The 52,464-nt window shown below is 63.9% G+C and carries 61 protein-coding genes and 1 tRNA gene; 20 read left to right on the top strand and 42 right to left on the bottom strand.

Going from position 1 to position 52,464, the window contains the following annotated elements:
* The 14 genes from B2V17_RS10430 to coxB all read right to left on the bottom strand — a co-directional run.
* Positions 1 to 437 (bottom strand): radical SAM protein (locus B2V17_RS10430; RefSeq protein WP_292997365.1); only part of this gene is annotated, 437 nt, incomplete at its 3' end.
* Positions 434 to 772: a Rossmann fold domain-containing protein gene (locus tag B2V17_RS10425; protein WP_292997363.1), complete on the bottom strand. Its 339-nt coding sequence runs from the start codon at positions 770 to 772 to the stop codon at positions 434 to 436. The genes B2V17_RS10430 and B2V17_RS10425, both read right to left, overlap by 4 nt.
* Positions 772 to 1,143 carry a dihydroneopterin aldolase gene (locus tag B2V17_RS10420; RefSeq protein ID WP_292997361.1) on the bottom strand — a complete coding sequence of 124 codons (372 nt, stop codon included), beginning with the start codon at positions 1,141 to 1,143 and terminating at the stop codon, positions 772 to 774. Before B2V17_RS10420 ends, B2V17_RS10425 begins: the two co-directional genes overlap by 1 nt.
* 2 nt (positions 1,144 to 1,145) lie before the next feature.
* Positions 1,146 to 2,036 carry a class I SAM-dependent methyltransferase gene (locus B2V17_RS10415; protein WP_292997359.1) on the bottom strand — a complete coding sequence of 297 codons (891 nt, stop codon included), beginning with the start codon at positions 2,034 to 2,036 and terminating at the stop codon, positions 1,146 to 1,148.
* Positions 2,029 to 3,429, bottom strand: coding sequence for a threonine synthase (thrC, locus tag B2V17_RS10410; protein ID WP_292997357.1), 1,401 nt, complete (start codon positions 3,427 to 3,429; stop codon positions 2,029 to 2,031). The genes B2V17_RS10415 and thrC overlap by 8 nt, the downstream gene beginning before the upstream one ends.
* Positions 3,430 to 3,499: 70 nt before the next feature.
* A complete protein-coding gene (locus B2V17_RS10405; RefSeq protein ID WP_292997355.1) occupies positions 3,500 to 4,105 on the bottom strand; it encodes an SURF1 family cytochrome oxidase biogenesis protein in 606 nt (201 codons plus the stop codon).
* Positions 4,105 to 4,500, bottom strand: a complete 396-nt coding sequence (locus tag B2V17_RS10400) for a DUF983 domain-containing protein (RefSeq protein ID WP_292997353.1) — start codon at positions 4,498 to 4,500, stop codon at positions 4,105 to 4,107. Before B2V17_RS10400 ends, B2V17_RS10405 begins: the two co-directional genes overlap by 1 nt.
* Positions 4,501 to 4,502: 2 nt before the next feature.
* Positions 4,503 to 5,333, bottom strand: a complete 831-nt coding sequence (locus B2V17_RS10395) for a cytochrome c oxidase subunit 3 (protein ID WP_292997351.1) — start codon at positions 5,331 to 5,333, stop codon at positions 4,503 to 4,505.
* 66 nt (positions 5,334 to 5,399) lie between these two features.
* The gene (locus B2V17_RS10390) at positions 5,400 to 6,008 is read right to left on the bottom strand and encodes a cytochrome c oxidase assembly protein (RefSeq protein ID WP_292997349.1); all 609 of its coding nucleotides are present in this window, start codon (positions 6,006 to 6,008) and stop codon (positions 5,400 to 5,402) included.
* A 3-nt stretch (positions 6,009 to 6,011) separates the two neighbouring features.
* Positions 6,012 to 6,143, bottom strand: a complete 132-nt coding sequence (locus B2V17_RS10385; protein WP_292997347.1) for a hypothetical protein — start codon at positions 6,141 to 6,143, stop codon at positions 6,012 to 6,014.
* 5 nt (positions 6,144 to 6,148) lie between these two features.
* Positions 6,149 to 7,060 carry a heme o synthase gene (locus B2V17_RS10380; RefSeq protein WP_292997345.1) on the bottom strand — a complete coding sequence of 304 codons (912 nt, stop codon included), beginning with the start codon at positions 7,058 to 7,060 and terminating at the stop codon, positions 6,149 to 6,151.
* A gap of 24 nt (positions 7,061 to 7,084) precedes the next feature.
* Positions 7,085 to 8,044, bottom strand: a complete 960-nt coding sequence (locus tag B2V17_RS10375) for an alpha/beta fold hydrolase (RefSeq protein ID WP_292997343.1) — start codon at positions 8,042 to 8,044, stop codon at positions 7,085 to 7,087.
* A 202-nt stretch (positions 8,045 to 8,246) separates the two neighbouring features.
* Positions 8,247 to 9,932 carry a cytochrome c oxidase subunit I gene (ctaD, locus tag B2V17_RS10370; protein ID WP_292997341.1) on the bottom strand — a complete coding sequence of 562 codons (1,686 nt, stop codon included), beginning with the start codon at positions 9,930 to 9,932 and terminating at the stop codon, positions 8,247 to 8,249.
* Between the two features lie 36 nt (positions 9,933 to 9,968).
* Entirely contained in the window at positions 9,969 to 11,036 is a 1,068-nt protein-coding gene (gene coxB, locus B2V17_RS10365; RefSeq protein WP_292997339.1) for a cytochrome c oxidase subunit II, read from the bottom strand.
* Between the two features lie 201 nt (positions 11,037 to 11,237).
* Here coxB and pyrE point away from each other — a divergent pair, with 201 nt between their 5' ends.
* Genes pyrE through ruvX form a run of 7 tightly spaced genes read left to right on the top strand, consistent with a single transcriptional unit; the run spans position 11,238 to position 16,607 of the window.
* The gene (gene pyrE, locus B2V17_RS10360) at positions 11,238 to 11,822 is read left to right on the top strand and encodes an orotate phosphoribosyltransferase (protein ID WP_292997337.1); all 585 of its coding nucleotides are present in this window, start codon (positions 11,238 to 11,240) and stop codon (positions 11,820 to 11,822) included.
* On the top strand, positions 11,819 to 12,580 hold the full coding sequence (locus tag B2V17_RS10355; RefSeq protein ID WP_292997335.1) for a pyridoxine 5'-phosphate synthase: 762 nt from the start codon (positions 11,819 to 11,821) through the stop codon (positions 12,578 to 12,580). Before pyrE ends, B2V17_RS10355 begins: the two co-directional genes overlap by 4 nt.
* A gap of 4 nt (positions 12,581 to 12,584) precedes the next feature.
* Positions 12,585 to 12,986, top strand: coding sequence for a holo-ACP synthase (gene acpS, locus B2V17_RS10350; protein ID WP_292997333.1), 402 nt, complete (start codon positions 12,585 to 12,587; stop codon positions 12,984 to 12,986).
* Entirely contained in the window at positions 12,983 to 13,921 is a 939-nt protein-coding gene (lepB, locus tag B2V17_RS10345) for a signal peptidase I (protein ID WP_414690795.1), read from the top strand. The genes acpS and lepB overlap by 4 nt, the downstream gene beginning before the upstream one ends.
* The gene (locus B2V17_RS10340; protein ID WP_292997331.1) at positions 13,921 to 15,018 is read left to right on the top strand and encodes an AI-2E family transporter; all 1,098 of its coding nucleotides are present in this window, start codon (positions 13,921 to 13,923) and stop codon (positions 15,016 to 15,018) included. Before lepB ends, B2V17_RS10340 begins: the two co-directional genes overlap by 1 nt.
* 3 nt (positions 15,019 to 15,021) lie before the next feature.
* Positions 15,022 to 16,140, top strand: a complete 1,119-nt coding sequence (locus B2V17_RS10335; protein WP_292997329.1) for a DUF3089 domain-containing protein — start codon at positions 15,022 to 15,024, stop codon at positions 16,138 to 16,140.
* Positions 16,122 to 16,607, top strand: coding sequence for a Holliday junction resolvase RuvX (gene ruvX, locus B2V17_RS10330; RefSeq protein WP_292997327.1), 486 nt, complete (start codon positions 16,122 to 16,124; stop codon positions 16,605 to 16,607). The genes B2V17_RS10335 and ruvX overlap by 19 nt, the downstream gene beginning before the upstream one ends.
* A 6-nt stretch (positions 16,608 to 16,613) precedes the next feature.
* Here the strand turns inward: ruvX and B2V17_RS10325 are convergent, their stop codons facing one another.
* Entirely contained in the window at positions 16,614 to 17,177 is a 564-nt protein-coding gene (locus tag B2V17_RS10325) for a hypothetical protein (RefSeq protein ID WP_292997325.1), read from the bottom strand.
* On the opposite strand from B2V17_RS10325, the gene B2V17_RS10320 reads away from it, so the two are divergent.
* Entirely contained in the window at positions 17,169 to 17,477 is a 309-nt protein-coding gene (locus B2V17_RS10320; protein ID WP_292997323.1) for a hypothetical protein, read from the top strand. The genes B2V17_RS10325 and B2V17_RS10320 overlap by 9 nt on opposite strands.
* A 26-nt stretch (positions 17,478 to 17,503) precedes the next feature.
* Here the strand turns inward: B2V17_RS10320 and B2V17_RS10315 are convergent, their stop codons facing one another.
* Together B2V17_RS10315 and B2V17_RS10310 are read right to left on the bottom strand one after the other, a co-directional pair.
* Positions 17,504 to 18,481, bottom strand: a complete 978-nt coding sequence (locus B2V17_RS10315; protein WP_292997321.1) for a hypothetical protein — start codon at positions 18,479 to 18,481, stop codon at positions 17,504 to 17,506.
* 13 nt (positions 18,482 to 18,494) lie between these two features.
* The gene (locus B2V17_RS10310) at positions 18,495 to 18,644 is read right to left on the bottom strand and encodes a hypothetical protein (RefSeq protein WP_292997319.1); all 150 of its coding nucleotides are present in this window, start codon (positions 18,642 to 18,644) and stop codon (positions 18,495 to 18,497) included.
* Between the two features lie 122 nt (positions 18,645 to 18,766).
* On the opposite strand from B2V17_RS10310, the gene B2V17_RS10305 reads away from it, so the two are divergent.
* Positions 18,767 to 19,234 (top strand): PaaI family thioesterase, encoded by a 468-nt coding sequence (locus B2V17_RS10305; RefSeq protein ID WP_292997317.1) that lies wholly within the window; start codon positions 18,767 to 18,769, stop codon positions 19,232 to 19,234.
* Entirely contained in the window at positions 19,231 to 19,629 is a 399-nt protein-coding gene (locus B2V17_RS10300) for a PaaI family thioesterase (RefSeq protein WP_292997315.1), read from the top strand. Before B2V17_RS10305 ends, B2V17_RS10300 begins: the two co-directional genes overlap by 4 nt.
* On the opposite strand, the gene B2V17_RS10295 is transcribed toward B2V17_RS10300, so the two are convergent.
* The 4 genes from B2V17_RS10295 to argH all read right to left on the bottom strand — a co-directional run bounded on the left by B2V17_RS10295 (position 19,613) and on the right by argH (position 23,390).
* On the bottom strand, positions 19,613 to 20,374 hold the full coding sequence (locus B2V17_RS10295; RefSeq protein WP_292997313.1) for a precorrin-2 dehydrogenase/sirohydrochlorin ferrochelatase family protein: 762 nt from the start codon (positions 20,372 to 20,374) through the stop codon (positions 19,613 to 19,615). The genes B2V17_RS10300 and B2V17_RS10295 overlap by 17 nt on opposite strands.
* A gap of 123 nt (positions 20,375 to 20,497) precedes the next feature.
* Positions 20,498 to 21,760: a diaminopimelate decarboxylase gene (gene lysA, locus B2V17_RS10290; RefSeq protein WP_292997311.1), complete on the bottom strand. Its 1,263-nt coding sequence runs from the start codon at positions 21,758 to 21,760 to the stop codon at positions 20,498 to 20,500.
* 5 nt (positions 21,761 to 21,765) lie between these two features.
* Positions 21,766 to 22,011 (bottom strand): hypothetical protein, encoded by a 246-nt coding sequence (locus B2V17_RS10285; RefSeq protein ID WP_292997309.1) that lies wholly within the window; start codon positions 22,009 to 22,011, stop codon positions 21,766 to 21,768.
* A gap of 5 nt (positions 22,012 to 22,016) precedes the next feature.
* Positions 22,017 to 23,390 (bottom strand): argininosuccinate lyase, encoded by a 1,374-nt coding sequence (gene argH, locus B2V17_RS10280; RefSeq protein ID WP_292997369.1) that lies wholly within the window; start codon positions 23,388 to 23,390, stop codon positions 22,017 to 22,019.
* Positions 23,391 to 23,532: 142 nt separating this feature from the next.
* Between argH and B2V17_RS10275 the strand changes: the two genes are divergently transcribed.
* Positions 23,533 to 23,970: a TlpA family protein disulfide reductase gene (locus B2V17_RS10275; RefSeq protein WP_292997307.1), complete on the top strand. Its 438-nt coding sequence runs from the start codon at positions 23,533 to 23,535 to the stop codon at positions 23,968 to 23,970.
* 132 nt (positions 23,971 to 24,102) lie between these two features.
* On the opposite strand, the gene B2V17_RS10270 is transcribed toward B2V17_RS10275, so the two are convergent.
* Positions 24,103 to 24,178, bottom strand: a tRNA-Val gene (locus B2V17_RS10270).
* Positions 24,179 to 24,242: 64 nt separating this feature from the next.
* Positions 24,243 to 25,244 (bottom strand): winged helix DNA-binding protein, encoded by a 1,002-nt coding sequence (locus tag B2V17_RS10265; RefSeq protein WP_414690794.1) that lies wholly within the window; start codon positions 25,242 to 25,244, stop codon positions 24,243 to 24,245.
* A 327-nt stretch (positions 25,245 to 25,571) separates the two neighbouring features.
* Between B2V17_RS10265 and B2V17_RS10260 the strand changes: the two genes are divergently transcribed.
* Positions 25,572 to 26,129 carry a hypothetical protein gene (locus tag B2V17_RS10260; protein ID WP_292997305.1) on the top strand — a complete coding sequence of 186 codons (558 nt, stop codon included), beginning with the start codon at positions 25,572 to 25,574 and terminating at the stop codon, positions 26,127 to 26,129.
* Here B2V17_RS10260 and B2V17_RS10255 read toward each other — a convergent pair.
* Both B2V17_RS10255 and B2V17_RS10250 read right to left on the bottom strand, forming a co-directional pair.
* Complete coding sequence (locus tag B2V17_RS10255; RefSeq protein ID WP_292997303.1) at positions 26,119 to 26,628, bottom strand: L,D-transpeptidase family protein; 510 nt, start codon at positions 26,626 to 26,628, stop codon at positions 26,119 to 26,121. The genes B2V17_RS10260 and B2V17_RS10255 overlap by 11 nt on opposite strands.
* 4 nt (positions 26,629 to 26,632) lie before the next feature.
* On the bottom strand, positions 26,633 to 27,925 hold the full coding sequence (locus B2V17_RS10250; RefSeq protein WP_292997301.1) for an adenylosuccinate synthase: 1,293 nt from the start codon (positions 27,923 to 27,925) through the stop codon (positions 26,633 to 26,635).
* 219 nt (positions 27,926 to 28,144) lie between these two features.
* Here B2V17_RS10250 and B2V17_RS10245 point away from each other — a divergent pair, with 219 nt between their 5' ends.
* The gene (locus B2V17_RS10245; protein ID WP_292997299.1) at positions 28,145 to 29,068 is read left to right on the top strand and encodes an alpha/beta hydrolase; all 924 of its coding nucleotides are present in this window, start codon (positions 28,145 to 28,147) and stop codon (positions 29,066 to 29,068) included.
* On the opposite strand, the gene B2V17_RS10240 is transcribed toward B2V17_RS10245, so the two are convergent.
* The 3 genes from B2V17_RS10240 to B2V17_RS10230 all read right to left on the bottom strand — a co-directional run bounded on the left by B2V17_RS10240 (position 29,065) and on the right by B2V17_RS10230 (position 33,276).
* Positions 29,065 to 30,174: an ATP phosphoribosyltransferase regulatory subunit gene (locus B2V17_RS10240; protein ID WP_292997297.1), complete on the bottom strand. Its 1,110-nt coding sequence runs from the start codon at positions 30,172 to 30,174 to the stop codon at positions 29,065 to 29,067. The two genes, B2V17_RS10245 and B2V17_RS10240, sit on opposite strands and share 4 nt — an antisense overlap.
* Before the next feature lie 235 nt (positions 30,175 to 30,409).
* Positions 30,410 to 31,993, bottom strand: coding sequence for a phosphoglycerate dehydrogenase (gene serA / locus B2V17_RS10235; protein ID WP_292997295.1), 1,584 nt, complete (start codon positions 31,991 to 31,993; stop codon positions 30,410 to 30,412).
* Positions 31,994 to 32,118: 125 nt separating this feature from the next.
* A complete protein-coding gene (locus B2V17_RS10230) occupies positions 32,119 to 33,276 on the bottom strand; it encodes a phosphoserine transaminase (protein WP_292997293.1) in 1,158 nt (385 codons plus the stop codon).
* Between the two features lie 265 nt (positions 33,277 to 33,541).
* Between B2V17_RS10230 and B2V17_RS10225 the strand changes: the two genes are divergently transcribed.
* The gene (locus B2V17_RS10225; protein WP_349679976.1) at positions 33,542 to 34,117 is read left to right on the top strand and encodes an extensin family protein; all 576 of its coding nucleotides are present in this window, start codon (positions 33,542 to 33,544) and stop codon (positions 34,115 to 34,117) included.
* An 811-nt stretch (positions 34,118 to 34,928) separates the two neighbouring features.
* On the top strand, positions 34,929 to 35,168 hold the full coding sequence (locus B2V17_RS10220) for a hypothetical protein (RefSeq protein WP_292997289.1): 240 nt from the start codon (positions 34,929 to 34,931) through the stop codon (positions 35,166 to 35,168).
* Positions 35,169 to 35,209: 41 nt separating this feature from the next.
* Here the strand turns inward: B2V17_RS10220 and B2V17_RS10215 are convergent, their stop codons facing one another.
* From B2V17_RS10215 to B2V17_RS10170, 10 genes are all read right to left on the bottom strand, one after another.
* Entirely contained in the window at positions 35,210 to 35,953 is a 744-nt protein-coding gene (locus B2V17_RS10215) for a proteasome-type protease (protein ID WP_292997287.1), read from the bottom strand.
* Positions 35,954 to 35,979: 26 nt separating this feature from the next.
* Complete coding sequence (locus tag B2V17_RS10210; RefSeq protein WP_292997285.1) at positions 35,980 to 36,795, bottom strand: transglutaminase family protein; 816 nt, start codon at positions 36,793 to 36,795, stop codon at positions 35,980 to 35,982.
* Positions 36,792 to 37,739, bottom strand: a complete 948-nt coding sequence (locus tag B2V17_RS10205; RefSeq protein ID WP_292997283.1) for an alpha-E domain-containing protein — start codon at positions 37,737 to 37,739, stop codon at positions 36,792 to 36,794. Before B2V17_RS10205 ends, B2V17_RS10210 begins: the two co-directional genes overlap by 4 nt.
* A complete protein-coding gene (locus B2V17_RS10200) occupies positions 37,739 to 39,166 on the bottom strand; it encodes a circularly permuted type 2 ATP-grasp protein (RefSeq protein WP_292997281.1) in 1,428 nt (475 codons plus the stop codon). The genes B2V17_RS10205 and B2V17_RS10200 overlap by 1 nt, the downstream gene beginning before the upstream one ends.
* Positions 39,167 to 39,284: 118 nt before the next feature.
* Positions 39,285 to 39,539, bottom strand: coding sequence for a hypothetical protein (locus tag B2V17_RS10195; RefSeq protein WP_292997279.1), 255 nt, complete (start codon positions 39,537 to 39,539; stop codon positions 39,285 to 39,287).
* 15 nt (positions 39,540 to 39,554) lie between these two features.
* Positions 39,555 to 40,418, bottom strand: a complete 864-nt coding sequence (locus tag B2V17_RS10190) for a caspase family protein (RefSeq protein ID WP_292997277.1) — start codon at positions 40,416 to 40,418, stop codon at positions 39,555 to 39,557.
* A gap of 266 nt (positions 40,419 to 40,684) precedes the next feature.
* On the bottom strand, positions 40,685 to 41,656 hold the full coding sequence (locus B2V17_RS10185) for a hypothetical protein (protein WP_292997275.1): 972 nt from the start codon (positions 41,654 to 41,656) through the stop codon (positions 40,685 to 40,687).
* Positions 41,657 to 41,751: 95 nt separating this feature from the next.
* Positions 41,752 to 42,540: an arginine deiminase family protein gene (locus B2V17_RS10180; RefSeq protein WP_292997273.1), complete on the bottom strand. Its 789-nt coding sequence runs from the start codon at positions 42,538 to 42,540 to the stop codon at positions 41,752 to 41,754.
* Between the two features lie 83 nt (positions 42,541 to 42,623).
* Positions 42,624 to 42,875, bottom strand: coding sequence for a GlsB/YeaQ/YmgE family stress response membrane protein (locus tag B2V17_RS10175; RefSeq protein ID WP_292997271.1), 252 nt, complete (start codon positions 42,873 to 42,875; stop codon positions 42,624 to 42,626).
* Positions 42,876 to 42,968: 93 nt separating this feature from the next.
* Positions 42,969 to 43,511, bottom strand: a complete 543-nt coding sequence (locus B2V17_RS10170; RefSeq protein ID WP_292997269.1) for a DUF3617 domain-containing protein — start codon at positions 43,509 to 43,511, stop codon at positions 42,969 to 42,971.
* A gap of 243 nt (positions 43,512 to 43,754) precedes the next feature.
* Between B2V17_RS10170 and B2V17_RS10165 the strand changes: the two genes are divergently transcribed.
* Together B2V17_RS10165 and B2V17_RS10160 are read left to right on the top strand one after the other, a co-directional pair.
* Complete coding sequence (locus tag B2V17_RS10165; protein ID WP_292997267.1) at positions 43,755 to 44,948, top strand: acyl-CoA dehydrogenase family protein; 1,194 nt, start codon at positions 43,755 to 43,757, stop codon at positions 44,946 to 44,948.
* A 12-nt stretch (positions 44,949 to 44,960) separates the two neighbouring features.
* Positions 44,961 to 46,091, top strand: a complete 1,131-nt coding sequence (locus B2V17_RS10160; RefSeq protein ID WP_292997265.1) for an acyl-CoA dehydrogenase family protein — start codon at positions 44,961 to 44,963, stop codon at positions 46,089 to 46,091.
* 63 nt (positions 46,092 to 46,154) lie between these two features.
* Here the strand turns inward: B2V17_RS10160 and B2V17_RS10155 are convergent, their stop codons facing one another.
* A complete protein-coding gene (locus tag B2V17_RS10155; protein WP_292997263.1) occupies positions 46,155 to 46,928 on the bottom strand; it encodes an SDR family NAD(P)-dependent oxidoreductase in 774 nt (257 codons plus the stop codon).
* A gap of 63 nt (positions 46,929 to 46,991) precedes the next feature.
* Positions 46,992 to 49,142 carry a TonB-dependent receptor gene (locus B2V17_RS10150; protein ID WP_292997261.1) on the bottom strand — a complete coding sequence of 717 codons (2,151 nt, stop codon included), beginning with the start codon at positions 49,140 to 49,142 and terminating at the stop codon, positions 46,992 to 46,994.
* Between the two features lie 559 nt (positions 49,143 to 49,701).
* On the opposite strand from B2V17_RS10150, the gene B2V17_RS10145 reads away from it, so the two are divergent.
* Both B2V17_RS10145 and B2V17_RS10140 read left to right on the top strand, forming a co-directional pair.
* On the top strand, positions 49,702 to 50,004 hold the full coding sequence (locus tag B2V17_RS10145; RefSeq protein WP_292997259.1) for a DUF4258 domain-containing protein: 303 nt from the start codon (positions 49,702 to 49,704) through the stop codon (positions 50,002 to 50,004).
* 13 nt (positions 50,005 to 50,017) lie between these two features.
* Positions 50,018 to 50,455, top strand: coding sequence for a helix-turn-helix domain-containing protein (locus tag B2V17_RS10140; RefSeq protein ID WP_292997258.1), 438 nt, complete (start codon positions 50,018 to 50,020; stop codon positions 50,453 to 50,455).
* 45 nt (positions 50,456 to 50,500) lie between these two features.
* On the opposite strand, the gene B2V17_RS10135 is transcribed toward B2V17_RS10140, so the two are convergent.
* Both B2V17_RS10135 and B2V17_RS10130 read right to left on the bottom strand, forming a co-directional pair.
* On the bottom strand, positions 50,501 to 51,055 hold the full coding sequence (locus B2V17_RS10135; protein WP_292997257.1) for a hypothetical protein: 555 nt from the start codon (positions 51,053 to 51,055) through the stop codon (positions 50,501 to 50,503).
* Entirely contained in the window at positions 51,052 to 51,915 is an 864-nt protein-coding gene (locus B2V17_RS10130; protein WP_292997256.1) for a hypothetical protein, read from the bottom strand. Before B2V17_RS10130 ends, B2V17_RS10135 begins: the two co-directional genes overlap by 4 nt.
* 157 nt (positions 51,916 to 52,072) lie before the next feature.
* Here B2V17_RS10130 and B2V17_RS10125 point away from each other — a divergent pair.
* Positions 52,073 to 52,464, top strand: a 392-nt coding sequence (locus B2V17_RS10125) for a DEAD/DEAH box helicase family protein (RefSeq protein ID WP_292997255.1), incomplete at its 3' end; no start/stop codon positions are given.

The following is a 52,464-nucleotide window of genomic DNA, read 5'->3' as shown; positions in this document are numbered from 1 at the left end:
CCCTCCATCACCTGCGCGAGTTTGCCCCAGCGGGTGATGTCCTGAAACTTCTGCGGATCGAGCGTGTCGAGAGAGACATTGACCCGCCGGATACCGCAATCCGCCAGCTCCTTCGCGAACCGCTTGAGCTGCGAGCCATTGGTGGTCAGCGTCAGTTCCTTCAACGCGCCGCTGTCCAGATGCCGCGACATGGCGCGGAAGAAGGTCAGGATATCGCGGCGGACCAGCGGTTCGCCCCCGGTCAAGCGCAGCTTGGTCACCCCCCGGGAGATGAAGCCCAGCGCCAGCCGGTGCAGTTCCTCCAGGCTCAGCACATCCTTGCGCGGCAGGAACTGCTGTTGTTCGGGCATGCAATAGGCGCAGCGCAGATCGCAGCGGTCGGTCACCGACAGGCGCAGGTAGCTTATCCGCCGCTGGAACTGATCAACCAGGTTCATGCCGCAGAGCTTACCACAGCGCCGGCCCCCGCGCTATCGAGCGGAAGGTACTGACCGGTAATACCGCCCGCTGCGCCGAGATATTCGAGCGCCGCGGCAATTCCCGCTGGATCATCGGAGGCCACGGCATTGACCCGCCGGGGCGCATGCTCGCGCGCCAGCATCTGCACTGCGGCCAGCCGCCAACCGACGTGCGTGTGATCCGCGGGGCCGAAGACCAGCGTCAGATCGCCGCCATCCAGCGCCGCCTGCGCCCGGCCCAGCCAGTCGCCATGAAACGCCGCTGCCGCCGCGCTGGGCAGATCGGGCAGCCCGGTCACATCGATCCGCTGCATCAGCGCCGCTCGCGGGTGAGCGTGATGCCGATTTCCTCGCCGTTCTCGCTGATCGCCAGCTTGACGATCTTGACCGTCACCGCCAGCACGCGGTCATCCTGCACGAACAGCGTCTCGCAGACGTGATCGGCAACGGCTTCGATCAGCTTGAAATGGACGCCTTCGGGCAGCGCCTGCGAGGCGGCGAACTTCAGGTCCATGTAGTTCTTGCTGGTATCGAGCGGCGTATCGGGTGCGTAATGCGGCGCGGCCTTGAGCTGGACCGTTATTGTAAAGCGCAGCGGCTGCGGGCGGCCGGTCTCTTCCGAATAGATGCCGGTCAGGACATCGTGCTCGAAATTGGCGACTTCGAGGATCAGGCTGTCGGCCATGGCTATCCGTTGCTCCAGCGGGCGAAAATCGCGGTGGGAAGAAGGCGGCTATCGGCCCCGATCTCACGCACCGCAAGGTCGCCGTGTTCGATCCTGCCGGGCAGGTCCTGAAAAATCTCGTCCATCAGGCCGGCTAATGCCAGCGAGCTCATCCGTACGGCATAGACCGTGAGGAACAGGAACCGGCTTTCAGCGTCGAGCAGACGGCGGCAATCGGCGAGCAGGCCGGGCAGACCATCCTCGATCCGCCAGACCTCGCCCTCGGGTCCGCGCCCGAATTTGGGGGGATCGAGGATGATCCCGTCATAGCGTTTGCCGCGCCGCGCTTCGCGCGCGGCAAACTTGGCCGCATCGTCGACGATCCAGCGGATCGGGCGCTGCTCCATACCGGAAAGCGCAGCGTTCTCGCGGGCCTGCGCGACCGATTTCTTGCTGGCATCGACATGGGTGACCGGGCCGTAGTCCGACAGTGCGAGCGTGCCGACGCCGGTGTAGCCGAACAGGTTCATCGTCTGGGCATCGCTGCGGCCGGCCAGCCGTTCCCCCATCCAGTCCCACACCGGAGCCATGTCCGGGAAGAAGCCGAGATGGCGGAACGGGGTGCAGCTGGCGGTGAACTTCACATCGCCGCGGGCCAGGGTCCAGCCATCGCGCGGCACCGGCCGGGTGCCATAGGCCCAGCGCCCGCCGCCGTCTTCGTCCGATCCGGGAACGAATTCGCCATCGGCTTCCCAGCGTTCCAGCCGCGGAGTCCACATCGCCTGCGGCTCAGGGCGGATGAAGCTGTAGGGGCCATAGCTCTCATACTTGCGGCCATGCCCGCAATCGACCAGGCTGTAATCGGCCCAGCCGGTGCCGGTCATCACGACCGGCTGCTCGACCAGTTCAGCCACGCGCCACCGCGTGCGCCGCGACGTAATCGGCAATCGCCGCATAGTCGCCGGCCAGTTCGACCAGCCGCTCCTCGCGTTCGAACAGATCGCCGATCCGGGCCGGCAGGCTTGGCCGCTGGCCGGTTGCGCGTTCCACCGCGTCGCGGAACTTGGCCGGATGGGCGGTGGCCAGAGTCACCACCGGCACTTCGCGCGGCAGGCCCGCCGTCTGTGCGGCGTGGAGCCCGATCGCGGTATGCGGATCGAGCAGTTCGCCGCAATGCTCATGCGCCCAACGGATCGCCTGCGCCATATCGTTCGCATCGGCGCGGGCCGAGCTGAACAGCCGCGCTGCGCCTTCGCGCTGCTGGTTGGTCAGCTGCATCGCCTTGGTCGCCTCGAAGCCCGCCATCTGCGCCGCCAGCGCCGCGCCGTCGCGTCCGCCGAGATCGAACAGCAAGCGTTCGAAATTGGACGAGACCTGGATATCCATCGAGGGTGCCGCCGTCGGCGTGACGGTTCCGGCCGAATAGTCCCCGGTCGAGAGCGCGCGGTGCAGGATGTCGTTGACGTTGGTGGCGACGATCAGCTTGGCGACCGGCAGACCCATCTGCGCCGCGACATAGCCAGCAAAGACATCGCCGAAGTTGCCGGTCGGCACGGCAAAGGCCACTTCGCGCTCGGGAGCGCCAAGTTGCAGCGCGCTGGCGAAGTAATAGACCACCTGCGCCATCAGCCGCGCCCAGTTGATCGAGTTGACCGCGCCAATCGCGAAGCGGCTGGTCATCGCGGTGTCGTTGAACATCCGCTTCACCATCGCCTGGGCATCGTCGAAATTACCCTCGATCGCGATGTTGTGGACGTTGGGGGCCAGCACCGTGGTCATCTGGCGGCGCTGGACGTCGGATACGCGGCCCTTGGGGTGCAGCATGAAGATATCGACCCGCGCGCGGCCCGCCACGGCATCGATCGCCGCCGATCCGGTATCGCCCGAAGTGGCGCCGACGATGGTCAGCGGATCGCCGCCGCGTGAGAGGAACTCCTCGAACAGCAGACCCAGCAGTTGCAGCGCCACGTCCTTGAAGGCCAAGGTCGGGCCATGGAACAGTTCGAGCAGCCAGTGCTGTTCATCCAGCTGCTTGAGCGGCGTGACCGCCTGGTGCGCGAAGCGGCCATAGGCCTGGGCGGTCAGCTCGCGCAGCCGCTCGGGGCTGAGGCTGTCGCCAACGAAGGGCTGCATGATCCGCGCGGCCAGCTCGGCATAAGGCAGGCCGGCCATGGCCGCGATTTCCTCTTTCGAGAAGCCCGGCCATTCGCGCGGCACATAGAGCCCGCCGTCGCTGGCCAGCCCCGCCAGCGTCGCGCCTTCGAAATCGAGCGCCGGAGCGCTGCCACGGGTGCTGACATATTCCATTGGCCCGCGCGTTAGCGCCGCCGCGCGCAATTGGAAACCCCGAAGCCTCGCGCAGGCTTATCGAAAATTGCTATGCCGCGCTCCACCGCTTGCGCAACGCCAGGCCATAGATCACCAGCGCCACTCCGGCGAACAGGAACCACTGGATCGCGTAGGACCAGTGGTTGTTGGGGATTTCACTGGGGTCCGGCCGGGCATTGGGTTGAAGTCCGGCCAGCGGCGGATCGGCAAGAATATGCCATTGCTGCCGATCGGACATGCTCTCGGGAACGACAATTCCGGTGATCGCGCCACCAGACCATTGCACCGGTGCCGGTGCGCTGGACCATCCCCCGGTCACATCGACTTTCCCGCTCCGCCCCGAAGGCGCGCGGTAGCTGCATGAAAACACGTGGACCCAGCCCGAGGTACCATCGGCGTTGCGACCTGCCTTGGGTCGGTCGGCACCACCCGCGTAACAAACGACGCGCACCGGGGCATAGGCTTCGGGATAGTCGATCAGCTGGTCCCGGCTCATGTCAAACCCGGCGGGCGACTGAGCCAGGGCCGCCTCGAAGTTCGCCAGCATGGCATCCTTCTGATGCATCCGGTCGATCTGCCAGAACCCTAGTCGCACCATCACGAGGACTGCCGCGAGCACGACCAGCGTGGGCAACAGGGGCAAGCGCTTGCGCATCAATCCTTCCGAACGTCCCCGCCGCCGGCCTCGCTGGCGCGGCGCTGGTATTCGGCGGCGAGCAAGGCAGCCTTGCTGACCCTGAGGCCCCACAGCGTGGTCACTGCAACGAACGGGATCCACAGCACCGCGTGGAGCCACAGCGGCGGATGGAACGTCACTTCGACCCAGAAGGCCAGGCCGACCACCAGCGCGCCGATCACCATGGTCAGGAAGGCGGCCGGTCCATCGCCGACGTTGAAGCGGGTGTAATCGAGCCCGCAGGCTTTGCAGGCCGAGGCGAACTGTGCCGCGCCCACGAACAGGCCCTTCGCGCCGCACTGCGGGCAGAGACCGAAAAGGGCAGCCGCGGGGATCCCGGGCTGCCCTTTCGTTTCAGGCTTGTCGCCCGTCATGATCAGTGGACCGCGTGACCCCACCCGCCCCAGACATAGACCGCGACGAACAGGAACAGCCACACGACGTCGACGAAGTGCCAGTACCAAGCCGCCGCTTCGAAGCCGAAGTGCTGCTTGGGAGTGAAATCGCCGTTGTAGGCGCGCTTGAGGCAGACGATCAGGAAGATCGTGCCGACCAGCACGTGGAACCCGTGGAACCCGGTCGCCATGTAGAAGGCCGAGCTGTAGGTGTTGCCGCCAAAGGCGAACGGCGCATGGGCATATTCATAGGCCTGGATCGCGCTGAACAGCGTGCCGAGAATTATCGTCGCCCACAGGCCCTTCTTCAGCCCGTCACGGTCACCATGGATCAGGCTGTGGTGCGCCCAGGTGACCGTGGTGCCCGAGCACAGCAGGATCAGGGTATTGAGCAGCGGCAGATCGAACGGGTTCATCACCGCTTCGATCGCCTTCGACGGGAACACTCCGCCGGTCACTTCGGACAAGGCGTTGGGAAACAGCGAAAAGTCGAAGAAGGCCCAGAACCAGCCAACGAAGAACATCACTTCCGAAGCGATGAAGGTGATCATGCCATAGCGCAGGTGCAGCTGCACGACCGGGGTGTGGTGGCCCTGATGCGCTTCACGCACGACCTTCGTCCACCACATGAACATGGTGGCGATCACGCCGAAGAAGCCGAGCAGCAGCACGTACTTGCCGATGCCGCCAGCCCATTCCGGGTGCATCGCCATCACGCCGCCGCTGGTCATGGTGACCGCGGACATCGAGCCGATGAACGGCATATAGTCCGGATCGAGGATGTGGTATTGATGGTTGGTGCTACCGGCCATGGTGCTTGTCTTCCCTGTCAAACCTTTGCCGGGCGGCGCTTCCGCCCCCCTGAAATCTCACCGCCCTTATCGCGTGGCTCGCACCGGGTCCAGCCCATTTGCGGCCACTTTCCCCGCAGCGCTTTGATCGGCCGCGGGGTGGAAGGTGTAGCTGAGCGTGATCTGCTTGATCCGCGATGCTTCCGGGTCCTTCAGGATCGCCGGATCGACGTAATACTGCACCGGCATCTCAACCTTTTCACCGGGCTTCAGCGTCTGCTGGTTGAAGCAGAAGCAGTGAACCTTCTTGAAATAGAGCCCCGCCATATCGGGCGAAACGTTGAAGCTGGCCACCCCGGTGATCGGTTTGTCCGAAAGGTTTTCGGCGGTGTAGAATGCCATCTTGCGGCTGCCGATCGCCATTTCCTGGGTGACCTGCGCAGGTTCGAACTTCCACGGCAACGACGAATCAGTGTTCGCGTCGAACCGCACCGAGATTCGCGCCGCGCCCACGGCAACTGCCTCCGCTTCGGCCGCGCTCGCGCGCTGGGTTGTGCCGCCATAACCGGTCACCCGGCAAAACAGATCGTACAGCGGCACGGCGGCGAAACCGAGCCCGAGCATCGCCAAGGCGCCGAGCGAAGCGAAAAAGGCGGTGCGGCGCTTGCCGGATTCCAGAGCAGCGAGGCTGGCCATGGCTCAGCCCATCTTGGCGATGGTGATAAAGAAGAACAGCACCACCAGACCCAGCAGCACCAGCGCCAGCGCGCGGTTGCGCCCGGCGATGATGCGCTTGCGCTCGGCTTGCGGGTCTTGGTCTTGCAGGGCCATTTGGATCATCCAACCAGAAAACGGTCCGCCACCAGCATGGCGAACAGGGCAAAGAGATAGAGCACCGAAAAGCCGAACAGGCGCTTTTCGGGGCGCATGTCGCCATCCGCAGCGCCGCCACGGAACACCGCGACGCGCAGCGACAACAACAGGAATGCGGCCGATAGCAGCAGCGCGCTCAGCCCATAGAGCCAGCCCGCTACCCCCAGCCAGAACGGCGCCATGCTGATCGGCAGCATCAGCACCGAATAGACCAGGATCTGCCGGCGGGTGGACTGGTGTCCGGCCACAACCGGCATCATCGGGATCCCGGCCTTGGCATAGTCGGTCTCGACAAACAGGGCGAGTGCCCAAAAGTGCGGCGGGGTCCAGAAGAAGATGATCGCGAACAGCAGGACCGGCATCAGCGTGACTTCGCCGGTTGCCGCGATCCACCCGATCATCGGCGGAAAGGCCCCGGCCCCGCCACCGATCACGATGTTCTGCGGGGTGCGCGGCTTGAGCCAGATGGTGTAGATCACCGCATAGTAGAAGATCGAAAAGGCCAGGATCGCGGCGGCGAGCCAGCCGACCGCCAGGCCCATTACCAGCACCGAGCCGACCGACAGCGCCACGCCGAAATCGCGCGCCGAAGTGCGCTCCATCCGGCCAGCCGGGAGCGGCCGCGAAGCGGTACGCTTCATCAGCCCATCAAGATCGGCTTCCCACCACTGGTTAAGCGCGGCGCTGCCGCCCGCCCCCACCGCGATGCACAGGATCGCGACGAACCCGATCACCGGATTGACCGCGACCGGCGCCGCCAGCATTCCGCACAGCCCGGTGAAGATCACCAGGCTCATCACTCGCGGCTTGGTCAGCGACAGAAAATCGCGCCAGTCGGCGGGCAAGGGAATCGGTTGGGCGGGGGCGGTGCTCATGGCTGAGCGCGCTATAGGCGCAGGCTACAACCGCTTCAACCAATCGATGAGCAGCGTATTCACTTCTGCCGGCCGCTCCTGCTGGGTCCAGTGCCCGACGCCGTCGAGGACGTGGCCTTCGACCCTGGGCGCGAACATCCGCATCATCGCGACGGGATCTACCACTGCCCCGAACAGCGTGGTCGCCGGATCGCGGCTCCCGCCGATGAACAGGCAGGGCTGCTCAAGCTGCTTGCCTTGCCAGGGTTTGAGCCATTCATAGTCGCGCTCGTGATTGCGATAGCGGTTGAGCGGTCCGCGAAAGCCGGAGGCCTTGAATTCGCCCTCGTAATAATCGAGGTCGGCTTCGCTCAGCCAGGGGACCGGCTGCGGATCGGGCAGGCCCTGCAGGAAGGTCGCGCCGGCGGGCTTGCTCCAGTAATCGCCCGGAGCCACGTCGCCCGAGATCGAGTACATCATCCGCGCCACGAAATCGCGCGGGTCCCTCTCGGCCTCGGCCTCGGCCACCCCGGGCTCCTGGAAATACTCCTGGTAGAAGAACCGGCCTTGGCTGGTGAAATGCTCGCGGAATATCTCGGTAAAGGGCCGCAGCGGCGCGCCTGCAAACGGCACCGAGAGGCCGGCGACAGCGCGGATCCGCTGGGGATTGGTAAAGGCCGTGTTCCAGACGATCGGCGCGCCCCAATCATGCCCGATCAGCACAACCGGATCATCGGGCGAAAGCGCATCGGCCAGCCCGATCAGGTCACCGGCGATCGCCTGCAGGGTATAGGCCTCAACCGGGTGCGGCTTGTCCGACCCGCCATAGCCGCGCACGTCGATTGCGCAGGCGGTAAACCCCGCTGCAGCCACCGGGGCAAGCTGGTGCCGCCACGAATACCAGCTCTCCGGAAAGCCATGAACCATGATCGCGAGCGGACCGCTGCCCTCGATGGCGCAGCGCAGGGTAACATCGCCGGTATCGATCTGGCGGAATTCGGGCATCTGGATTCTCCCGCCGCGCAGCTGGCGGCCTTTGGCCCCCCCTCCCGCCTGCGGGAGGGGGCGTTGGGAGTCACGTGCCCCCCAACGCGGGAGGGTATGTTACCCACGTTCAAATGCAAAGGGGAGGGAACAAGCCCTCCCCCAGCCCCTCCCGCGAGCGGGAGGGGAGTTTGCTGAGTCCGCCCCTGCGGGCTGACAATTCTCAGTGATGATCCTTGTCGTCGATCACCGGCAGGGTTTCGAACTGGTGGAACGGCGGCGGGCTCGACAGGGTCCATTCGAGCGTGGTCGCGCCTTCGCCCCAGTAATTGCCTTCCGCCTTCTTGCCCATGGTGAAGGCATAGATGATGTTGAGGAAGAACAGCCCGACCGACACCAGCGTCACAGCGTAACCCCACGAAGACAGGGTGTTCCAGTACTCATAGGCCGGGGCATAGTCCGGATAGCGGCGCGGCATGCCCTGCATCCCCAGGAAGTGCTGCGGGAAGAAGATCATGTTCACGCCGACGAAGAACACCGCAAAGTGCAGGTACGACAGCGCTTCGGAATGCCAGCGACCGCTCATCTTCGGGAACCAGTAATAGAAGCCCGCGAACAGGCCGGTCACCGCGCCGAGGCTGAGCACGTAGTGGAAGTGCGCCACCACATAGTAGGTGTCGTGCAGGTTGTCGTCGATCCCGCCGTTGGCCAGGACCACGCCGGTCACGCCGCCGACGGTGAACAGGAAGATGAAACCCAGCGCCCAGACCAGCGGGCTGCGGAATTCCAGGCTGCCGCCCCACATCGTGGCGATCCAGCTGAAGATCTTGATACCGGTCGGCACCGCGATCACCATGGTCGCCAGGGTGAAGTAGAGCTTGGTGTTTACCGACATGCCGGTGGTGTACATGTGGTGCGCCCAGACGACGAACCCGACCACGCCGATCGCGACCATGGCATAGGCCATGCCGAGGTAGCCGAACACCGGCTTCTTCGAGAAGGTCGAGACGATCTGGCTGATGATGCCGAAGGCCGGCAGGATCATGATGTAGACTTCGGGGTGGCCGAAGAACCAGAACAGGTGCTGGTAAAGCACCGGATCGCCGCCGCCCTTGGCATCATAGAAGGTGGTGCCAAAGTTGCGGTCGGTAATCAGCATGGTGATCGCCGCGGCCAGCACCGGCAGCGCCAGCAGCAGCAGGAACGCGGTGACCAGCACCGACCAGACGAACAGCGGCATGCGGTGCAGGGTCATCCCCGGCGCGCGCATGTTGAAGATCGTGGTGATGAAGTTGATCGCGCCCATGATCGACGCCGCACCGGCTAGGTGCAGCGAGAAGATCGCAAAGTCGGTCGCCGGGCCCTTCGAGCCCGAGGTCGAGAGCGGGGCATAGGCGGTCCAGCCGATCCCCGCGCCGTTGCCGGTGGCATCGCCGGGGACTACCGCCGAAAGCATCAGCGAGATGAAGCCGGCAACGGTCAGCCAGAACGAGATGTTGTTCATCCGCGGGAAGGCCATGTCGGGCGCGCCGATCATCAGCGGCACAAACCAGTTGCCGAAGCCCCCGATGATCGCCGGCATGACCAGGAAGAACACCATGATCAGGCCGTGCGCGGTGATCAGGACGTTCCACAGGTGCAGCTGCGAATCGAAGTTGGCGTTCGGTTCGCCAAGCAGCGAGGCCACGGTGCCGAGATACTGGATCCCCGGATGAGCCAGCTCGAGCCGCATGATCCCCGAAATCCCGCCGCCGATAACGCCGGCGAAGATCGCGAAGATTAGGTACAGCGTCCCGATGTCCTTGTGGTTGGTCGACATGAACCAGCGGGCGAAAAACGCCGGCTTGTGATCATGATCGTGGTGGGCGTCATCGGCGTGAGCCTGGAACTGGTCGGCGGTGGTAGCCATGTCAGCGAACCTTCTGTTCGAATTATTCTAAGGGGCTCAGGCGGCGGGCTTGGCCGCGGGAGCGGCAGCATCGGCAGCGGCGGGAGCTTCAGGCGCCCCGTCGATCTTGCCGCCCTGTTCAAGCACCCAGCGGTTGAACTCGTCACGCGGCAGCGCTTCGATCGCGATCGGCATATAGCCGTGGCGGGCGCCGCACAGTTCCGAGCACTGGCCGTAATAGACGCCCGGCTCGTTGATGGTCAGGGTCTTTTCGTTGATCTTGCCCGGGACCGCGTCGATCTTGAACCACAGCGAAGGCACCGCAAACGAGTGGATCACGTCGGCGCCGATCACCTGCATCCGGATCGGCTCACCCGCCGGAACGACCATGCGGTAGTCAGCGGCCAGCTGCGAGGGCTCACCGGCGGCGAGCGCCTTGTCATGCGGCAGCATGTTCGAAATCACCTCGATATCGCCGTTATCGGGATACTTGTAGGTCCAGTACCACTGGTTGCCGGTGGCCTTGACTGTCAGCGCCTTTTCCGGAGCTGGCTGGAACTGCTTGTTGATCAGCGCCACCGAGGGAACCGAGATGCCGACCAGGATCAGGATCGGGATCCCGGTCCACAGCACTTCGAGCAAGGTGTTGTGCGCGGTCTTCGACGGCACCGGATTGGCCCGGCGGTTGAAGCGCGCGATGACATAGAGCAGCAGGAACAGGACCAGCAGCGAGATCGCGAAGATCACAGGCAGCAGGATCGCCTGGTGCATCTGCAGCGCCTGCTTGCCGCTGTCGGAATACTGATCCTGGAACATGATCCCGCCGGGGGTCGGCATGCCCTTGCCTTCGGTCGGCTTCATCGGGACATATTTGCCCGGAGCAACCTTGAACTTGGGATCGTTGGGATCGATTGCCGGGCCAGCTGGTGCGGGTGCTGCAACCGCAGTGACCGGCGCCGCAGCGGCAGCATCGGTCGCCGTGGCGGCGGCCGCGTCAGCCTTTTCAGCGGTCGGAGCCGCCGGAGCGGCGGCAGTGGCCAGTGCCGGCGCGGCGAACAGTGCCAGCGACAGCCCGATGGCCTGAATCGCGCGTCCCGCGGTGCGGGCAGTCTTGCCGAATGTCATCGTCCCTCTTGCTCTTGCTATCTGTCCCGGCCGGTCGAGGCCCTGAAGAACGCCCCTTCCCGCCCCCTTGGGAGTTTCGGATTCCCCGGGCCTATACGCGCGCTTTACGGGCACCTCAAGCGCCTCTAGGGGAAATTTTGACACAGGGTGCGAAGCGCTATTCGCCGCCCGCCCGAATCAACAGGAAAGGCACGTCGCGAAATGCAGGATGAAGAGGTTCTGGCGGAGTTCCGCGCCAGCAAGGCCTTGCTCGAAGGCCATTTCCTGCTCAGCTCCGGTCGCCACAGCGCCCATTACCTGCAATGTGCGCGGGTTCTGATGGATCCGATGCAGGCCAGCCGCCTCGCTGCAGCCCTCGCCGCGCGAATCCCCCGCGAACTGCGCAAGGACATCGCCAAGGTCGTTTCCCCGGCCATGGGCGGGGTGATTATCGGCCACGAAATGGGCCGCGCGCTGGGAGTCGAGGCGATGTTCGTCGAACGCCCCACCGGCACCTTCGAACTGCGCCGCGGCTTCGCGCTGGAACCGGGCGAGAAGGTGCTGATGGTCGAGGATGTCGTCACCACCGGCCTGTCCGGACGCGAAGCGATCGTCGCCATCAACGAAGCCGGCGGCGATGTGATCGCCGCAGCGGCACTGGTCGATCGCTCTGCCGGGTCGGTCGACATGGGGGTTCCGTTCTTCCCGCTGATCGCCTTGAACTTCCCCACCTATGATCCAGCCGAACTTCCCCAAGAACTCGCCGGAAGCGAAGCCGTGAAGCCGGGGAGCCGCGCCAAGCCGTGACCCGCCGACTTCGCCCCAATTTGCTAAGGCTAGGCGTGAACATCGATCACGTTGCGACGATCCGCAACGCGCGCGGCGGGGATCATCCCGATCCGGTCCGCGCGGCCGAGATCGTTGCGGCCTGCGGCGGCGACGGCATCACCGCGCACCTGCGCGAAGACCGCCGCCATATCCGTGACGAGGACCTCGCCCGGATCCAGGCCGCAACCGACCTGCCGCTCAACCTCGAAATGGCCGCGACCGAGGAAATGCTGGCGATCGCGCTGCGCCACAAACCGCACGCCGCCTGCATCGTCCCCGAACGGCGCGAGGAGCGCACCACCGAGGGTGGGCTCGATGCCGCCGGACAGCACAACCGGCTTTACCCGATGGTCCAGCGCCTCAGCGACGCCGGGATCCGCGTCAGCCTGTTCATCGCTCCGGACGAACGCCAGATCGAAGCGGCGATGATGCTGAAAGCACCGGTTGTGGAACTCCACACCGGCGAATATGCGCACGCCACGGGCGACGCCGTTGCCCACGAACTCCGCCGCCTGACCGACATGGCCGCGCTCGCCGCCAAGAACGGGATCGAACCTCACGCCGGCCACGGGCTGACTTACGAAAACGTCCAGCCGGTCGCCGCGATCCCGCAACTGGCTGAGCTCAACATTGGCCACTACCTGATCGGCGAGGCAATCTTCTGCGGGCTGGAGCCGGCGGTGCTGCGGATGCGCGAACTGATGGACGCGGCGCGCCCTTCGACAAACTCAGGGTGATCGGATGATCCTCGCCATCGGCTCAGACCTCTGCAACATCGAGCGAATCCAGAACTCGCTGACCCGTTGGGGCGAGAAGTTCGAGAACCGGGTGTTCACCGAAGTCGAGCGCGCCAAGGCGGCGGGGCGCCCGTTCACCAAGGCCGGGACCCTGGCCAAGCGCTTTGCCGCCAAGGAGGCGTTCTCCAAGGCAGTCGGCACCGGGTTCAAGGCCGGGGTGTTCATGAAGGACATCGGCGTGGTCAACATGCGCTCCGGCGCCCCCACCCTGCAACTCACCGGCGGCGCTGCTGCCCGGCTTGCCGCGATCACGCCCGAGGGGCATGAGGCGGTGATCCATCTGACGTTAACGGACGACCACCCATGGGCCCAGGCCTTCGTGGTAATCGAGGCCCGCGCATTGTGACCGAAGTGAATTCCGAAATTCTCACCCCCGAAGCCGAAGCACCTGCCGCGCAAGACCTGCCTGCGGCGGACGAGCCTGCTGCCCCGCACAAGGACCGGATCGACTGGATCGGCGAAATCCGCGGTCTGGCGCTGATGCTGCTGGCGGTCCTCGCTTTCCACAGCTTCATCGCCAAGCCATTCTATATCCCCTCGATCTCGATGATGCCCAACCTGCTGGTCGGGGACCGGCTGGTCGTTTCCAAGTTCCCCTATGGCTGGAACTGGGCGTCGGCCAGCTTTCACGTGCTGCCGCGCGGGACCTGGCGGGCACTGCCCGGCACGCCCGACTATGGCGACATCGTGATTGTCGTGCCGCGCAACCGCAACGACGATCTGATCAAGCGCGTGGTCGCCCTGCCGGGAGACCGGATCGCGGTAGTGAATGGCCAGATCGTGCTCAACGGCAAGCCGGTGCCGCAGCAAGTCGAACCCGATCTGCAGATCCCGGCCGATCCGCAGCTGATGTGCGGAGATCGCAAACCGGCCTATTACTGCTATAGCGATTTCGAGATGTACCGTACCAAGCTGCCCTCGGGCCGCGAGGTGCTTGAGGTGCCGACGCTGCGCGAAGTGATGCCCAATGGCGCGACATATCTGATCATCAAGGACCGCAACGACTTCACGGTCGACAACTTTGCCGAAATCACCGTGCCGGCCGGCCATGTCTTCCTGATGGGCGACAACCGCAACCATTCGGCCGACAGCCGGGTACCGATAATGGCCGACGGACTGGGCGGCCCGGTGCCGCTCTCGGATGTTGGCGGGCGGGCCGAATTCGTTACCTTCTCGCTTGACGGCAGCCAGACCTGGAACCCGTTGACCTGGTGGCGCGCCTTGCGTTCCGGACGATCCTGGACCAGCCTGCGCCCTGTTCACCTGACTGAGGACAAGTGATGGCCGAATCCACCGCCAAGCCGCCCCGTCCGCGCCGCGTCGCCAAAGCCAAGATCCCGCCGCTGGTCGATCTGCACGCCGGGCCGACCGACATTTCCGACACGCTGATCCGGACCGAAGCCAAAAAGGCGGCGGTATGGATCGGCATGGCCGCGCTGCTGGGGCTGGCGATTTTCCTCGCCCAGCCACTGCTGGTGATTTTCGGCGGCATGGTCTTTGCCGCAATGATTGATGGCGGCGCGCGCCTGCTCGGCCGGGTCCTGCCGATCGCGCGGGGCTGGCGGGTGACCATCGTTCTGCTGCTGACGCTGGCCTTTATCAGCTGGACCGCGATGTTCACCGGCAGTCAGATCGCCGCCCAGGCCGCACAGTTGCCCGGGATCGTCGAAGCCCAGACCCTGCGCGTGCTGGAATGGCTCCGCGGCCACGGGGTCCAGTTCGATATGCAATCGGCCGAAGGGCTGATCGACAAGGTGGTCGGCGGCGTTGGCCAGATCACAAGTGCAGTCGGCGGCGTGATCGGCGGTTTGACCACCGCGTTCCTGATCGCGGTCATGGCGATCTATTTCGCAGCCGAACCGCAGCTGTACCGGCGCGGCTTTGCCTGGCTGCTGCCGCAGGGCCAGCGCGCCCACTTCGAAGGCACCGCGACGATCATGGGCCGGACTCTCCGGCGTCTGCTGGCCGGCCGCCTGCTCGGCATGGCGGTCGAGGGCGTGGCGACCTGGGCCTTGCTCGCCGCCTATGGCGTGCCGATGGCGGCCCTGCTCGGCTTGCTGACCGGACTGCTCGCCTTCCTGCCCAATATCGGTGCGCCGATTTCGGGCGCGCTGATGATCCTGGTCGGGTTTTCCGGCGGGGTCGACATGGGGATCTACTGCATCATCGTCTATGTCGTGGTCCAGGTGGTGGACGGCAACATCATCGTGCCGATGGTGGCCAAGCGCACGGCGGACCTGGCCCCCGCGCTGGTGCTGGGCGCGCAGCTGATCATGGGCGCTTTGTTCGGCCTGCTTGGCCTGATGCTGGCCGACCCGCTGGTGGCGATGCTCAAGGTCGCGCTCGAGCGGCAGTCGGAAAAGAACGAAAGCGCCTGAACCTTGGCCCGCAAGTTCCTGTACTTTATCGCGTTCTGCATCGTCCTGTTTATTGGCGGGCGGATCGCGTTGGCCTTCTATCCGGAGCAACTTACCCGGCTGAGCTTTACCCCCAGTGTCAAGTTCGAGCCGCAAGCGCCGCTGCAGGCCAGCGCCTACGCCGATCCGAAAATGTGGTTCGCCCGCCCGGGGCAGCCCGGTGAAAGCCTGGTCCAATGGCGACCGGATGGATTTCCGACTGACACCGCAACCGCCCCGGTCGAGGCTGCGGTGTTCTTTGTCCACCCTACCAGCTACCTCAAGAAGGATCACTGGAACGCCCCGCTGGACGATGCCGATGCCAACCGTATCGGCACGATCGTGGTCCGCGGAATCGCGAGCGTGTTTGGCGACGCGCGCGAGGTCTGGGCCCCGCGCTATCGTCAAGCGACTTTCGGCGCTTTCGTCACCGACGCGCGCGAAGCTCGGCAAGCCCATGAACTGGCCTACCACGACGTGGCCGAGGCTTTCGATGCGTTCCTAGCAGCGCAGCCCGCCGATCGCCCGTTCGTGCTGGCCGGGCACAGCCAGGGCTCGTTCGTGCTCAAGCGGCTGCTGGCCGAGAAGATCGCCGGTACGCCGCTGACGAAGCGGATCGCTGCGGCCTATGTGATCGGCTGGGTGGTCGACACCAAGCGCGACCTGCCAGCAATTGGCCTGCCCGCCTGCGAACGACCCGATCAGCCTGGTTGCGTGGTAAGCTTTCTGTCGTTCGCCGACCAGGCTGACACCGCCATGATGCGCGGCGCTTACGAGCGTTTTGCCGGTAACAGCGCCGCAAACGCGACACCGGCCTATCTCTGTTCGAACCCGCTGACCGGAGTAACCGGCGGCAGCGCTCCGCCCTCCGCCAACAAGGGCGGAATCGTCCCAGACCTGAAGTTCGAGAAGGCTGTCCTTACGCCCGAGCTGGCGGGTGCAGCCTGTGCGCCTGACGGTTCGTTGCGGATTGGCGAGGGACCGGACATGGGCCCCTTCGTGCTGCCAGGCGGCAATTACCACGTTTACGATTATGCGCTCTACTGGCTGCCCCTGCGCCAGGATTTCGCGCGGCGGGTGGCGGCGTGGCAGACGGCGCGCTGATCACCACCAACGCGCTGGATTACCGGGCCGCGCTGCCCCAGGCCGGCGCGCTGCTAGGACTGGATCTCGGGACACAGACGATCGGCACAGCCTTTTGCGATCCCGGCTGGCGCTTTGCCTCGCCCGGCAAGACGTTGAAGCGCGGCAAATTCGGAGCCGACCGCGAAGCGCTGGCGGCACTTGTTCGCGAACGCGCGGTTCAAGGTGTGGTGATCGGCCTGCCGCTCAACATGGACGGCAGCGAAGGGCCACGCAGCCAGTCGAGCCGGGCCTATGCCCGCAATCTCGCCGCCGCGCTGGATCTGCCGGTGCTGCTGTGGGACGAGCGCTGGTCCACCGCCAGTGCTGAAGGCGCACTGATCGCCCAGGACATGAGCCGAGCGAAGCGCGCGGAGCGGATCGATTCACACGCCGCCGCGGTGATCCTCCAAGCCGCGATCGACGCGCTGGCGGGCGGTTTTGCCTGATGCCGATCAGGCGACCAGTTCGGCACGCCGCGCCCGCGCTTCCTTCGTAACCAGACGGCTGCCCGATCCTTCCGCCTGATGCCAAAGGGCATCGCGCGCCGCCGGATCTGCTTCCCGCGCCGCGAGCGCATCCCAGGCCGCAAGGCGCATCCGGTCGCTCGGGTGGCTGCGCGCGAGACGCTCGGCCAGGTCGATCGCTTCTTCCCCGCCCAGCCCGACCGCCACCTTGATCAGCGCCTCGCTCGGCCCAGGGGAGATGATTGCTGCGATCTCACGCCGCTCAAGATCGAACCGGTACTGATCGTACCAGCCCTGCGCGCCATGGGTGTGCATAATGTTGAGCGAGACTGAAAGGGAATCCGCCGGCAACTGCGAGTGAACATCCAGGTGCGCACGGTAGAGCATGATCTTGCCCTGTTCGAGCCGCGAGCGCTCGATAAAGCGCAGCGATGGCACCGGCTCGCCGCGATAGCCGATCACCTCTTCGAAATTGTACTCGTAGTAGTCGCTCCAATAGCCCGGTCCGAAGTAACCCAGCGTCAGGAAATTGAAATTGTGATCGTGCGGCATCTCAAGAGCAAAGCAATCCCCACCGCTGGCGCGAACCATGTGTTCATGAAGCGAAGGCCAGATGTTTGCCCGCATGAAGAACTGGCCGTTTGGCGGCGAAAGCATGATAACCTGAGGGCTATAGGCATTGTCCAAAGATTCTTCCCGGTGCCGCTGCGCCAGTTGCTCGACGAGAATGTCGCCCAAAAATTCGCGATTGTTTCCGAGCCGCCGCAGCCATCGCGCCGCATTGTCCAAACTTTCATCATCGGTCGGATCGAACCCGAATGCTGCTATGGCATCCGAGCATTCTTCAAGTGAGGCTTGTGCTGAATCAGCAATCTCGATCACGCGGGGCATTCGCTAACTCCAGACAATTCGGGGTAGGTTTCCAGCAATTGAGCGCGCAGCGCGCCAGCCGGTACTGCCAACGGATCGTCGGCGCGGCTGGCAAGCGAACACAGGGTGCGAAAGCCGCGGGCCGTGTCGAGCCCCAGGCATTCGCGCAGCGCTTGCCACCTCAAGGAAGGATTGCCCTCCTCCTCGGCCATGACCGAAAGCAGCGGGGCAGCATCCAGCCGGGCCATTCGTCCGAGCAAGGCCGCCGCCAGCTCAAGGCGGCTGTCATGCGGGGTCCCTGCTGCCTGACGCAACAACCGACCGCCATCGAGCGCATATTCCCGAGTAACGTCGTGATCAGCCGTCGGCCTCTGCAATTTGAGAGTGACCAGAGACCCTTGCACCGAACGCAGCAACTGCGCCTCTGATCGGCCATAACGGTGCCGGACCTGGCCCTGTTCGATCACACTTTCATTGCAGCTTAGTAACGCACCGTTCGGCAATTGCTGTTCGACCGCAACTTTGAGCACCCGGGCGGTCCCTGCCAAGATTCGGTCGTAGGTCTCGGTGGGCGAGAAACTTGCAGAGTTAGGATAAGGCTTTCGATCCAGTGCGGCACCGCTCACCGATTGCAGTGTTAAGGTCGTATTGCGAAATTTCGCAATGACCAGGGTCGTCTGGATATCGTCGGTTGAAAATCGCAGCGGACTTTGAGTCAGCGGATCGGCTTTCAATCGCCCCAGCAAGGGCAGCAACAGATGCTCTACGAAATGAATCGGGGCGCTTTCGTTCTGGCAGAACAATGTTGATAGAAAGGGCAAGTCTTCGATCGCCGCTCCGCCGGAGAACAGGCGTAATTCGCGTTCTACCTGAAGACCTTGGCCGGAATCGCGCCAGGCTCCAAGAACCTCGCCCACCGCTGCTTGCGCAGAGCGCTGCGGAGCATCATTGCTCCGCAGCGCCCGCATCTCGGGTCGGATATCCATCCGGACCGCCCGCTCAGCCGTTGCCGTTGATGATGTCCCAAACGAGCACCATGATGACAACAACAATGTCATCGGTGTTAATCGATTGGGTCAAGCTTCCGAACATTCCTGTCATGGTGTCCAGATCCGGCAATGCGGATACGTCGATCTTGGGCAGGTTCATGATTAATCCCCAGTTTGCCGAGCGGCCCTATGCCAACCGGCGTGCGGGATTGGGCCTGACTCTGCCAGCTGCGGGAAATTAAAAGATTGTAATCGTCCCGCGCCGACAGCACAGCAACGGCCATGACCGAGCCCAAGAGCCTCCAAGATTTGCCGCCCGACTTCGTGTTCGATCCGGCCCGCGCCTCGAAGATGATGACCCGCCACGGCCACGGCGGCTGGCTGGGGCTTACCTATCACGCGCACGGGCCGGACTGGGTCGAGCTGGCCCTGCCCTGGCGTGAAGAACTGATCGGCGTCGCCGAAACCGGCGTCATTGCCTCGGGCCCAATCATCAGCTTGATGGACAATGCCACCTCGATGTCGGTCTGGACCTTGTCGGGCCGGTTCGTGCCCCACGCCACTTTGGACCTGCGGGTCGATTACATGCGCGCCGCAGTGCCGGGCCGCACGGTGATCGGCCACGGCGAATGCTACAAGTTGACCCGCACGATCAGCTTCATCCGCGGGATCGCGCACGATGGAGACCCCGAAGATCCGGTGGCCCACGTTATCGGCACTTTCATGGCGACGCACGGAGCCTACCTGTGAACGGAACAGTCCTGCCCCCCTATGCCACCGCGCTCGGGATCGATCTCGATCACGACGAGGACGGCAATCCGGTGCTGTTCGTTGACTATTCGGTCCGGGTCGCCGGGCGCCCCGGCTATCTCCACGGCGGCGCGATGAGCGGGCTGATGGAAATGGCCGCGATCGCTGCACTGCGGGCCGAGCTTGATCGCCGGGGCGAAGCGATGAAGCTCAAGCCGGTCAATGTGCAGGTCGAATTCATGCGTGGCGGGACCGAACAGCGCACCTTCGCGATGGGCAAGGTCACCCGCGCCGGGCGCCGCGTCGCGCTGGTCAATGCCGAATGCTGGCAGGACGATCGCAGCAAGCCGATCGCGCTGGCCCAGATGAAAGTGCTGCTCAGCCCCGCCGAATGATGACGGTCAGCCCGGGGCGCGGCGAGAGGCGTTCGCCTGCGCCAATCTGCAGCCGCACAGCATCGGCGCGGGCACGGGCGAGGATTTCCGAAGACACGCGATCCTCGTAAGCAACGAAATCCGCCGCACCGAGCCAGCGCGCCTGTCGCAAAGTCAGGTCATCGGGGTCCGCGCTGGAAATGCTGAACTCGACAGTTCCGCCCTCGCCTGCTTCGCCGCCATCGAGCCAACCGGCCACGGCATCGGCACTTGCGCCAAAGAGCGGATCGAGCGCCCCGCCCTCACTCAGCGCCGCGTCGAGTGCGCGGCGGCGCTGCCCCGGTTCGGGGAACCGCTGGCGCATCGCACCGCGAGCCTGTTGCAACCGTTCCGCCAGAGTGCCGAGCGATGCCGGCAGCAAAGCTTCCAGCCGCAAGCGCAGCGCCTTGGCAAGGCCAGCCGAGGCCCCACCCGTCCCGACCGCGACCAACACCGGGCCGCGTTCCAGAATGCTGGGAACGGTGAAATCGCACAGATCGGGCCGGTCGGTGACATTCAGCAACAGCCCCTTCGCCCGCAGCCGCTGCGCTGCCGCTTCCGGCTCATCGAGGGCGATAAAACAGAGCCGGGCGGCGCCATCATCTTCGCCGACGATTTCGGCCCCGGCGCGTTCAAGCAGGCGCCGCTTCGCCTCCCCTGCCTCACCCTCGGCCAGCAGGATCACCTTCCGGCCGCCAAGGCGATGAAACAGAGGGAGCGAGTGCATGGCCGGTCCGTTAGCAGGTTGTCGCAGGCTGGCCCACCCCCAACCCCTCACGCCTGCGGGAGGGGAGCGAGACTTGATACAGGTAGTGAAATCAGTCGCAGCGAGGTGGGCGAATGGCCGGGGTCAGTCGAGGAAGTCCGGAACCCGCTCGGCCGCGCTGATCGCTTCGGGCAGGATCCGGTCGGCCACCACCGCCCACTTGCCGCCATCGACCATCACTTCGGCCACGAAACCGCGGCTGTTGTAGGAACTGGCCATGGTCGCGCCATAGGCGCCGGCGGTGCGGAACACCGCCAGATCGCCGGCTTGCAAGGCGTCGCATTCGCGGTCCATCGCAAAGGTATCGCCTGTTTCGCAGATTGGGCCGACGATATGCGCGGTCATCCGCTCGCCGGTGGGCTTCACCGCGTCGAAATCGTGCCAGGCCCCGTACATCGCGGGGCGGGCCAGATCGTTCATCGCCGCATCGACGATCACGAACGGCGCCCGGTTCGAACTGCGCTTGACCCGCACCACCTTGGTCAAAAGGACCCCGGCGTTGCCGCAGATCACCCGGCCCGGTTCGAACATCAGGGTGACGTCCCAGCCGGCCGTGGCCCGCGCGACCATCTCGGCATAGGCCTGCGGAGAGGGAAAGACCTCGCCGGCCTTGTAGGGCACGCCCAGCCCACCGCCGAGATCGGCGTGCGTTACCGATTGCCCGGCGGCGCGCAATTCGGCGATCAGATCACCAACCTTGGCAAAGGCTTCCTCGAACGGCTCCAGGCTGTTGAGCTGGCTGCCGATATGGACCGCCACACCGCGCATCTCCAGGCCCGGCAGCGCGGCCAGGCTGGAATAGATCTCGCAGCCGCGGTCGATCGGCACGCCGAACTTGTTCTCGGCCTTGCCGGTCGAGATCTTGGCATGGGTCCGCGCATCGACATCGGGATTGACCCGCAGCGCGCAGCGCGCGGTCAGTCCGCGTTCCGCGGCCAGCGCGGCCAGCTCGATCCCTTCTTCCTCGCTTTCGAGGTTGAACTGCCCGATCCCGGCTTCGAGCCCGGCGATCATCTCGTGGTGCTGCTTGCCGACGCCGGAGAAGACGATCTCTTCAGCCGGAACCCCCGCCGCCAGTGCCCGGGCCATTTCGCCGCCCGAAACCACATCGGCGCCCAGCCCTTCGCGGCTCATGATCCGCAGCACGGCCAGGTTCGGGTTGGCCTTGACCGCGAAAGCAATGTGAACCCGCGGCAGGATCGAAAGCGCCTCGCGGAATACCTGGGCATGCCGCTCCAGCGTGGCGCGCGAATAGACGTAAACCGGGGTACCGACCGCTTCGGCGATCGCGGTCAGCGGCAGGTCTTCGGCGTGGAGGACGCCGCCAATATATTCAAAATGATCCATGGATTTTACTCGTCGTCGGAAGGAGGCAGGTCGAACGGGTCTTGCAACCGTTTCTCCGACCGTTTTCGCAGTTCGACGCTGCGCTCCGGCGCGGCCTGGGGCGGCGATTTAAGCAGGGTTTCGGCAGTTTCGGTGCCTTCGCGGCCATAGCGCGCGACCGGCAGGCTCTCCCCGGCCTTGGGCTTGAGCGGCGCGCTTGCCCCGCAGCCGGCGAGGCCAAGCAGTGCCAGGGAAATTGCCAGACGGCGCATCGCGTTCACTCCAGGCCCAGCGCGATACGCGCTTCGGCCACCCGCGCCCTTACCTGATCGGGCGCGGTTCCGCCATAGCTGGCCCGCGCCGCTACCGACGCCTCGACCGACAAGGCGGCAAAGACCCGCTCGTCGATCCGGGAATCAATTGCCCGGAGCTCTTCCAGCGAAAGCTGATCGAGCGCGAGCCCCTTACTTTCGGCCAGCCTGACCGCAGTTCCGGTGATATGGTGCGCCTCGCGAAAGGGGATATTCGCCTGACGGACCAGCCAGTCGGCCAGATCGGTGGCGGTGGCATAGCCCAGCTCGGCGGCGGCGCGCATCCGCTCGGTCCGGAAAGTCGCACCCTCTACCATCCCGGTCATTGCCGCGAGCGACAGGGTCAGCAGCGACGCGGCTTCGAACACCGGCGGCTTGTCGTCCTGCATGTCCTTCGAATAGGCCAGAGGCAGACCCTTCATCGTGATCATCAGCGCGGTCAAGCAACCGACGATCCGTCCGGCATGGCCGCGCACCAGTTCGGCCGCGTCGGGGTTCTTCTTCTGCGGCATGATCGAGCTGCCGGTCGAAAGACTGTCGGGCAGCGTGACGAAGCCGAACGGCTGGCTGGCCCAGATGATGAACTCTTCCGCCAGCCGCGAGAGGTGCAGCGCGGTCTGCGCCGCCGCCATCAGGTAATCCAGCGCGAAATCGCGGTCCGAAACCGAATCGATGCTGTTGCGGGTCGGCGCATCAAATCCGAGCGCTGCCGCCGTGCGGTGCCGATCGATCGGAAAGCCGGTTCCGGCGAGCGCTGCCGCACCGAGCGGGGACTGCCCGGCCCGGGCATAGGCATCGACAAAGCGCGAACGGTCGCGCGCGGCCATCTCGTAATAGGCCATCAGGTGATGTCCCAGCGTGACCGGTTGGGCGGTCTGCAGATGGGTGAAGCCCGGCATGATGCTGGCGGCATGTTCGCCGGCGCGGGTCACCAGCGCGACCTGCAGCGCGCGCAGCCCGGCCTCGGCCGACTGCATCGCTTCACGGACCCACAGCTTGAAATCGGTTGCTACCTGATCGTTGCGGCTGCGGGCAGTGTGGAGTCGCCCGGCGGCGGGACCGATCAACTCGGCCAGCCGGCTTTCGGTGGTCATGTGGATGTCTTCGAGGTCCCAGTCCTCGGGCACGCCGCTCGCTTCGTATTCGGCCGCGATCCGGTCCAGCCCGCCAGCGATCAGCGCGGCATCATCAGCCGAAACGATTCCCTGCGCCGACAACATGTCCACATGGGCCTTTGACGCCGCGATATCTTGCCGCCACAGCGCCTTGTCGAAGGGGATCGAGGCATTTATCTCGCGCATGATCGCAGCGGGCCCTTCGGCGAAGCGCCCGCCCCACATCGAATTGGAGCCACCTGTGCTGTCTTCCCGCTTGCTCAACGCCGCTGTCCTCGGGTTTGCCGTGCTTGTCGCGGGGTGCGATAGGCAAAGCGGGCAAGAGGCGCAACCGCAAGCGTCATCGGCCGCCCCGGCGGCGGGCGGCATGGTCGACCGCACGAAAAAGGGCAGCGCGCTCCCCGATTTCGTGCTGACCGATCCGGCCGGCCAGAAGCTCGACCTGCAAAGCCTCAAGGGCAAGCCGCTGCTGATCAACCTGTGGGCAACCTGGTGCGCACCCTGCGTGGCCGAACTGCCCGCGCTCGACAAGCTGGCGGACACGCTGGACGGCAAGGTCAAGGTGCTGACGATCAACCAGGATTCGGGCCAGCCGGAAAAGGCCGGTCAGTTCCTGAAGGAACGCGGAGTGACCCGGCTGGAACCGTGGCTTGACCCCAAAGGCGACCTGGCGTTCCACTATGAAGCGCCCAGCCTGCCGATGACGGTGCTGTATGGCGCCGATGGCCGCGAGGTGTGGCGGATCGCCGCGCCCAGGGAATGGGGCGATGCCGAGACGCTGAAGCTGGTCGATGAAGCGCGGTAAGAGACTTTTTGGACGTTCCCCCGGACCAAACTTTCGCCGGAACCGGGATTTGAACGCCTGAAGCGTGCCCCTTCGCTATCGCTCGGGAGTTTTCGGGAAGATGTCCCCCGGACATCATCTGATTCCGAAAACTGGTGGGCGCTAACGGGCTCGAACCGCTGACCCTCTCGGTGTAAACGAGATGCTCTACCAACTGAGCTAAGCGCCCGGCACACCATCGCAATGGGGCCAAGGCCGCAGCCCCTAGCCCAACATCCTCGCGGAGAAAAGCCCTAAACCAAGCGCGCGGCATTCGTGCCGAGTTCGGCGAAATAGCGCGCCATGGCATCGGCGGCCCGGTCGGTCAGGGTGATGAAGGCGCGGCGGCGGTCGGCTTCGTCCTCGACCCGTTCGAGCAGGCCGCCATCGATCATCTGGCCGATCCAGCGCAGCGCGGTGGTTGGCGGTACGCCGCTGGCAATGCACAGGCTGGTGACCGAGACCCGGGTATGTTCGGCCCGCGCTGCGGTGAGATCGAGCAGCATATCCCAGGCCGGATCGGCGAACAGATCGCCATCGAAGAACCGCGCACGCAATTGGCGCTGGCGGATGATCCGCCGCACCAGCCGCGGGTCGGGCAAGGCCGGACGCGTCGCCCGCACCAGTCGTTCACTGGCATCGCCATCGGGCTGGGCAAAACCCGGCCGTGGGCTCTCGAAGCGGAAGGCGCTCTCCCCATCGGCCCGGCCCTCGCCCGGCGGCGGTGCCAGCTTGTCGAGCCGGGCGGCGATCTGGCTGACCTGCTCGGTCAGCCGCAGCAGCGCCAGCCGGTCTTCGTCCGACAATTCGCGGACCCGCAGGTTGGGCACCCGTGCCAGCACCCGGCCCAGCGCCAGCACCCGCTCGGCCCGGCTGGGATCGACCAGGATCTGCGCGCCGGACTGATCGAGGCAGCCGAACACGTCGTCGAGCGCCGCAACCGTGGTTGAGACCACCAGATGCGCCCCGGCATGCGCCACCCGCATGTCGAGCCGCGCCAGGGCAGCAAGCGAAGCGCCGTCGACTTCGGGGCAATCAAGCAGGACGACCTCGCCGAGCGGCCGCGCCTCACCCTCCAGCAGGGCCTCGATCCCGGCCACCTCGCCGATCCGGAACCCCGCCGCCTCGGCATCCTCACGAATCAGCGCGCGAACGTGGGCCCGATCGGCGTAGACAGCGAGTGAAAGCGGCATCGGCGCCGCATCGTTGGCGGCGCGATCGTAAGCGAAATTGGCCGATGATCCGGGCTGTGCCATCTGTTCCGACTCCATGTTTCGCGAACATGAATAGAACAAAAAGAGAATACGTCAAGAATGGATCAAGTTTTCACGGCCTAAGCCCGTTCACTGAGCCAAAAGCAACCGCCTCCAACAACGCCGCGATCTTCTGGTTGGTCAGAGTGATGCGGCTTGCGCGTGACCGCGGGCTGGCCCAGACACAGATGAGAGGTGAAGCCAAAACGGACCGGGTCGGCGGACTTGTCCAAAGGTGACGACGGAAGTGCAACTTTCACGATTGCTCGAAAAGTGAATCAATGCGGACTGCTTCGCAGGTTGTGATGCGGTACGGATTTGGTAACCCACATGACGCAAAATGGCGTGATGTCCCATCTGCCTGCGTATCTTGTCGGCGCCTTGGTAGCCTACTTCACCTCGGTCGGGGTCGACATATTGGTGAACCGCGATCGCTATGCGAAGAGTGACCGCCACAACTGGCAACGCATCGTTCCGGGCGCCAAGCATTGGATTTCGTTGGCAGGTTTGCTGTTCTTGACTGCAACACTCTTTTGCCTCCGGACAATTGTCGGCTCGGCCCGGGAAGACGCGGCACACCAACTGCAAGTAATGAACGGGATGGTGCTGTTAATGGCAGCCTGCTCCATCGGCTGCCTTTGGCAGATCCGGCGAATCCATCGAGCCAATGTCTGTTTTCGCTATTCGATGCTGTCCTATTCAAACAGAGCCGGAATTGAACGGCTTCGCCCGATGACCGAAGTCGCAGCCATCTCACAAGACGCACCCGGCAAGCTGATTATCATGTTCGTCGATGATGAGAGCTTGACGCTTGACCCAGATGCGAAAGGCATAACCGAACTCTGCTTCATGATCGACGCCACGAAATTCCACTACCTTACGGCCTGATCTCGATCGGCGTGCCATCCGGCACCGCGTCCCACAGTGCTTCGATCTCTTCGTTCGCCAGGGCGATGCAGCCGTCAGTCCAGTCGCCTGGCACGCGCGCGCCAAGGTCTGCGCCGGGCCAGTCGTTGGGCTGGCCGTGGATCATGATCATTCCCCCGGCACTGCGGCCATGGCTTTGCGCATAGGCGACATGCTCGGCGCGCGGATAGTCGATGTGGAGCGAGAGGTGATAAGCGCTCTGCGGGTTGCCATAGTCGATCGTGAAGCGGCCCTCGGGGGTCTTCTCGTCCCCTTCGAACTGCTTGGGGCCGACCGGGGCATCGCCCAGCTGGATATTCCGAATCACCGTGACCGATCCGTCGGTGCCGAACAGCGTCATGGTCCGCGCCGCCTTGGCGACGAGAATGTGATCGACTTCGGGAAAGGACAGCGGCGGCGCGGGCGTGGCGGCTCCGGTCAGGAGCAGGAGGGCACCCCCAAGGAGAAGCCGCCGCCGCACGCCTTCAATCCACAAACGGATCGCGGACCAGGATCGTGTCCTCGCGCTCGGGACTGGTGCTGACCAGCGCCACCGGGGTTTCGATCAGTTCCTGAACCCGCTGGATATATTTGATCGCTTGGGCCGGGAGATCAGCCCAGCTGCGTGCGCCGGCGGTGGTCTGGCCCTTCCAGCCGGGCATTTCCTCGTAGATCGGCTCGACCGCGGCCTGATCGGCAGCGTGCGCGGGGAAATAGTCCATCGTCGCCCCGCGCAGCTTGTAGCCGGTGCAGATCTTCACCGTCTCGAAATCGTCGAGCACGTCGAGCTTGGTCAGCGCAATCCCGGTCACGCCTGAGATTGTGCAGCTTTGCCGGGTCAGCACCGCATCGAACCAGCCGCAGCGGCGCTTGCGTCCGGTGACCGTGCCGAATTCGTGGCCGCGCTCACCCAGGTGCTGGCCGACTTCGTCTTCCAGCTCGGTCGGGAACGGGCCGCTGCCAACGCGGGTGGTATAGGCCTTGACGATCCCCAGCACGAAGCCCGGCGCATTGGGCCCCATGCCCGAGCCACTGGCGGCGGTGCCGCTGACCGTGTTGGAGCTGGTAACGAACGGGTAAGTGCCGTGATCGACATCGAGCAGCACGCCCTGGGCGCCTTCGAACAGAATCCGCTTGCCGGCCTTGCGGGCATCGTTGAGCGTCCGCCACACCGGTTTGGCGAACGGCAGGACGAAAGCGGCGATGTCCCACAAGTCCTTCAGCAGGCGCTCGCGGTCGATCGGCGGCTGGCCGAACCCGACGCGCAGCGCATCGTGATGCGCGCAGATCCGGTCCAGCTGCGGACCGAGATCGTCGAGGTGGGCGAGGTCGCAGACCCGGATCGAGCGGCGGCCAACCTTGTCTTCATAGGCCGGGCCGATCCCGCGCCGGGTGGTGCCGATCTTGCCCGCGCCGCTGGCGTCCTCGCGCAAGGCATCGAGATCGCGGTGGAACGGCAGGATCAGCGGGGCATTTTCCGCAACCTGCAGGTTCTGCGGATTGACATCGACCCCCTGCCCCTTGAGCTTGGCCACTTCATCCCGGAAGTGCCACGGATCGAGCACCACCCCGTTGCCGATCAGCGACAGCGTTCCGGTGACAATGCCCGAGGGCAGCAGGCTGAGCTTGTAGACCTTGTCGCCCACCACCAGCGTGTGCCCGGCGTTGTGCCCGCCCTGGAACCGCACCACGGCGTCCGCCCGGCTGGCCAGCCAGTCGACGATCTTGCCTTTGCCTTCATCGCCCCACTGGGCGCCGATAACGGTTACGTTTGCCATGGATAGAGTCCTACCCCTGCCGGGGTAATCCGCAAGCGCCCTTCGACAGGACTCGGCGCTGGGGACGGAGCGATGGACCGCAAGGCGGCCCGCTGTGCGGAGCGGCCCCTAGTTGCTGGGATGGGGCAAAGTCAAGGCAGCGCAGCGACAAACCGCGACAATTTGCGGCTGGTCCGGCAAGACTTGATCAATCAGCCTTGTGGCAAAGGGAGTATCGCCATGAGAAAAGCCATTATCCTGACCCTCGCCGGTGCCGCGCTGATCGCCGGCACGCTGGCCGAAGCCCGCCCCGGAGACCGCCTGCGTGAGCGGCTGGGCGGGCGCGGCGGAGCGAGCGCCGATGCCGCCGCGCCGCAGCCGACCCCCAAGCAGACCATGTCCTATGGCAGCGACCGCATGCAGCAGCTTGATTTCTATCCCCCAGCGAACGGCAGCCGCCGCGCACCGCTGATCGTCTTCGTCCACGGCGGCGGATGGAAGCGCGGCAGCAAGGACAATGCCGACGGCAACTGGAAGGCCCCGCACTATACGGGCGAGAATTACGCCTATGCCTCTATCAATTACCGGCTGGTTCCCGATGCGACGGTCGAGCAGCAAGGCGCCGATGTCGCCGCGGCGCTGCGCTATCTGATCGACAATGCCGCGCGGCTCGGCTTCGATCCGGGCCGGATCGTGCTGATGGGCCACAGCGCCGGGGCGCACCTGGTTTCGCTGGTCGGCACCGACGAGCAATACCTGCGCGGCGCGGGACTGTCGTTCGCTGCGCTCGATGGCGTGCTGCCGATCGACGGGGCCTGCTATGACGTGGAAAAGCAGATCGCCGATGGCGGCAACTTCATGCACGATACCTATGTCCAGGCATTCGGCACCGATCCCGCCCGCCAGCGTGCGCTATCACCCACGCTGCAGGCCAAGGCGCCCAATGCTCCGGCCTTCCTGCTGATCCATGTCCAGCGGCAGGACGGCATTGCCCAGAACAAGGGCCTTGAAACCGCGCTACGCAAGGGCAGAACCCGGGTCGAGCGGCGCGCGTTCGAGGGGCGGGGCGTTAAAGGGCATATGGAGATCAACCGCCGCCTCGGCGATCCTGGCTATCCTGCCACGGCAGTGGTCGATGAGTGGCTGAAGCGCGTGCTGCGCTAAAGCCGAACCGCTTCGCCCTGTTCCAGTCGGTGGGTGCAGCCCAGCGCGCCCGGCTCGCAAGCCTCGCTCAGCGCCGCCACGGTGCGCCAGCCGATTGCGCGCAGGCGGTCGGCCTGGGCCGGATCGTGGCCGAGCGGCAGGAACAACGCGTCGCGGGCGGCTTCCTTGCCGGCCAGCGCGTCGATCAAGGCATCGGGATAGAGCGAGAAGCCGATGGCCGGCTCGTCGAGCCCGAGGATGCGGTACGATCCGCCCCGGCCGAGCGCGCCCGATACGCCGTCGGCGTAGATCGTGAAACCGAACCAGGACTGGTATTCGAAGCCGTGGCGTTCGCTGGGATCGAGCGTCAGGCGGGCCTTGCCCTTCACCCGTGCCGCCACTTCGCGCAGCGCCTTGATCCGGCTGGACAGCGCCCCGCCCGCGTCGATCGCCGCCAGCCGCTCGATCGCGTTATCGAATGGTCCGATCGCGGTCAGCAGCGGCAGATAGGCCTGCCCCCCGGCCTCGACCAGCCCGCCGGCATCCTTGGCGTCCAGCTCGCGCCGTACCGCCTCGATCCTGCCCGCATCGAGCGGCAGGGCCTTTTCGGCCAAGGTATCGACCAGGTCCGGCAGGGTGAAGTCGACCGAGAGCCCGGTCGCCCCGGCGGCGCTCAGCGCCTCAATCGCCGCGGCGACGATTTCCCCGGCGGCGGCGACGCTGTCCGATCCGATCAGTTCGGCTCCCAGCTGGAGCCGCTCGCGGGTCGGATCAAGCCCGTCGCCCTTGATCGTCACGACCTGCCCGGCATAGCAGAGCCGCAACGGGCGGGCCTTGTCAGCCAGCGCGGTCGCGGCGATCCGCCCGACCTGGACGGTGATGTCGCTGCGCAGCGCCAGGGTGCGCAGGCTGGCCGGATCGACGAAGCGGAACATCCGCCGCGGCTGGACCCCGGCCATGCGGCTGGCCATCGACTTCTCGAACTCGATCGAGGGCGGCTGGACCCGGTCATAACCGTGCCCGTCCAGCACATCGATCACCGCCCGCGTCACCCGCGCAGCAGCAGCAGCAGCGGCGGGAAGGCGGTCTTCAAGCCCTTCGGGAAGCAGGTCGCGGTCGGTATCCATGGCGAGGCCTTTAGCGGAAGGAGAGGGAATTGCCATCGGCAAGAATGGAATGGTTCACGCAGAGGCGCAGAGAAGAAAGGGGAGGCGCAGAGGGAGTGAAGGCACCGCAGGCTCCTCCCTTCGCAGCGATGCGTCGTGCGATGCAAGATGCGATTTAGGAGCGGCTTCGCCGCAAACACTGCACCTCTGCGCCCCTCCTTTCTTTTCTGCGCCTCTGCGTGACCTCCTTTTTTTTCTAGAACGCCAGCGCCATCGCCCGCTTCACGCCGGGCAACTTGCGCGCCTTTTCGAGCAGATCGGCGCTGACCTTGCTGTCGACGCTGAGCAGCAGCACCGCTTCCCCGCCCGCTTCGCGGCGGCCGAGGTTGAAAGTGCCGATGTTGATGCCGCTTTCGCCCAGCAGGGTACCGATCCGGCCGATGAAGCCGGGGGCGTCCTCATTGACGATATACATCATGTGGCCTTCAAGCTCGGCCTCGACCTTGATCCCGAACAGTTCGACCAGCCGCGGTTCGCGGTTGGAGAACAGCGTGCCCGCGACCGAGCGTTCGCCCGCATCGGTCTTGACCGAAACGCGCACCAGCGTGTGGTAATCGCCTTCCTTCTCGCTCTTGATTTCGCGCACTTCGATCCCGCGTTCCTTGGCCAGGAACGGGGCGTTGACCATGTTGACCGTGGCCGACTGGACCCGCAGGAACCCGGCCAGCACGGCGGCAACGATCGGCTTGATGTTGAGCTCTGCCGCGGCGCCTTCGACGTGGATCGAAATCCGCGGGATCGAGCCGGTGGTCAGCTGGCCGACCAGGCTGCCGAGCCGTTCGGCGAGCGCCATGTAAGGCTTCAGTTTGGGCGCTTCCTCAGCCGAAAGGCTGGGCATGTTGAGCGCGTTGGTGACCCCGCCGCTGACCAGGTAGTCGGCCATTTGCTCGGCCACCTGCAGCGCCACGTTGACCTGGGCTTCGTTGGTCGAGGCACCGAGGTGCGGAGTGCAGATGAAGTTGGGGGTGCCGAACAGCGGCGATTCCTTGGCTGGCTCGGTCTGGAACACGTCGAGCGCGGCGCCGGCAACCTGCCCCGAATCCAGCGCGTCCTTCAGCGCCGCCTCGTCGATCAGGCCGCCGCGCGCGCAGTTGATGATCCGCACGCCCTTCTTGGTCTTGGCCAGGTTTTCGCGGCTCAGGATGTTGCGGGTCTGGTCGGTCAGCGGCGTGTGCAGCGTGATGAAATCGGCCTTGGCCAGCACCGTATCGAGATCGGCCTTCTCCACGCCCATTTCCACCGCGCGTTCCGGGGTCAGGAACGGATCGAAGGCCACCACCTTCATCTTGAGGCCCAGCGCCCGGCTGGCGACGATCGAGCCGATATTGCCCGCGCCGATCAGGCCCAGGGTCTTGCCGGTGACTTCGATCCCCATGAAGTCATTCTTGGGCCATTTGCCGGCCTGGGTCTGGGCATTGGCTTCGGGGATCTGCCGCGCCAGCGCGAAGATCAGCGCGATCGCGTGTTCGGCGGTGGTGATCGAATTGCCGAACGGAGTATTCATCACCACCACGCCCTGGGCCGAGGCGGCAGGGATATCGACGTTGTCGACCCCGATCCCGGCGCGGCCGACGACCTTGAGGTTCTTCGCGGCGGCCAGGATTTCCTGGGTCACCTTGGTCGAACTGCGGATCGCAAGACCGTCATAGTCGCCGATCCGGGCGATCAGCTGTTCGGGGGTTTCGCCGGTGATGACATCGACCTGGCAGCCACGCTCTTCGAAAATGCGCGCGGCGTTGGGGTCCATCTTGTCGGAAATGAGTACGCGGGGTTTGGTCATTGTTGCTTCCGATCGAGTAATCTCGAACTTCCCTTCTCGTCGCCCCGGGCTTGACCCGGGGTTAGGCTTTTCTTTGCGCCGTCGAGAAGGAAGCCGAGCCCCGGCTCAGGGCCGGGGTGACGAAGTTAAGAATTAGGAGCAGTGTGCTTGGCCTGCTCTTCTGCTTTCACAGTCTCGTAAGCCCAATCAAGCCACGGGCCGAGATCCTCGATATCGGCAGTCTCGACCGTCGCACCGCACCAGATGCGCAGACCCGGGGGCGCATCGCGGTAACCCGCGACATCATAGGCTGCGCCTTCCTTTTCGAGCGCGCCGGCCATGGCCTTGATCAAGGCTTCATCCGCGCCTTCAACCGTCAGGCAGACCGAAGTCTTCGAGCGGATACCATGATCGACCGCCAGGTGGCCAAGCCAGTCACGCTGCGCGACGATCTTGTTCAGCGCATCGGCATTAGCCGTGCAGCGCGCCTTCAGGCCTTCCAGCCCGCCCAGCCCCTTGGCCCATTCCAGCGCGAAGATCGCATCTTCGACCGCCAGCATCGACGGGGTGTTGATCGTCTCGCCCTTGAACACGCCTTCGGCCAGCTTGCCCTTCGAAACCAGGCGGAACACCTTGGGCAGTGGCCAGGCCGGGGTATATTCCTCCAGCCGTTCGACCGCGCGGGGGCCGAGGATCAGCACGCCGTGGCCGCCCTCGCCGCCCAGCACTTTCTGCCACGAGAAGGTGGCGACATCGATCTTGTCCCACGGAATGTCATAGGCAAAGACCGCGCTGGTCGCATCGGCAAAGGTCAGGCCTTCGCGGGTATCCGGGATCCATTCGCCGTCGGGCACGCGCACGCCGCTGGTGGTGCCGTTCCAGGTGAACAGCACGTCATCGGCGAAATCGACCTTGGAAAGATCGGGCAGCTGGCCATAGTCGGCCCGGTGCACCTTGGGTTCGAGCTTCAGCTGCTTGACCGCATCGGTGACCCAACCTTCGCCGAAACTTTCCCAGGCGAGGCAAGTCACTCCGCGCGCGCCGAGCATGGTCCACATCGCCATCTCGAAAGCGCCGGTGTCGCTGCCGGGGACGATCCCGATCCGGTGCGTATCGGGCAGGCGCAGCACTTCGCGCATCAGGTCGATGCAATAGGCGAGGCGCGTCTTGCCGATCTTCGCGCGGTGCGAACGGCCGAGGCTTTCGGTGGCGAGCTTGCTGGGGGAATAGCCCGGCGGCTTGGCGCAGGGACCGGATGAAAAGAACGGACGCGCGGGTTTGCGCGCCGGCATTTGTACAGACATGTAGTCTCTCCTTGCAGAGAGCGCGCGCGGCGTTGGGACCGCGTGGCCCGGAGCCGCAGTTAGTGTTGCGGTGCAGCAAGTCAAGCGAAACCGGGCACGCTTCATCGGTTATCGTCAAGTTAACCACCATGGGTGCGTAGCTGTTAACCAAGTGTGTGGCACCCTTGCGGGCATGCGCGTAGTCTTGCCCATCGTGACCTTGAGCCTGCTTTTGGGCGGGTGCAGCATGCTGCCTCAAGGCCGGGCGCCGGAACAACACAATACCGTGCGCCAGTCCGCGCAGGTCCTCCCGCCCCGCCCCGAAGTGCGCGCCTGCATGGCCGATCTGGGAGCAGCCAAAGCCGCTTTCTCGCCAGTGCCGGACAAGTACTACGGCGCTGGATGTTCAACGGTCGGAACCGTGCGGCTCGCTAGCCTGAAGAGTGACGATGCCAAGCTGGGGCTGACCAATCTTGGCCCGGTCAGCTGTCCGCTGGCCGAAACTTTCGCCGGCTGGGCTCGCTTCGGCGCCGACCGTGCGGCGCAGCAGATCCTGGGCAGCCCGATCGTCCGGATCGAAACCATGGGCAGCTACAACTGCCGCAATGTCGCCGGTTCAAGCCGCCGAAGTGCTCACGCCACCGCCAACGCGATCGACGTATCGGGCTTCGTGCTCGCCGATGGCCGTAGGATCACCGTGGCCAGCAACTGGAACGACCAGTCGCCCAAGGTCCGCAAATTCTTCGCGACGATCCAGGCGAGCGCATGCAAACGCTTCGGCACCGTTCTGGGTCCGGCCTACAACGCCGCGCACAAAGATCACCTGCACCTGGAACTAAGTGGCAAGGCCTATTGCAGGTGATGTGACGTTTCGCGACTCGGTTTGAAAATATTCGAACGTGTTGAACCTTCTCCCTTCCCCGAGCGACCTTTGCTTGCGGCGTTATCCGCGATTGCTCAGAAGGGACTGTCTCGATGAAAACCAAACTTCCTACTGCCCTGACCATACTTGCGTTAGCGCTGGTCAGCAGCCCTGCCATTAGCCAGACGGCGACATCACGTGTGGCACCTCCAGATAAGCCTGGGAGCTGCGTCTTGCGGCCTGGCTCGCCTGTCCTTTGCGGCGAAATCCGGCGACCGGATGGGAGCTCGATCCGCGTAACTACTCGCTCAGCCCGCCCCAGTGGACAGCGACTCGATATCCTCGCCGCGCGGCTCAGCGAAAAGTTGCCGAACAGCCTAGGCAGCTATTCAATGGAGGAATTCTCTGACTCGGCTGCCGCGATCGTTGCTGGCCCAGGGACCGGGATCGGGATCGGGGAAATCAAGGTCCAAATTTGCTGGCAGGGGAAACGTCGGCAGTGGTGCATTGGCGTTGAATTCGACAATCCGGCGTAGCTAACGGTTTGTTTTGCTGACGGACGCGCCGATAGGTTTTCCGGCGCGTCCGTTTGCCCCGCTGTTCACAAGGATCGCAACAATGAACGAACGGCTGACCCCAAGAGTGCGCGCGAATAGGCACCATGGAAGCAAAGCAGGGCATTGAACAACAGACGGGCGGCACGAGCTTTTGTCGGAAGGACGGCTGAACCGAAATGCAACCTGGTTCCACCCGCTAGCGGTTTGACCATCAGCCACGAACGGGTCTTGCCCTGATAGTCGCATAGCAGGATTTGGTCCGCGCCGCGGGCTTCGACACTCCAGGCGGAAAAACGCTCGGTCTGTCCGGCCGCCAGCCTGGCGACAGCGCCATCGTCGGCGCGCTTGCCGAGCAGAACGCCCAGCAACCAGCGCTCAGGCCGGAAGGCGGGGCTGGTGTAGAAGGCCCTGATCAGACGAGCCAGATCAATCTGGCCTGGCAGGTCCGCGACGTAGCAATCGACATGCCCACCATCAGCGCGGTACCGATCTAGCAGAGTGTCCGGCGGAAGCGCGATCTCGCGGACCGGCGCCATCACGGATTGAAGAAGCTGTAGTCCGGCAGCGAGTGGAACGCGTTCTTCAGCGCCTCGCCCCAGCCCGCCGATACCGCCTGGTAATAGGGATCCTGCGCCGTGATCCGGCGTTGGTGGACGGGTTCGAACTTGTCAGTCTCGATCACCAGCAGATCGAGCGGCAGTCCCACCGAAAGGTTGGCCTTGATCGTCGAATCGAAGCTGACCATCACCAGCTTGACCGCGTCTTCAAAGCTCATGTCTCGGTCGTAGCCGCGGATGATGATCGGGCGGCCGTATTTGGTCTCGCCGATCTGGAAGAACGGAGTGTCAAAGCTGGCTTCGATGAAATTGCCTTCGGGATAGATCAGGAACAGCCGCGGCTGGCCGCCCTTGATCTGGCCGGCGACGATCATCGACGCAGTAAAGCTGCCCGCCGCTTCCTCGCCATTCTGCTTGTCGGTGGCCGCGATCGTATCGCGCAGCAGCTTGCCGATGATCCCGGCGACCTGAAACATGGTATCGGCCTCAAGCAGCGAATTGTGCCGCTCGGCATGGGTCTTGTTGCGTTCCTCGATCTGGCTGATCACGCCTTGCGTGGTGGCCAGATTGCCGGCGGTCATGACCGCGATGATCCGCTCATCCGGGACCGACCAGCAATGCATCTTGCGAAAGGTGGAAATGTTGTCGACACCCGAATTGGTCCGGGTATCGCTCATCAGCACCAGCCCCTTGTCGAGCAGCATTCCAACGCAATAGGTCACTTCGGCGATCCCCTTCCCGTGCTCGCCTACTGTTCTGCGTGCTGCTGTTCAACCGCCAGCCGGACTTCCAGCAGACTTTCCCCAGCTCCATAGCTCATGCCGGTGATCGGCGCGGCCTCGGCATAGTCGCGCCCGGTAGCGACACGAACATAGCGCTCGTCAGGGCTGATCCCGTTGGACACGTCGAACCCGACCCAGCCGATATGATCGACATGGGCTTCGGCCCAGGCGTGGCCGGCTTCCTGTTCGATCCGGTCGTTCATCATCAGGTATCCCGAGACGTAGCGGGCCGGAATGCCCAGCGCCCGGGCCGCGCCGATGAAGATGTGGGCGTGGTCCTGACACACCCCGGCCCCGATCGTCGCGGCCTCTTCGCCGCTGGTGCGGACCGAGGTCTCGCCGGGGACATAGTCGACTTCCTCGCGGATCAGCGCCGAAAGGCGGTGCAGCAGCGCCACGCCGGCATCGCGCGGTTGATCGATCCCGGCCATGATGGCGCGGATCTTTGGCCCGGGCCGGGTCAGTCCGGTCTGCGCGAGAAAGGCCCACAGCGGCATATGCCCGGCATGCTGGCCGATCACACCGGCGTTGTCGGCGGTCACCACCGTGCCTTCGCAGTGCACCTCGACAAAGGTCACGCCCGGATCGACCGAAACCAGCGCGGTACTGTTGTGGTTGTGGTCCTCGTAATCGACCTGCGGCGTGGCGCCGGTCAGCTGCATATCCCAATCGAGCACGCGCTGGCCCTGGGTGGTCTTCGGCTTCAGGCGCAACCGCTGCAAGCCGTGCGCCACCGGCCGGGCAAAGTCATAGCGCGTGGTATGGGCGATCCGCAGCCTCATGCGTAGAACCGGTAATCGCGCTCGATCGCCTGAGCGACCTGACGGTTGGCGGCGATGAATTCCTGGATGAATTCGTGCAGCCCGGATTCGAAGATCGTCTCGATCGCGGATTCGTGGAACCGGGTCCCCAGCCCGCGCAGCATCTCGTGCGCCTCGGTCTCCTGCCCGTACTGGTGCGCTAGCCCGAACAGGTTGGAGCGCAGCTTGTCGATGCAGAAATGCAGGCTCCGCGGAAAGCGCCGGTCAAGGATCAGGAAATCGGCGATCCCGCGCGGGTCCATCGCCCCGGCATTGAGCCAGCGATAGGCCCGGTCGCCCGATACCGAGCGCAGTACCGATTCCCACTGCACGTTGTCGAGGCTCGACCCGACCCAGGCCAACGAGGGCAGCAGGACGTAGTACTTCACGTCGAGGATCCGCGCGGTGTTGTCGCCGCGTTCGATGAAGGTGCCGAGCCGCGAGAAATTGTAGGCCTCGTTGCGAAGCATGGTCCCGTCGAAAGCCCCGCGCACCAGGGTAGCCTGGCGGCGGATCGTTGCCAGCACCTGGCCCAGCAGCGGTTCGCGGACCGGGCGGGCCAGCAGTTCCTTGAGCACCATCCAGGTCTCGTTGATCGCTTCCCAGACCTCGCGGGTCAGCGCGGTGCGGACCGAACGGGCATTGCTGCGGGCACCCTCGGTCATGGCCAGGACCGAGCCGGGATTGCCGCGATCGCGCAGCAGGAAGTTCCAGACCCGTTCGCCGGCATAGTCCTTGCCGTAGAGACCTTCGAAGGCCTTAGTCTGGCCGACCGTTTCGATCACCGAGCGCCATTCCTCATGCGCCATGTCGGAACGCCGGGTCAGCGCCATGCGGAACCCCGCCTCGATCAGGCGCGCGGTATTCTCCGAGCGCTCGAGGTAGCGGGCCATCCAGAAGGTGCCATTGGCGGTGCGGCCTAACATCAGTCCTCCAGCACCCAGGAGTCCTTGGTCCCGCCGCCCTGCGACGAGTTGACCACAAGACTGCCCTTCTTGAGCGCAACCCGGGTCAGGCCACCGGGGGTGATGTCGATGCCCTGCGGTGAAACCAGCACGAAGGGCCGCAGATCGACATGGCGCGGGGCCAGCCCGGACTTGGCGAAGATCGGCACGGTCGAGAGGGAAAGCGTCGGCTGCGCGATGTAGTTGGCGGGCTTGGCCTTCAGCTTGGCGGCAAAGGCCTCGATTTCCTTCTTCGAGGAGGTTGGACCGATCAGCATGCCGTAGCCGCCCGATCCGTGGACTTCCTTGACCACCAGATCGGCCAGATTGTCGAGCACATAGGCCAGGCTGTCTTTCTCCGAACAGCGCCAGGTTGGCACATTGGCCAGGATCGGTTTCTCGCCGGTGTAGAACTCGACGATTTCGGGCATGAACGAATAGATCGCCTTGTCGTCGGCAATGCCGGTGCCGGGGGCATTGGCGATGGTGATCCTGCCGGCCCGGTAGATGTCCATGATCCCCGGCACGCCCAGCATCGAGGTGGGATTGAAGCTGAGCGGATCGAGAAACTCGTCATCGACCCGGCGATAGATCACGTCGACCGGCTCATAGCCCCGCGTGGTACGCATCGCGACGCGCCCGTCGATCACCCGCAGATCGCTGCCTTCGACCAGTTCGGCGCCCATCTGGTCGGCCAGGAAGGCATGCTCGAAATAGGCCGAATTGTAGATCCCCGGGGTCAGCACCGCCACGGTCGGACGCTCGCCGGCGCAGGAGGGCGCGCAGGCGGCCAGGCTCTTGGCGAGGCGGCGGGGATAGTCCTGCACCGGCCGGACGTTCACCCTCGTGAACAGCTCCGGGAACATCGCCATCATCGTCTCGCGGTTCTCAAGCATATAGGACACGCCCGAGGGGGTGCGGGCATTGTCTTCCAGAACCATGAATTCTTCCGGACCGGTCCGCACCAGATCGATCCCGACGATATGGGTATAGATCCCGCCCGGCGGGACCATGCCGACCATCTGCGGCAGGAAGGCCGCGTTCTCGGCAATCAGCCGCTGCGGCACCCGCCCCGCGCGGACGATCTCCTGGCGGTGGTAGATATCGTGCAGGAAGGCGTTGAGCGCCCGCACCCGCTGTTCGATCCCGCGGGTCAGCTGGCGCCATTCGCGGGCGGTGATGATCCGCGGAACCATATCGAACGGGATCAGCCGCTCTTCCCCGGCGTCATCGCCATAAACGTTGAAGGTGATCCCGGTGCGGCGGAAGAACCCTTCCGCCTCGACCGCCTTGCGCCGCAGCGCCGGGGCATCCTGGCCATAAAGCCATTCGCGGTAACCGGCATAGGCCGGACGCACGACGCCATCCTCGTCGAACATCTCGTCAAAGCACGGCGGCGCGTGATTCATCCGGTGGCGTCCCCTTCTCCGCCATGACTGCCGCATGACGGAGAAGAGTCAAGCGATTGCTGCAAGTGCGAAGCTGTTGGTGCCTTGTCGAGGCGAGCCGCCTGCTCCGATCTTCCGATCAATCCAGCTTGATCGTGACGGTTCCGTCGCAATCCGGAACGAAGTCATCATCCACCTTGCAGGTGAGGTCGATATCGACATCGACATCACGGGTCGCGTTCTGGTCGATCACGTCCAGCTGGGCCTTGGCCTTCTGGACTGCGGTAAACAGACCCGGAACGCATTTGTTGGCGAAGTGGTCCTGGAACTCATCAAGCGAGTATTCGACGATCTCGGGAGAGGTCTCGAATTCGAAATAGCAGCTTTTCGGCATAGTGGTTTACTCCTGTCAGATTATGAACGCACGCCGCGACTGCAAGGCGTCCGTATCCCTTCCCAAAGGAAGCAGATTGGGTTTCTGCCGCCGTGGCATGGCGGCATTCAACTGGTTGAAAATATCCGTGTAGGATCCGGCAAAGGCACCCTCATTCCAGAAGTGCAGCAACCAGCTCGTGAAGTATCCATTGCCTTCGCCATCGGAAGCCAACTGGTTGTCCTGACAGGCCGCCAGCAACAAGAGGGAGCATTGCAACTCCATGCCGCTGACCGCAGCGGAAAGCACTTTGGCCTCGTCGTACTGCTGCTTGTTCGCCAGATAGGTGGAGCGCGAAAAAACGTTTGATAGGCTGCGAAAGCGCAGTGGACTTTCGAGTCCGATCTCGGTCAGCGGGTCACGCGGGTCTGGATAGGCGACCTCAGGATCCAGAGCCTTGATGTCATCAAGCGAAAGCGCCCTGGCCACGGTGCCCGAATGGCAGCTGTCAGAAACCACGACCACCCGCACCCCTTGCCTGAAGCGGGCGTAGAGGCCGAAAAGCTCGTCATCCAGGATCATCCGGTCATAAAGACACCAGGTTTCATCCAAGGAATCCGGCTCATCACCGGTCTGATCAAACATCTGCGAACCGTGGCCGGCGTAGGTCAGCAAAAAGGTATCGTCAGGCTGGAGAACGTCGCTTGCCTGAGCCAGCGCCGTTGACAAGCCGAGGACGGTGGCATCGCTATCCAGCAACATCGATGACTGATATCCCAGTCCTGTCGCAAGATTGTGCATAGCCTGCGCATCATTGACGGGATTTAGGAGCGGCTGATCACTTCCATAATGACTTGGTGATACGTGATTGAGCCCCAGGTGGAGTGAGATTGCGGTCATCGGCGTCGTCTCCTTCGCCCCGCATTTGCCGCAATGACACGCAGCAGTCCGTGACGGTCGTCACGGGGTCACCAACCTTCAATATAGATGCTTTAGAGCGTTCCGTCCTCGCGCAGCGCTCTCCGTCCGAGGCGCGGCGATAAGGACTAAGGCGAACGGGCATCGCTATCGGGCGCGATTCCATCCTTGAGCACACCATGGAGAGCACATCATGGATTTGCTCGGCTGGCTGAGCCGCAGATTTGCCAAACTGCCAGGCGCCCGACCTACTTCAGATAGACCCGCCCCGATTGCGCCAGCCGCTGGCGCGAGGTGTTGACCGGCACCGCGATTGCAGTTCCCGGATCATAGACCTTGCCGGCGCCCGTGCTGCCCTTGGGCACCCAGATTTCAACCCAGGTGTTCGAATAGCCATTGGGCTTGTAGCGCACCCAATAGCCGTCGGGATGCACGCTCCAGCGGTTCGCCGGCACATCGATGCTGCCTTCGCCGCGCGGTGCGACGCCGCCCAGCACCGCTACACGCTCGATATCGGAATAGGCTGAGCCGGGCGTGGTCAGCAGTCCGCGCATCCGGCTCTCTGCCTCAATCACGGTGCGGACCGGGCCGGGCATTCCCCCGGTGATCGAATTGAGCTGCGGGTTGGTCAGCACAGACAGCGCACTGCGGTTGAGCGTTGCAAGCTGTTTCTGGCTGAGCAGCTTGGCCGCGACCCCCTTCAGCCGCATGTCGAGATCCTCAAACTTGGCGCGGGCGACGATGGCCCACAGCAGCAGCTGGATGTCGCGCTGAGCGATTTCCGGATGGGCCACCGAGTTGCGCAAGATCGAGGTGACGGCATCCTTGGCCGAACCTTTGACGGGCGCCAGCAAATAGGCATCCCCTCCGCCAGGTCCATAGGTCCCTGCGTGGAGACAATAGGATTGCGCATGCATCCGGTAGTAACCCTCGGCCAGGACAAATCCGCCCTGCGGGGTGCGGGGGAGGCTGGTCAAATCCCGCGCCGCTTTTGGTACGTCCATCCCGTCGGTTGCGGCATCGCCCCATATCGCATCCTTGATATTGGTCGATATCGGCGCCGGTCCGGACAACAAGTTTGGCACGCCCGGCGTCTTGACCGGCAAGTTGCGCACGACTGCGCCGCCCAGCCCGCCAAGCTGCGCAGCGGCGGCACTGGCGACAAGCCCGGATCCCGACAGGACCAACAGGAGCGGAAGCAGTGTCTTGATCGGTTTCATCGGATCGCCTCTCGGTTGTTCACAGCAATATCAAAAAAGCGATATGCCACAGCCTGTGCTAACAGGCTTGGCAAAAATCGCCACGCCCCCCGAATTCAAGCCTTCAACTTCCAACGCAAAGACATGCATGTAAATCCAGCGTCAATTGCCGCTATTGCCGCATTCTGCAACGCTTCTACATTCAATCCATGCTGGTCGAGCAGCTCAAGGATGCGTGGGTAGCCTGCCCCGGCAATGACACGGTCATTGACTCGCAGGACATTGGCTCCGCCTTCTTCTCCTTCAGGCACTTCAATCACCCGGTAGCCCGCAAATATCCCGGTCGCCGCCAGGGCGCGGGTCGACAGAACGGTTTCGGCATCAAGCAGCGACGATGCGGTCTTGAGATGCAGAACCTCGGCCGGGGTCGCCGCCACTTCTCCGCGATAGCCAAGGACCGCCAGCGCTTCGATCAGCGCCTCCGCTCCTTCGCGGGTGGTGCGGGCGGACAGCCCGATCAGGGCCTTGTCGGGCATGACCAGAACGTCGCCGCCATCGGCATAGCCGCGCGGCAGGTCGAGCACCTGGTCAAATAGCGCGTTCAGCGTCGAGCGCAGGAATTCGCCCTCGACTTCGCGGCTTGGCGCGCCGGGCTTCAGGATGATCGCGCCTTCGGGGAAAACCAGCGCGGGATCCTCGACAAAGATCGCATCGGGGAACGCTTCCAGCGGATCGAGCATGGTCAGTTCCAGTCCGGCACCGGCCAGCGCCGCCGCATAGCCGGCGTGTTCGGCGACGACGTCGGCGAATTCGGGATCGGGTCCGCCGCCAGCGCGCAGGCCCTTGACCACGCTGACACCCGGCCGACGCAGGATCGCGCGGTTGAATTCGAAGACTTCTGACAAGACAAGCCCCCAACAAGGTATTCAGAACAGCAAGGGCCGGAACGCATTGCTGCGCCCCGGCCCCTTGAACTTGTCAAATTAGCTTAGGCGATGCCAGCCATCCGACCAATAAAGATCAACGCCACTGCACCCAGCAGCGACCAGACGAAGCCGGCCGGCTTCAGTTGAGTGCCAGGTTCCTTGTCAAGCATGCTGCCGACGAAACCGGCAACGAACGAACCTGCGACGCCCAGCACCGCGCTCATAATCCAGCCCATTTCGACCGGACCGGGGTAAACGAAACGGGCGAGGATCCCTACGATCAGGCCAACTACGACCATGCTGACATATTTCATTGTGCTTCCCCTTATCTGGGACAGGTCCTTAACTGGCCCTGCCCTTCCATCAATGTTGGCAAGCCATACCAAAGGGGCTGCCGAGTCAAGTGATTAGGTACAGTCACCGATCCGTTCCATGCGCACTGTTTGTTCGATATGCATTGCTTTGCCGCCGGGCATGGTCATGTCCGCCGTGATGGCGGCCTGCGATCCGGTGTCGGTGTAGGTTCCCTTTGAAACCGCCTTTAGTTGCATCGCCTCGCCCGTGTCGCAGGCGAAGACCGAATCCACGCTGCCCGCCCCAGCATCGAACTTCTCGAACCGGCATTTGCCCTTGCCCATGTGGTCCTTCATGATCTCCAGCCCGCGTTTGGATTGCTCGGGCGAGATGCAATATTCGCTGGCGGTCTTGTCGGACATCATCGCCTTCATCTGTCCGGCCATTGCCGCCGGCATTTCGGGGATTTCGAGCTTCTGGACCTCCACCGTGGTACGATACTTGCCCGGCTTGAACTGGAACGCCAGATTGGCCGCTGCCTTGATTGGGTCGGCGCTGCTCCCGCCCGGTTCAGCCGCATCGTTGCTGGCTTGGTTGCAGCTCGCAAGGATAACGGACATCGCAGCGAGGATCGCGTGACGGTGGATCTGGCGCATCGAAGGCTCCTTCCGGAACTGCAGTTGAAGGGCAGCCTATCAAGCCCGCCAAAGCTTGTCGATTCGCGCTGGCGAGCGCCGCCGCCCATCTTCTGGCACCCATTCCCTTTCGGGCATGGCCGCTGCTGACCCGCCTTGCCGTAACGGCAAGTGATCGCGCACTTTACGATAACGTAAACTTCTCCTTGCGAACGGCGGAAATCCGCGCCACCCTGCTTCCCAACAATCAATCGGAGAGAGGCCATGGACCTAGAATTCAGCCCCGAAGAAATCGCCTTCCGTGAGGAAGTGCGGACCTTCATCGCCGAAAACTATCCCGCTGAACTGCGCGGCAAGCAGGACGAAGGGGACGAGCTGAGCAAGGAGGATTTCCTCTCCTGGCACCGCGTGCTCGCCAAGAAGGGCTGGGTCGCCCCGGCCTGGCCGGTCGAATACGGCGGCACCGGCTGGACCATCACCCAGCGCTACATCTTCTCCGAAGAGACCGCCCGAGCCGATTGCATCCGGCTGATGCCGTTCGGCCTGACCATGGTCGGCCCGGTGATCTACACCTTCGGCACGCCCGAACAGAAGGCCCACTTCCTGCCCCGGATCCTGTCGGGTGAAGATTGGTGGTGCCAGGGCTATTCCGAGCCGGGTTCGGGTTCCGACCTCGCCTCGCTCCGCACCAAGGCAGAGCGCGATGGCGATCATTATGTGGTCAATGGCCAGAAGACCTGGACCACGATGGCCCAGCATGCCGACTGGGGTTTCTTCCTGGTCCGCACCAATCCCGATGCCAAGATGCAGGAAGGCATCTCGTTCCTGCTGATCGACATGAAGTCGCCCGGGATCGAAGTCCGCCCGATCATCACGCTGGGCGGTGAACACGAAGTCAACGAAGTGTTCCTCGACAATGTCCGCGTGCCGGTATCCAACCGGGTGTTTGAAGAAGACAAGGGTTGGACCTGCGCCAAGTTCCTGCTCGCCCACGAACGCGTCGGGATTGCCGGGGTCGCCAGCTCGAAGCGCGGGGTGGAGCGGATCCGCTCGATCGCCTCGACCGAACTGGAAGGCGACAAGCCGCTGCTGGCCAATCCATTCTTCCGCCGCAAGGTGGCCGAACTGGAAATGGACCTGGCCGCGCTGGAATTCACCGAACTGCGCACCCTTTCGGGTATGGCCGCCGGTCACGGTCCGGGGCCGGAAAGCTCGGTCCTCAAGATCAAGGGCAGCGAGATCCAGCAGCGCCTGACCGAACTGACCCTGGAAATGGCCGGCCACTATGGCGCGCCCTATTTCCGCAGCTTCGGCGAAGGCGACAACCAGCACGCGGTCGGTCCGGCCTGGGCCAACAAGGCCGCGCCGGTCTATTACAACGCCCGCAAGACCACGATCTATGGCGGGTCGAACGAGATCCAGCGCAATATCATCGCCAAGATGGTTCTCGGACTCTGAGGAACTGAAGACATGGACCTGAGCTATACCGAAACGCAGGACATGCTGCGCGACACCCTCGCGCGCTTCCTGGCCGACACCTATGATTTCGAAACCCGCAAGAAAATGCTCGCCAACCCGGAAGGGCGCGATCCGGGGATCTGGAAGGCGATCTCCAGCGAGCTGGGCCTGACCTGCGCCCCCTTTGCCGAGGAATACGGCGGGATGGGTGGCGGCCACCTCGAAAACGCGATCATGATGGAGGAACTGGGCAAGGTCATCGCGGTCGAGCCCTGGCTGCAGACCGTCGTGATCGGCGGCGGCGCACTGACGGCAGTGGGCGGCGCCCTGGCCGCAGAGGTGATCCCGCAGATCATCGCCGGCGATGCGATCATCGCCTTCGCCTATGCCGAACCGCAGGGCCGCTACAACCTGGCCGACATCGGCACGAGTGCGAAGGCCGACGGTGCGGGCTATGTCCTCAATGGCCACAAGGCTGCGGTCTATGCCGCGCCCTGGGCCACGCACCTGCTGGTCACGGCCCGCACCGGCGGCAGCCGGCGTGAACGCGCCGGGGTCGAGCTGTTCCTGGTCGATGCCAAGGCCGCCGGAATCACCATGCGCGACTATGCCATGGTCGATGGGTTCCGCGGCGCCGAAGTCTATTTCGAAAACGTCGCCATCCCCGGCGAAGCTTTGCTGCCCGGCGGGATCGACCTGATCGAACGCGTGGTTGACGAAGCCACGGTGGGGATCTGCGCCGAAGGCACCGGAATTGCCCGCAAGCTCCTTTCGGGAACGGTCGAATATACCCAGCAGCGCAAGCAGTTCGGCCAGCCGATCGGCAAGTTCCAGGCACTGCAGCACCGCATGGCCGACATGCTGGTCGATGTCGAACAGATCGCCTCGATGAGCCTGATGGGCACCATCAAGCTCGACCTGCCAGCCGAACAGCGCAAGGCTGCGGTCAGCCAGGTCAAGGCCAAGGTCTCGCGCTCGATCAAGGCGGTCGGCCAGAACGCGATCCAGACCCACGGCGGGATCGGGATCACGATGGAGCTGGCGATCGGCCACTATTTCAAGCGCAGCACCATGATCGAGAACCAGTTCGGCCCGGCCGACTGGCATCTTGAGCGCTACGAGGCGCTGACCCTGCCGGCGTAAGCCACGGTATCATTGCAGACCAATCGAGGGGGCAGCTGAAAGGCTGCCCCCTTTGTCATGTCCTCACGCATTCCGCGCCATCAGCCCGCCATCGACCGGGATCGTCGCTCCGGTGACATAGCTTGCCGCCGGCAGGCACAGGCTGAGCGTCATGTGCGCCACCTCCTCCGGCGCGCCATAGCGGCGCAGCGCAGTGCGGCGGTGAGCGAAGGTCGCCTTGTCGCCCGGCGGGACATTGGCGGTCATCCCGGTGTCGATCGGTCCGGGGCAGATGCAGTTGACCGTGATCCCCTCCTTGCCCAGTTCCACCGCCAGCGCGCGGGTCAACCCGGTTACCCCAGCCTTGGCGGCGCTGTAGGGACTATCACGCGAGGTTGCCCCCAGCGCTTCGGTGCTGGCGATGTTGACGATCCGCGGGCTGGCGGAACGGCGCAGGTGCGGCAGCGCGGCGCGGATCAGCCTTTGATGCGCGGTCAGCAGCACCGTCACCGCACGGTCCCAAACCGCATCATAGCCGTCGTCGTCGATCGGACAGAAGGCGCTGATCCCGGCATTGTTGACCAGCGCGTCAAGCCCGCCGAAATGCGCCGCAACCTGATCCACCGCCGCGCGGATCGCCGCCGGATCGCCGACATCGAGCGCCCAGCCCTGCGCCGAAAAGCCCTTGCCGCGCAGCTCTGCCGCGATTGCTTCGACCGCTTCAGCCGACAAGTCGGTCAGCGCCACATTCGCGCCCTCGGCGGCGAAGACTTCGGCCGTCGCCCGGCCCATCCCGCTTGCCGCGCCGGTCACCAGCACGGTTAGCCCGCGCACCGAGCGGCTCAGTTCCAGTCCCATCGTCGCTGCTCCCTTGATTGCGGGAGCGACTGTGGCGCGCCGGGGGCCGCTTGCCAAGCCGGGCTAGAAAGTCCGGTTCAGCGACAGCGTGAATTCGACGTGCTGGTTGCGGTCGCGGAACTCTTCGACATCGGGCAGCGCCACGGATCGGTTTGGATCGAAGAACAGCCGCCGCCGCTGGCCCGAGACATTGGCTACATTCTCGACGTCGAGCCGCAGCGTGGTCTTCTTGTCGGGGCGGAATTCGGCAAATGCGATCACGAAGGGACCGGAATTCATGAAGTTGTCGATCTCGTCGATCCGGTAGATCGTGTTGGTCGAGCTGCGATAGACTTCAACGCCATAGGACCAGTTCTTCAGATCGCGGCGCAGTTCGGCCTCGAAGTTCCAGGTCGGGCGGAAGGTGCTCCAGCGCCGGTCGAGCCCGGTAATCGGATCGCGCACCGAATGGGTCTGCCAGGTGCCGTTGAGTTTGAGCCGGGTCGATTTCAGCCCCAGCCTGTCAAGCGGCGCGTCCAGCGTCACCGCCGCGAAGCTCAGCTGGCCGCTGCCAATGTTGCCCGGCGCGTCGAAGCCTTCCGGGGTCAGGATCCGGTCCTGCAGCATCGAGACCCGGTCATGCCCCAGCTCGAGCCGCAGCACCCCCTGCCCCAGCACTGGCCGGTCCACCGTCAGGCGGAATTCCCAGGCCCGCTGCGGGACGAGATCGGCGTTACCGCCGTTGATCCGGTCATTGGCCAGTTCCGCGCTGGACAGGAAATCGAAGAAATCGAGCTGCGCCACGGTCCGCCGCGCAGCGAACTGGGCGTGCCAGCCCTTGGGTCCCTTCCAGTCGAGCGTCACGCCCGGTTTGAAGTAACTGAGGTTGCGGTTCGCGGTGGTATCGCCGCTGACCTCAAGCTTGGACGTCTCAAAGGCCAGCCGGCTTTCCAGCCGCAGCCGCGGGCTGAGTTGACGGCCGAGGTTGAGGTAGCTCTCGGTCCGCACCTCATCAACCACCGCGCGGTCGATCGGCAGGTCGATCCGGGTCTTCACCCCGCCCGCGCCCAGACCGTAGAGCTCGGTCGCGTTCTCGAGCCGGTTGTAGGCCACTTCGCTGCCCACTTCGAAACTGAAGCCCGCCACCTTGGGGGCCGACCAGCTGAGCCGCCCCAGCGCCTCGTCATAGCGCGAGTCGATCAGCAGCTCGAACCCGCCGATCGTCTCGCCGTTCACCCGGTTGAAGCTGGTATCGTGGGCATTGCTGTCGCGCCGGTTGGCCAGCGCGACGAACTTGATCGTGCCCGAGCCGAGCGGGCGGGCGATATCCCCGCCGATCTCGTAACGGGTCGGATAGAAGTCCTGCTCCAGCCGGTCGTCACGCTCCGGCCCGGTGGCGGGGGTGACGTGGTTGGTCTGCTTCAGGTTGAAGTGCCCGGGGGCATAACGCAGGTTGATGTGTTCCGAACGGCGGCTGCTCGGCTCGTGCGACCAGCTGGCCGAGAACGAGGGGAACCGCTCCCAGATCGTGTTGACCTTGTCGCGGTATTCGATCCGCTGCCCGGTCGCGATTCGGCGGACATCGTCATAGCCAACCTCGACCTGGCCCTCGCGTCCGCTGCTGGCCGACAGGTTGATGGTCGATCCCCCGGTGCGGATCAGCACCGAGCCTTCCAGATTGGGCACCGCCCAGCCGGTATGAACGCGGGTCAGCGAGCCCTTTACATTGCCGCTGATCCCGCCCGCCTGCGACAGCACCAGGTTGAGCACCTGGCTTTTCCCGGCATAGTCCGAGCCATAGAGATCCCCGGGGCCCAGCTCGACCCGCAGCACCCGGCTGGCCGGAATGCGCGAAAGGATCTCGCCCAGCGATTCCGACTTGGACGAAGGCCGCGCTCCGTTCAGCACGACATTGCCCGCCGCGCCGCTGAACCCGCGCACTTCCTCGTCGCTCTGCTCGATCACGAAGCCGGGGACCTGGCGGACGATATCGAGTGCGGTATTGGGGGCGAAGGCGGCAAAGTAGGCCGCCTCAAAACGGGTAACCCGGTCCTTGGTGGCCGGAGCCGCGCCGCCCTCTGCCGCTTCGGCCGCGACCGGCTCGGGGGCCGGCTCCGACCCCGCGGCCGGTTGAGCCAGAGCCGGCGTGGCCAGGCCAGCGGACAGGCACAGCGCCAGTGCGGCGCGGCTGGCATGCCAGCGCACCGCACGGCCATCGAACAAATTCAAAACCATAGGTCTCCCCACCCGGCACAATTGTGATGCCGGCCGGGAAATCGCGCCCGGTGCCCTTCCCCGCACCCGACGCAGCCCCCTGCCCGATCGGCCCGCCCATAGAAGCCGCCCCCGCCGCCCCGCGCCACCCCGCTTCGACCAAGGGCGGCCCCTTCCCGACCAAGCGGCGAGGCGGCCCGACGAACGGCATGGGCCCGCCCGCACGGTGCCCGAAAGTTCACACCCGGCACGATCCCACACCGCGGAACCTGACAAACCTGACAGGGTACAGGCGAGGGAAAAGGAGGCCGTCAACATGTGTCACACTGTTTCACCCGCTGTCACTCCGTGTCACCCATTGTCACCTTGCGGAAAGGCGCAGTGCCGGTGGCGGCATTCGCGCGCGCCGTGGCGGTGGAGATCGAACAGCGTTGCGATTGGTAGAGTCTCATGTGAAGCCTCGTCCCGTCAGGCGAAGTCACAAGTGTCGCAGAATTTGGGGGTGTAGGAAAATTGGGGGGAACGGCACGCACTGAACATGCCGCTTGCCTACGGAGCGAACCTATAATATTTATAGGTCATGAGCGATCCGGTTCCGCTGCGGATGAACGATGCAACCGCGCTGAAGCTGCTGCGCGAAATCGCTTCGGATTCGGCGCGGGTGATTTTCACTCACCACGCGCGGCAACGGATGCGCCAGCGCAAGGTGTCCACCGCCCAGGTGCTCGCCTGCCTGCAACGCGGGATCGTGGCCGAACCCGTCGCGCTGGACCTGCACGGGAACTGGAAGCTCACTGTGACGCACCGCGCCGCAGGAACCGAACTGCAAGTCGCCGTAGCGATCGATGTGCCCAAACGCGCGATCGTCATCACGGTATTTTGAAGGAAGCAAAGGCATGTATCACTATCGCGAATGCGGCCTGCGCAACGTCTGGCTGGCCAATGGGTTCGACCAGCACGAAACCCCCTATGGCCCCGGTATTGCCATCCACGACCTGCCCGGCCTGCACCGCGCCATCGCGCGCGGGCTGATCAGCAAGGGCGGCAAACTGACGGGCAGCGAACTGCGCTTTCTGCGCCACGAAATGGACCTCAGCCAGGCCCGGCTTGCCAGCCTGCTGGGCAACGAGGCCCAGACCGTCGCCCTATGGGAAAAGCGCGGCACCCAGCCTAAAATCGCCGACCGCTTCATCCGCGCACTGTGGCGCGAACAGGATCAGGGGAACGCACAAATCCGGGCGATGATCGAACGGCTGGTAGATACGGATGCGGGCGAAGGCGAGGCGCGGATTGTGGCTGAGCAGGATGATGGTGGGTGGAAGGTGGCGGCTTAGGGAGTTTTGGGGTTTCGTAATTACAGCTATAATAATACACACGTATTACATTGGTTTAATTTCTTTTTTTATTCTATAAAACTGAATTGTTAATTTGTTTGAAAAATAAATAGCACCCCAACATTCACGAAGCGCAATAAATCCAGAAAACGCCATATAAAATCTATTCGCTCTCACATCAATCAGATGATCTCCAAAAGTAAGTCCAGTTCCTCCGGCCAACAATGATGCACAGACTATCGTGAATATTACAACTGTTAGAATGGCTAGCTGAAAAGAATATACATAACCTTCAATCGGCGGGCCGTGTTCGATAATAAATGTTGAAAATTCCTTGTCTTGTAGCAAACTTGATGAACGCCCAGCCCAAGCGAATGACAGTCCGATTAACCCACCTGTTGCAGGGAGAGCTACGTTCTTTGCTAAGCCGATAGGATCAACCGTAGAAAAAGCACTGAACACTACAGCTAAAAGGAAGCCGCCGAAGGACCATCGATTGAAGAGGTTGGAGAGGCCAATCGCGCCTTGATCATCGGGCTTCATGAGCCACTGCCAAAAGCCTATCACTTTCGGTGCATCCGCAGGCTGAAGCTTATTCATTCGGACACATTCTCTGGCGGCTTACGGAGATTCGAATAAGCTCGCCGCATCGCCTGATGGATCGCAGCACCTATGCCCCCAATTTTGCCGGTAAGTTCGGTCGATTCTATAGCTTCTCTGAGTGCATTGACGCTCAGGCGCTTACGGACAATTGGTGCTCTAGGCGAAGATTGTATGTTGGCAGTTGCATCATCACCGCTAGCCGCAACTGCAATCGAGACCTCTTCGATCTCGTCTTTATCAAGGTTGTCCCCCTTGAATGCCGCCTTGCCCTCTACAGCCCCTGCCTTTGCGGCAAATTCTTTCAGGGGCCTTTGAATGTACTTGTTATCATCCGGAGGGTTCGGGAGGGTGAATGAAAATTCGAAGCGCGTTATTCTGTGGGCGCTTCTAATTGATTCGATGAACCCAGTTGGATCTGGGATGAAGTCAACTCTTACTTGCCGATTTGCCCTTCGAGCTACGCCGGCTGATTCCAAAAGCGCCTCGATTTTGGCTGCGACTTCACGAGCGTTTAGAGACACGCCGGGACGGATCAGAATCCCAATGGTTTGATCACGCGGATCAAATACCCCAACTGTAAAGGGTGCATGTGCTTGCTCGACCTCTTTGAACTCTCTCAACTTTTCATCGAATTGGGGAGCCAGAAGAACAGCTTCTCTGCCAAGCGCGAACGTGATCCAACCAGCTTTTGATTCAACTGTGTTCCCAATATGCCACGTAGAATTGCGACGGACAGAGGCTGTTGGCCGAGCAAGAAATGACTTTATCAAGACATCAACAGCGCTCATCTCTTCCGAAAATGCATCACCTTGTGGCAACGGCTCAGCCTTACATCTTAGCAGATGAATTGCCGTCAAATTGGCCTCCCCGAATTACGAACAACGCACGTTTTTTATACTTATATGGGCATTGATGATCGAGCAACACTAACTCACACCAAACCCCACCCTTAGCGAAGCACTTGAACGCCCTCCCCCATTGCAGAACAAACCATAAACCCCCATAACCCTTGCCATGGCTGAGCTCATAATCCGCCGGGGCCTCGAAGAACCCGACACCTCCCAAAGCTTCACCCCGCACAAGCCCGCGCGGCCGGAGAAGGCGCTGGCGCAGAAGCCGTTTCGGATTGTCTCAGAATACCAGCCCGCCGGCGACCAACCCACTGCCATCGCTGAGCTGGTGGAGGGCATTGCCAATGGCGAGGCAACGCAGGTGCTGCTCGGCGTTACCGGATCGGGCAAGACCTTCACCATGGCCCAGGTGATCGAGGCGACGCAGCGGCCCGCGCTGATCCTCGCCCCCAACAAGATCCTCGCCGCGCAGCTTTATGGCGAGATGAAGAGCTTCTTTCCCGACAACGCGGTCGAATATTTCGTCTCCTACTACGACTATTACCAGCCCGAGGC

Source organism: Novosphingobium sp. UBA6272, from assembly GCF_002440635.1.
In the GTDB taxonomy this organism is placed as follows: domain Bacteria; phylum Pseudomonadota; class Alphaproteobacteria; order Sphingomonadales; family Sphingomonadaceae; genus Novosphingobium.
This window is presented reverse-complemented; position numbering and strand designations above follow the sequence as displayed.

Bases quoted from the DNA above. Each gene is read 5' to 3' on its own strand.
- B2V17_RS10395 (WP_292997351.1), bottom strand. From the start codon at position 5,333: ATGGCCGGTAGCACCAACCATCAATACCACATCCTCGATCCGGACTAT.
- pyrE (WP_292997337.1), top strand. From the start codon at position 11,238: ATGCAGGATGAAGAGGTTCTGGCGGAGTTCCGCGCCAGCAAGGCCTTG.
- thrC (WP_292997357.1), bottom strand. From the start codon at position 3,429: ATGGAATATGTCAGCACCCGTGGCAGCGCTCCGGCGCTCGATTTCGAA.
- B2V17_RS10420 (WP_292997361.1), bottom strand. From the start codon at position 1,143: ATGGCCGACAGCCTGATCCTCGAAGTCGCCAATTTCGAGCACGATGTC.
- B2V17_RS10285 (WP_292997309.1), bottom strand. From the start codon at position 22,011: ATGCGCCGTCTGGCAATTTCCCTGGCACTGCTTGGCCTCGCCGGCTGC.
- B2V17_RS10315 (WP_292997321.1), bottom strand. From the start codon at position 18,481: ATGGATATCCGACCCGAGATGCGGGCGCTGCGGAGCAATGATGCTCCG.
- B2V17_RS10275 (WP_292997307.1), top strand. From the start codon at position 23,533: ATGGTCGACCGCACGAAAAAGGGCAGCGCGCTCCCCGATTTCGTGCTG.
- B2V17_RS10245 (WP_292997299.1), top strand. From the start codon at position 28,145: ATGAGAAAAGCCATTATCCTGACCCTCGCCGGTGCCGCGCTGATCGCC.
- B2V17_RS10185 (WP_292997275.1), bottom strand. From the start codon at position 41,656: ATGAAACCGATCAAGACACTGCTTCCGCTCCTGTTGGTCCTGTCGGGA.
- B2V17_RS10170 (WP_292997269.1), bottom strand. From the start codon at position 43,511: ATGCGCCAGATCCACCGTCACGCGATCCTCGCTGCGATGTCCGTTATC.
- B2V17_RS10295 (WP_292997313.1), bottom strand. From the start codon at position 20,374: ATGCACTCGCTCCCTCTGTTTCATCGCCTTGGCGGCCGGAAGGTGATC.
- B2V17_RS10160 (WP_292997265.1), top strand. From the start codon at position 44,961: ATGGACCTGAGCTATACCGAAACGCAGGACATGCTGCGCGACACCCTC.
- ctaD (WP_292997341.1), bottom strand. From the start codon at position 9,932: ATGGCTACCACCGCCGACCAGTTCCAGGCTCACGCCGATGACGCCCAC.
- B2V17_RS10155 (WP_292997263.1), bottom strand. From the start codon at position 46,928: ATGGGACTGGAACTGAGCCGCTCGGTGCGCGGGCTAACCGTGCTGGTG.
- B2V17_RS10175 (WP_292997271.1), bottom strand. From the start codon at position 42,875: ATGAAATATGTCAGCATGGTCGTAGTTGGCCTGATCGTAGGGATCCTC.
- B2V17_RS10305 (WP_292997317.1), top strand. From the start codon at position 18,767: ATGACCGAGCCCAAGAGCCTCCAAGATTTGCCGCCCGACTTCGTGTTC.
- B2V17_RS10260 (WP_292997305.1), top strand. From the start codon at position 25,572: ATGACGCAAAATGGCGTGATGTCCCATCTGCCTGCGTATCTTGTCGGC.
- B2V17_RS10405 (WP_292997355.1), bottom strand. From the start codon at position 4,105: ATGCGCAAGCGCTTGCCCCTGTTGCCCACGCTGGTCGTGCTCGCGGCA.
- argH (WP_292997369.1), bottom strand. From the start codon at position 23,390: ATGTGGGGCGGGCGCTTCGCCGAAGGGCCCGCTGCGATCATGCGCGAG.
- B2V17_RS10210 (WP_292997285.1), bottom strand. From the start codon at position 36,795: ATGAGGCTGCGGATCGCCCATACCACGCGCTATGACTTTGCCCGGCCG.
- B2V17_RS10325 (WP_292997325.1), bottom strand. From the start codon at position 17,177: ATGCCGCACGATCACAATTTCAATTTCCTGACGCTGGGTTACTTCGGA.
- B2V17_RS10240 (WP_292997297.1), bottom strand. From the start codon at position 30,174: ATGGATACCGACCGCGACCTGCTTCCCGAAGGGCTTGAAGACCGCCTT.
- B2V17_RS10145 (WP_292997259.1), top strand. From the start codon at position 49,702: ATGAGCGATCCGGTTCCGCTGCGGATGAACGATGCAACCGCGCTGAAG.
- B2V17_RS10400 (WP_292997353.1), bottom strand. From the start codon at position 4,500: ATGACGGGCGACAAGCCTGAAACGAAAGGGCAGCCCGGGATCCCCGCG.
- B2V17_RS10190 (WP_292997277.1), bottom strand. From the start codon at position 40,418: ATGACCGCAATCTCACTCCACCTGGGGCTCAATCACGTATCACCAAGT.
- B2V17_RS10310 (WP_292997319.1), bottom strand. From the start codon at position 18,644: ATGAACCTGCCCAAGATCGACGTATCCGCATTGCCGGATCTGGACACC.
- B2V17_RS10230 (WP_292997293.1), bottom strand. From the start codon at position 33,276: ATGTCTGTACAAATGCCGGCGCGCAAACCCGCGCGTCCGTTCTTTTCA.
- B2V17_RS10340 (WP_292997331.1), top strand. From the start codon at position 13,921: ATGGCCGAATCCACCGCCAAGCCGCCCCGTCCGCGCCGCGTCGCCAAA.
- serA (WP_292997295.1), bottom strand. From the start codon at position 31,993: ATGACCAAACCCCGCGTACTCATTTCCGACAAGATGGACCCCAACGCC.
- B2V17_RS10150 (WP_292997261.1), bottom strand. From the start codon at position 49,142: ATGGTTTTGAATTTGTTCGATGGCCGTGCGGTGCGCTGGCATGCCAGC.
- B2V17_RS10265 (WP_414690794.1), bottom strand. From the start codon at position 25,244: ATGGCACAGCCCGGATCATCGGCCAATTTCGCTTACGATCGCGCCGCC.
- B2V17_RS10385 (WP_292997347.1), bottom strand. From the start codon at position 6,143: ATGGCCCTGCAAGACCAAGACCCGCAAGCCGAGCGCAAGCGCATCATC.
- B2V17_RS10195 (WP_292997279.1), bottom strand. From the start codon at position 39,539: ATGCCGAAAAGCTGCTATTTCGAATTCGAGACCTCTCCCGAGATCGTC.
- B2V17_RS10135 (WP_292997257.1), bottom strand. From the start codon at position 51,055: ATGAATAAGCTTCAGCCTGCGGATGCACCGAAAGTGATAGGCTTTTGG.
- B2V17_RS10205 (WP_292997283.1), bottom strand. From the start codon at position 37,739: ATGTTAGGCCGCACCGCCAATGGCACCTTCTGGATGGCCCGCTACCTC.
- acpS (WP_292997333.1), top strand. From the start codon at position 12,585: ATGATCCTCGCCATCGGCTCAGACCTCTGCAACATCGAGCGAATCCAG.
- B2V17_RS10165 (WP_292997267.1), top strand. From the start codon at position 43,755: ATGGACCTAGAATTCAGCCCCGAAGAAATCGCCTTCCGTGAGGAAGTG.
- B2V17_RS10390 (WP_292997349.1), bottom strand. From the start codon at position 6,008: ATGGCCAGCCTCGCTGCTCTGGAATCCGGCAAGCGCCGCACCGCCTTT.
- B2V17_RS10250 (WP_292997301.1), bottom strand. From the start codon at position 27,925: ATGGCAAACGTAACCGTTATCGGCGCCCAGTGGGGCGATGAAGGCAAA.
- B2V17_RS10200 (WP_292997281.1), bottom strand. From the start codon at position 39,166: ATGAATCACGCGCCGCCGTGCTTTGACGAGATGTTCGACGAGGATGGC.
- B2V17_RS10380 (WP_292997345.1), bottom strand. From the start codon at position 7,060: ATGAGCACCGCCCCCGCCCAACCGATTCCCTTGCCCGCCGACTGGCGC.
- B2V17_RS10140 (WP_292997258.1), top strand. From the start codon at position 50,018: ATGTATCACTATCGCGAATGCGGCCTGCGCAACGTCTGGCTGGCCAAT.
- lysA (WP_292997311.1), bottom strand. From the start codon at position 21,760: ATGGATCATTTTGAATATATTGGCGGCGTCCTCCACGCCGAAGACCTG.
- B2V17_RS10425 (WP_292997363.1), bottom strand. From the start codon at position 772: ATGCAGCGGATCGATGTGACCGGGCTGCCCGATCTGCCCAGCGCGGCG.
- B2V17_RS10375 (WP_292997343.1), bottom strand. From the start codon at position 8,044: ATGCCCGAATTCCGCCAGATCGATACCGGCGATGTTACCCTGCGCTGC.
- coxB (WP_292997339.1), bottom strand. From the start codon at position 11,036: ATGACATTCGGCAAGACTGCCCGCACCGCGGGACGCGCGATTCAGGCC.